This window comes from Streptomyces sp. WM6372 (genome assembly GCF_001279655.1).
Classification (GTDB): Bacteria; Actinomycetota; Actinomycetes; order Streptomycetales; family Streptomycetaceae; genus Streptomyces.
Genome location: NZ_LGDB01000116.1, coordinates 1 through 55320, shown reverse-complemented (window position 1 = coordinate 55320; position 55320 = coordinate 1). Strand labels below are relative to the sequence as shown.

General features: G+C 73.3%; 56 protein-coding genes and 1 pseudogene (1 of these 57 only partly in view). 36 read left to right on the top strand and 21 right to left on the bottom strand.

Features of this window, described 5'->3' with window-relative positions; all coding sequences use genetic code 11:
* Positions 1 to 687, bottom strand: the 5' portion of a protein-coding gene (locus ADK52_RS10920) for an oxidoreductase (RefSeq protein WP_053689560.1). The gene continues 915 nt to the left of window position 1, outside the view; only the first 687 of its 1602 coding nucleotides appear in the window; its start codon is at positions 685 to 687; its stop codon lies off the left edge, out of view.
* Positions 688 to 811: 124 nt separating this feature from the next.
* Between ADK52_RS10920 and hisD the strand changes: the two genes are divergently transcribed.
* Genes hisD through hisF form a run of 8 tightly spaced genes read left to right on the top strand, consistent with a single transcriptional unit; the run spans position 812 to position 6522 of the window.
* A complete protein-coding gene (gene hisD / locus ADK52_RS10915; protein ID WP_053689559.1) occupies positions 812 to 2134 on the top strand; it encodes a histidinol dehydrogenase in 1323 nt (440 codons plus the stop codon).
* Positions 2131 to 3237 (top strand): histidinol-phosphate transaminase, encoded by a 1107-nt coding sequence (locus tag ADK52_RS10910; protein WP_053689558.1) that lies wholly within the window; start codon positions 2131 to 2133, stop codon positions 3235 to 3237. The genes hisD and ADK52_RS10910 overlap by 4 nt, the downstream gene beginning before the upstream one ends.
* Entirely contained in the window at positions 3234 to 3827 is a 594-nt protein-coding gene (gene hisB, locus ADK52_RS10905) for an imidazoleglycerol-phosphate dehydratase HisB (RefSeq protein WP_030155936.1), read from the top strand. Before ADK52_RS10910 ends, hisB begins: the two co-directional genes overlap by 4 nt.
* A 2-nt stretch (positions 3828 to 3829) precedes the next feature.
* Entirely contained in the window at positions 3830 to 3997 is a 168-nt protein-coding gene (locus ADK52_RS42925; RefSeq protein WP_030155934.1) for a hypothetical protein, read from the top strand.
* Positions 3994 to 4644, top strand: coding sequence for an imidazole glycerol phosphate synthase subunit HisH (gene hisH, locus ADK52_RS10895; protein WP_053689557.1), 651 nt, complete (start codon positions 3994 to 3996; stop codon positions 4642 to 4644). Before ADK52_RS42925 ends, hisH begins: the two co-directional genes overlap by 4 nt.
* Positions 4644 to 5375 (top strand): bifunctional 1-(5-phosphoribosyl)-5-((5-phosphoribosylamino)methylideneamino)imidazole-4-carboxamide isomerase/phosphoribosylanthranilate isomerase PriA, encoded by a 732-nt coding sequence (gene priA / locus ADK52_RS10890; RefSeq protein ID WP_053689556.1) that lies wholly within the window; start codon positions 4644 to 4646, stop codon positions 5373 to 5375. The genes hisH and priA overlap by 1 nt, the downstream gene beginning before the upstream one ends.
* Positions 5372 to 5770, top strand: coding sequence for a RidA family protein (locus ADK52_RS10885; protein WP_053689555.1), 399 nt, complete (start codon positions 5372 to 5374; stop codon positions 5768 to 5770). The genes priA and ADK52_RS10885 overlap by 4 nt, the downstream gene beginning before the upstream one ends.
* Positions 5767 to 6522, top strand: coding sequence for an imidazole glycerol phosphate synthase subunit HisF (gene hisF / locus ADK52_RS10880; protein WP_053689554.1), 756 nt, complete (start codon positions 5767 to 5769; stop codon positions 6520 to 6522). Before ADK52_RS10885 ends, hisF begins: the two co-directional genes overlap by 4 nt.
* Positions 6523 to 6626: 104 nt before the next feature.
* Here the strand turns inward: hisF and ADK52_RS10875 are convergent, their stop codons facing one another.
* A complete protein-coding gene (locus ADK52_RS10875; RefSeq protein ID WP_053689553.1) occupies positions 6627 to 7259 on the bottom strand; it encodes a TIGR03085 family metal-binding protein in 633 nt (210 codons plus the stop codon).
* 84 nt (positions 7260 to 7343) lie between these two features.
* Here ADK52_RS10875 and hisI point away from each other — a divergent pair, with 84 nt between their 5' ends.
* From hisI to lgt, 11 genes and pseudogenes are all read left to right on the top strand, one after another.
* The gene (gene hisI / locus ADK52_RS10870) at positions 7344 to 7706 is read left to right on the top strand and encodes a phosphoribosyl-AMP cyclohydrolase (RefSeq protein ID WP_053689552.1); all 363 of its coding nucleotides are present in this window, start codon (positions 7344 to 7346) and stop codon (positions 7704 to 7706) included.
* Positions 7707 to 7725: 19 nt separating this feature from the next.
* On the top strand, positions 7726 to 9231 hold the full coding sequence (locus ADK52_RS10865; protein WP_053689551.1) for an anthranilate synthase component I: 1506 nt from the start codon (positions 7726 to 7728) through the stop codon (positions 9229 to 9231).
* Positions 9232 to 9253: 22 nt separating this feature from the next.
* A complete protein-coding gene (locus ADK52_RS10860) occupies positions 9254 to 9901 on the top strand; it encodes a TIGR02234 family membrane protein (protein ID WP_053689550.1) in 648 nt (215 codons plus the stop codon).
* Positions 9902 to 9982: 81 nt separating this feature from the next.
* A complete protein-coding gene (locus tag ADK52_RS10855; protein WP_053689549.1) occupies positions 9983 to 10234 on the top strand; it encodes an HGxxPAAW family protein in 252 nt (83 codons plus the stop codon).
* A gap of 61 nt (positions 10235 to 10295) precedes the next feature.
* Positions 10296 to 10796 carry a DUF2752 domain-containing protein gene (locus ADK52_RS10850; RefSeq protein WP_078988239.1) on the top strand — a complete coding sequence of 167 codons (501 nt, stop codon included), beginning with the start codon at positions 10296 to 10298 and terminating at the stop codon, positions 10794 to 10796.
* A gap of 172 nt (positions 10797 to 10968) precedes the next feature.
* Positions 10969 to 11778: an indole-3-glycerol phosphate synthase TrpC gene (gene trpC, locus ADK52_RS10845; RefSeq protein WP_030871559.1), complete on the top strand. Its 810-nt coding sequence runs from the start codon at positions 10969 to 10971 to the stop codon at positions 11776 to 11778.
* 8 nt (positions 11779 to 11786) lie between these two features.
* Complete coding sequence (gene trpM / locus ADK52_RS10840; protein ID WP_234343639.1) at positions 11787 to 12011, top strand: tryptophan biosynthesis modulator TrpM; 225 nt, start codon at positions 11787 to 11789, stop codon at positions 12009 to 12011.
* 222 nt (positions 12012 to 12233) lie between these two features.
* Entirely contained in the window at positions 12234 to 13478 is a 1245-nt protein-coding gene (trpB, locus tag ADK52_RS10835) for a tryptophan synthase subunit beta (RefSeq protein ID WP_053689548.1), read from the top strand.
* On the top strand, positions 13475 to 14290 hold the full coding sequence (gene trpA / locus ADK52_RS10830; protein WP_053689547.1) for a tryptophan synthase subunit alpha: 816 nt from the start codon (positions 13475 to 13477) through the stop codon (positions 14288 to 14290). Before trpB ends, trpA begins: the two co-directional genes overlap by 4 nt.
* A 126-nt stretch (positions 14291 to 14416) precedes the next feature.
* A pseudogene (locus ADK52_RS10825) lies at positions 14417 to 15208 on the top strand (thioredoxin domain-containing protein); the annotation flags it as partial.
* Between the two features lie 299 nt (positions 15209 to 15507).
* Positions 15508 to 16560 carry a prolipoprotein diacylglyceryl transferase gene (gene lgt, locus ADK52_RS10820; RefSeq protein WP_053689545.1) on the top strand — a complete coding sequence of 351 codons (1053 nt, stop codon included), beginning with the start codon at positions 15508 to 15510 and terminating at the stop codon, positions 16558 to 16560.
* 73 nt (positions 16561 to 16633) lie between these two features.
* On the opposite strand, the gene ADK52_RS10815 is transcribed toward lgt, so the two are convergent.
* From ADK52_RS10815 to ADK52_RS10785, 7 genes are all read right to left on the bottom strand, one after another.
* Complete coding sequence (locus ADK52_RS10815) at positions 16634 to 17455, bottom strand: HpcH/HpaI aldolase/citrate lyase family protein (RefSeq protein ID WP_053689544.1); 822 nt, start codon at positions 17453 to 17455, stop codon at positions 16634 to 16636.
* Positions 17452 to 18648, bottom strand: coding sequence for a CaiB/BaiF CoA transferase family protein (locus ADK52_RS10810; RefSeq protein WP_053689543.1), 1197 nt, complete (start codon positions 18646 to 18648; stop codon positions 17452 to 17454). The genes ADK52_RS10815 and ADK52_RS10810 overlap by 4 nt, the downstream gene beginning before the upstream one ends.
* Entirely contained in the window at positions 18645 to 19586 is a 942-nt protein-coding gene (rbsK, locus tag ADK52_RS10805; RefSeq protein ID WP_053689542.1) for a ribokinase, read from the bottom strand. The genes ADK52_RS10810 and rbsK overlap by 4 nt, the downstream gene beginning before the upstream one ends.
* Positions 19583 to 21052: an ADP-ribosylglycohydrolase family protein gene (locus ADK52_RS10800; RefSeq protein WP_053689596.1), complete on the bottom strand. Its 1470-nt coding sequence runs from the start codon at positions 21050 to 21052 to the stop codon at positions 19583 to 19585. The genes rbsK and ADK52_RS10800 overlap by 4 nt, the downstream gene beginning before the upstream one ends.
* Before the next feature lie 155 nt (positions 21053 to 21207).
* Complete coding sequence (locus ADK52_RS10795) at positions 21208 to 22353, bottom strand: ADP-ribosylglycohydrolase family protein (protein ID WP_053689541.1); 1146 nt, start codon at positions 22351 to 22353, stop codon at positions 21208 to 21210.
* Between the two features lie 7 nt (positions 22354 to 22360).
* On the bottom strand, positions 22361 to 23476 hold the full coding sequence (locus tag ADK52_RS10790) for an ADP-ribosylglycohydrolase family protein (protein WP_053689595.1): 1116 nt from the start codon (positions 23474 to 23476) through the stop codon (positions 22361 to 22363).
* A 134-nt stretch (positions 23477 to 23610) separates the two neighbouring features.
* Entirely contained in the window at positions 23611 to 24597 is a 987-nt protein-coding gene (locus tag ADK52_RS10785; RefSeq protein ID WP_053689594.1) for an ADP-ribosylglycohydrolase family protein, read from the bottom strand.
* Positions 24598 to 24877: 280 nt separating this feature from the next.
* On the opposite strand from ADK52_RS10785, the gene ADK52_RS10780 reads away from it, so the two are divergent.
* From ADK52_RS10780 to ADK52_RS10770, 3 genes are all read left to right on the top strand, one after another.
* Positions 24878 to 25609 (top strand): VIT1/CCC1 transporter family protein, encoded by a 732-nt coding sequence (locus ADK52_RS10780; RefSeq protein WP_053689540.1) that lies wholly within the window; start codon positions 24878 to 24880, stop codon positions 25607 to 25609.
* A gap of 344 nt (positions 25610 to 25953) precedes the next feature.
* A complete protein-coding gene (gene gltB / locus ADK52_RS10775) occupies positions 25954 to 30498 on the top strand; it encodes a glutamate synthase large subunit (protein WP_199828481.1) in 4545 nt (1514 codons plus the stop codon).
* Positions 30491 to 31951 carry a glutamate synthase subunit beta gene (locus tag ADK52_RS10770; protein WP_053689538.1) on the top strand — a complete coding sequence of 487 codons (1461 nt, stop codon included), beginning with the start codon at positions 30491 to 30493 and terminating at the stop codon, positions 31949 to 31951. The genes gltB and ADK52_RS10770 overlap by 8 nt, the downstream gene beginning before the upstream one ends.
* Positions 31952 to 32362: 411 nt before the next feature.
* On the opposite strand, the gene ADK52_RS10765 is transcribed toward ADK52_RS10770, so the two are convergent.
* Positions 32363 to 33211, bottom strand: a complete 849-nt coding sequence (locus ADK52_RS10765; RefSeq protein ID WP_063783813.1) for a DUF2182 domain-containing protein — start codon at positions 33209 to 33211, stop codon at positions 32363 to 32365.
* 129 nt (positions 33212 to 33340) lie between these two features.
* On the opposite strand from ADK52_RS10765, the gene ADK52_RS10760 reads away from it, so the two are divergent.
* Positions 33341 to 33997 (top strand): DUF1326 domain-containing protein, encoded by a 657-nt coding sequence (locus ADK52_RS10760; RefSeq protein WP_053689537.1) that lies wholly within the window; start codon positions 33341 to 33343, stop codon positions 33995 to 33997.
* Between the two features lie 326 nt (positions 33998 to 34323).
* Entirely contained in the window at positions 34324 to 35640 is a 1317-nt protein-coding gene (locus ADK52_RS10755; protein WP_053689536.1) for a DUF1906 domain-containing protein, read from the top strand.
* Here ADK52_RS10755 and ADK52_RS10750 read toward each other — a convergent pair.
* The 3 genes from ADK52_RS10750 to ADK52_RS10740 are packed head-to-tail and all read right to left on the bottom strand — an operon-like array spanning position 35633 to position 37500.
* The gene (locus tag ADK52_RS10750; protein ID WP_053689535.1) at positions 35633 to 36145 is read right to left on the bottom strand and encodes a pyridoxamine 5'-phosphate oxidase family protein; all 513 of its coding nucleotides are present in this window, start codon (positions 36143 to 36145) and stop codon (positions 35633 to 35635) included. The two genes, ADK52_RS10755 and ADK52_RS10750, sit on opposite strands and share 8 nt — an antisense overlap.
* A 36-nt stretch (positions 36146 to 36181) precedes the next feature.
* Positions 36182 to 36910, bottom strand: coding sequence for a VWA domain-containing protein (locus tag ADK52_RS10745; RefSeq protein ID WP_053689534.1), 729 nt, complete (start codon positions 36908 to 36910; stop codon positions 36182 to 36184).
* A gap of 14 nt (positions 36911 to 36924) precedes the next feature.
* Positions 36925 to 37500: a PadR family transcriptional regulator gene (locus tag ADK52_RS10740; RefSeq protein ID WP_053689533.1), complete on the bottom strand. Its 576-nt coding sequence runs from the start codon at positions 37498 to 37500 to the stop codon at positions 36925 to 36927.
* A gap of 100 nt (positions 37501 to 37600) precedes the next feature.
* On the opposite strand from ADK52_RS10740, the gene ADK52_RS10735 reads away from it, so the two are divergent.
* Both ADK52_RS10735 and ADK52_RS10730 read left to right on the top strand, forming a co-directional pair.
* Complete coding sequence (locus tag ADK52_RS10735; protein WP_053689532.1) at positions 37601 to 38326, top strand: SDR family NAD(P)-dependent oxidoreductase; 726 nt, start codon at positions 37601 to 37603, stop codon at positions 38324 to 38326.
* Positions 38323 to 39345: an alpha/beta hydrolase gene (locus ADK52_RS10730; RefSeq protein ID WP_078988236.1), complete on the top strand. Its 1023-nt coding sequence runs from the start codon at positions 38323 to 38325 to the stop codon at positions 39343 to 39345. Before ADK52_RS10735 ends, ADK52_RS10730 begins: the two co-directional genes overlap by 4 nt.
* Before the next feature lie 100 nt (positions 39346 to 39445).
* Here the strand turns inward: ADK52_RS10730 and ADK52_RS10725 are convergent, their stop codons facing one another.
* Both ADK52_RS10725 and ADK52_RS10720 read right to left on the bottom strand, forming a co-directional pair.
* Entirely contained in the window at positions 39446 to 40366 is a 921-nt protein-coding gene (locus ADK52_RS10725) for an NAD(P)H-binding protein (RefSeq protein WP_078988235.1), read from the bottom strand.
* The gene (locus tag ADK52_RS10720; RefSeq protein WP_053689531.1) at positions 40366 to 40827 is read right to left on the bottom strand and encodes a nuclear transport factor 2 family protein; all 462 of its coding nucleotides are present in this window, start codon (positions 40825 to 40827) and stop codon (positions 40366 to 40368) included. Before ADK52_RS10720 ends, ADK52_RS10725 begins: the two co-directional genes overlap by 1 nt.
* Before the next feature lie 175 nt (positions 40828 to 41002).
* Between ADK52_RS10720 and ADK52_RS10715 the strand changes: the two genes are divergently transcribed.
* From ADK52_RS10715 to ADK52_RS10705, 3 genes are all read left to right on the top strand, one after another.
* Entirely contained in the window at positions 41003 to 41335 is a 333-nt protein-coding gene (locus ADK52_RS10715; protein ID WP_053689530.1) for a hypothetical protein, read from the top strand.
* A gap of 49 nt (positions 41336 to 41384) precedes the next feature.
* Positions 41385 to 41765, top strand: a complete 381-nt coding sequence (locus ADK52_RS10710; protein ID WP_053689529.1) for a hypothetical protein — start codon at positions 41385 to 41387, stop codon at positions 41763 to 41765.
* Positions 41766 to 41841: 76 nt separating this feature from the next.
* Positions 41842 to 42576 carry a class I SAM-dependent methyltransferase gene (locus tag ADK52_RS10705; RefSeq protein WP_053689528.1) on the top strand — a complete coding sequence of 245 codons (735 nt, stop codon included), beginning with the start codon at positions 41842 to 41844 and terminating at the stop codon, positions 42574 to 42576.
* 125 nt (positions 42577 to 42701) lie between these two features.
* Here the strand turns inward: ADK52_RS10705 and ADK52_RS10700 are convergent, their stop codons facing one another.
* Together ADK52_RS10700 and ADK52_RS10695 are read right to left on the bottom strand one after the other, a co-directional pair.
* A complete protein-coding gene (locus ADK52_RS10700; RefSeq protein ID WP_053689527.1) occupies positions 42702 to 43904 on the bottom strand; it encodes an acyl-CoA dehydrogenase in 1203 nt (400 codons plus the stop codon).
* Positions 43904 to 45049, bottom strand: coding sequence for an acyl-CoA dehydrogenase family protein (locus tag ADK52_RS10695; protein WP_053689526.1), 1146 nt, complete (start codon positions 45047 to 45049; stop codon positions 43904 to 43906). The genes ADK52_RS10700 and ADK52_RS10695 overlap by 1 nt, the downstream gene beginning before the upstream one ends.
* 112 nt (positions 45050 to 45161) lie before the next feature.
* Here ADK52_RS10695 and ADK52_RS10690 point away from each other — a divergent pair, with 112 nt between their 5' ends.
* The 5 genes from ADK52_RS10690 (at position 45162) to ADK52_RS10670 (ending at position 49959) form a co-directional block, all read left to right on the top strand.
* On the top strand, positions 45162 to 45944 hold the full coding sequence (locus ADK52_RS10690; protein WP_053689591.1) for an SDR family oxidoreductase: 783 nt from the start codon (positions 45162 to 45164) through the stop codon (positions 45942 to 45944).
* A gap of 15 nt (positions 45945 to 45959) precedes the next feature.
* Positions 45960 to 46607 carry a TetR/AcrR family transcriptional regulator gene (locus tag ADK52_RS10685; protein ID WP_053689525.1) on the top strand — a complete coding sequence of 216 codons (648 nt, stop codon included), beginning with the start codon at positions 45960 to 45962 and terminating at the stop codon, positions 46605 to 46607.
* A gap of 20 nt (positions 46608 to 46627) precedes the next feature.
* Positions 46628 to 47785 carry an acetyl-CoA C-acetyltransferase gene (locus tag ADK52_RS10680; RefSeq protein WP_053689524.1) on the top strand — a complete coding sequence of 386 codons (1158 nt, stop codon included), beginning with the start codon at positions 46628 to 46630 and terminating at the stop codon, positions 47783 to 47785.
* A gap of 215 nt (positions 47786 to 48000) precedes the next feature.
* Entirely contained in the window at positions 48001 to 48207 is a 207-nt protein-coding gene (locus ADK52_RS10675; RefSeq protein ID WP_030707191.1) for a cold-shock protein, read from the top strand.
* A 102-nt stretch (positions 48208 to 48309) separates the two neighbouring features.
* Entirely contained in the window at positions 48310 to 49959 is a 1650-nt protein-coding gene (locus ADK52_RS10670) for a DEAD/DEAH box helicase (protein ID WP_053689523.1), read from the top strand.
* Positions 49960 to 50097: 138 nt separating this feature from the next.
* Here ADK52_RS10670 and ADK52_RS10665 read toward each other — a convergent pair whose 3' ends face one another.
* From ADK52_RS10665 to ADK52_RS10650, 4 genes are read right to left on the bottom strand one after another with little or no spacing between them, the layout of a single operon-like run.
* The gene (locus tag ADK52_RS10665) at positions 50098 to 51165 is read right to left on the bottom strand and encodes an NAD(P)H-dependent flavin oxidoreductase (RefSeq protein ID WP_053689590.1); all 1068 of its coding nucleotides are present in this window, start codon (positions 51163 to 51165) and stop codon (positions 50098 to 50100) included.
* A 22-nt stretch (positions 51166 to 51187) separates the two neighbouring features.
* Positions 51188 to 51943, bottom strand: coding sequence for a CoA-transferase subunit beta (locus tag ADK52_RS10660; protein WP_053689522.1), 756 nt, complete (start codon positions 51941 to 51943; stop codon positions 51188 to 51190).
* Positions 51940 to 52791: a CoA transferase subunit A gene (locus ADK52_RS10655; protein ID WP_053689521.1), complete on the bottom strand. Its 852-nt coding sequence runs from the start codon at positions 52789 to 52791 to the stop codon at positions 51940 to 51942. The genes ADK52_RS10660 and ADK52_RS10655 overlap by 4 nt, the downstream gene beginning before the upstream one ends.
* Positions 52788 to 53561 (bottom strand): enoyl-CoA hydratase family protein, encoded by a 774-nt coding sequence (locus ADK52_RS10650; RefSeq protein WP_053689520.1) that lies wholly within the window; start codon positions 53559 to 53561, stop codon positions 52788 to 52790. Before ADK52_RS10650 ends, ADK52_RS10655 begins: the two co-directional genes overlap by 4 nt.
* Positions 53562 to 53617: 56 nt before the next feature.
* On the opposite strand from ADK52_RS10650, the gene ADK52_RS10645 reads away from it, so the two are divergent.
* Complete coding sequence (locus ADK52_RS10645; protein ID WP_053689519.1) at positions 53618 to 54382, top strand: SDR family oxidoreductase; 765 nt, start codon at positions 53618 to 53620, stop codon at positions 54380 to 54382.
* Between the two features lies 1 nt (position 54383).
* Positions 54384 to 55292, top strand: a complete 909-nt coding sequence (locus tag ADK52_RS10640; protein ID WP_053689518.1) for an SDR family oxidoreductase — start codon at positions 54384 to 54386, stop codon at positions 55290 to 55292.
* Positions 55293 to 55320 lie beyond the last annotated feature (28 nt).

Here is a 55320-nt window from a genome sequence, read left to right as displayed (position 1 = left end):
CAGCGCGCGCCGCCCGTGCGGGTTGCGCAGCCGGGCCCCGCGCAGGTTCATCGACACGCCGACCTTCGCGCCGCGCAGGCTCACCTCCCCGTCCGTCTCCAGCAGCTCGCCCTGGAAGTCCTGCGCGACCGACATCCCGTCCGCGGCGATGGCCCGCCCCTTGTTGTCCCGCCGCACCACGGCCTGGCTGATCAGCAGGTCGGTGCCGATCTGGGCGTCGGTCAGCCGGATCCCGCGGGCCACGCGGCAGCGCGGCAGGTGCAGATCGCCCTCGGTGTGCAGCCGGGAGGCGTCCAGCCGCGGTATCGCGCAGTTGATCATGCGCAGGGTGATGAACCGGGTCTCGGACAGCTGGATCTCACTGTCGAAGCGACAGGACTGGAGTTCGACGTACGGCTGTACGGTCCCGCCCGACAGGTCGAGCCGCCCCGTGATCCGTACGCCGCGCAGCTTCAGCGAGGCCACCCGGCCCGGCACCGGCGGCGGCCCGTGGAGCAGCAGCAGCGCCACCACCTGGGCGCGGACGCTGCGCCCGGCGCCCCAGTTGCGTCCGCTGTCGTGCGGATCGTCCTCGTTGGCGGCGCGGGCGCTCAGGTCGCACATGCTGCCCGTCCGGTACGCCTGCCACATGCGGCGTTCGGGATCGGTGAGATCCGCGGGCTCCTCGCCCACCCGTGGCTCCGCCATGGCGGCCCCCCTCCGCTGTGGATACGTGTAGGGGAACGCTAGTGGGCGCCAGTGACATCCGGGGCGTGTATCAGCCAGTGATACGGGCGAACGGTGGCGGGAGACGGTCTGAGAGAATTGGGAGGTGATCTCTCGTATCGACCTGCGCGGTGACGCCCTCCCCGAGGGCGGCGCCCTGCGCGATCTGCTGCCCCGTGCCGAGTTCGACGTAGAAGCTGCCCTGGAGAAGGTGCGGCCCATCTGCGAGGACGTCCATCATCGCGGCACGGCGGCGTTGATCGAGTACGCGCAGAAGTTCGACGGCGTCACGCTGGAGCAGGTCAGGGTCCCCGCCGAGGCCCTCAAGACCGCCCTCGCCGAGCTCGACCCCGCCGTCCGCGCCGCGCTGGAGGAGTCGATCCGGCGTGCCCGGATCGTCCACCGCGAGCAGCGCCGCGGCGAGCACACCACCCAGGTGGTCCCCGGCGGAACCGTGACCGAGAAGTGGGTTCCGGTCGAGCGCGTGGGCCTGTACGCCCCGGGCGGCCGCTCCGTCTACCCGTCCTCCGTCGTCATGAACGTCGTACCGGCACAGGAGGCGGGCGTCGAGTCGATCGCGCTCGCGTCCCCGCCGCAGAAGGAGTTCGGGGGCCTGCCGCACCCGACGATCCTCGCCGCGTGCGCGCTCCTCGGCGTGGACGAGGTGTACGCGGCCGGCGGGGCCGTCGCCGTCGCGATGTTCGCGTACGGCACGGAGGACTGCCTGCCGGTCAACATGGTGACCGGCCCCGGCAACATCTGGGTCGCCGCCGCCAAGCGCTACTTCACCGGGAAGATCGGCATCGACACCGAGGCCGGCCCCACCGAGATCGCCGTCCTCGCGGACTCCACGGCGGACCCGGTGCACGTCGCGGCAGACCTGATCAGCCAGGCCGAGCACGACCCGCTGGCCGCCGCCGTGCTCGTCACGGACTCCGCGGAGCTCGCGGACGCCGTCGAGAAGGAGCTGGAGCCGCAGGTCGCGGCCACCAAGCACGTCGAGGACCGGATCAAGCCCGCCCTCGCCGGCAAGCAGTCCGCGATCGTCCTGGTCGACAGCCTGGAGGACGGCCTCAAGGTCGTCGACGCGTACGGCGCCGAGCACCTGGAGATCCAGACCGCCGACGCCGCGGCCTGGGCCGCCCGCGTACGGAACGCCGGCGCGATCTTCGTCGGCCCCTGGGCACCGGTCTCGCTCGGCGACTACTGCGCCGGGTCCAACCACGTGCTGCCCACCGGCGGCTGCGCCTGCCACTCCTCCGGCCTGTCCGTGCAGTCCTTCCTGCGCGGCATCCACATCGTCGACTACACGCGCGAGGCCCTCGCCGAGGTCACCCACCACGTGGTGACGCTGGCCGAGGCCGAGGACCTGCCGGCGCACGGCGCGGCCCTCAAGGCGCGCTTCGGCTGGAAGGTCCCGCAGGCATGACCGGCATCGACGACCTCCCCATCCGGGACGAACTGCGCGGCAAGACGCCGTACGGCGCCCCGCAGCTCGACGTGCCCGTCCAGCTGAACACCAACGAGAACCCGTACGAGCTCCCCGAGGCGCTGGTCCGGCGCATCGCCGAGCGCGTCGCCGAGGCCGCCCGCACGCTCAACCGCTACCCCGACCGGGACGCGGTCGAGCTGCGGACCGAGCTGGCCGCGTACCTCACCCGCACCGGCAAGCACCCGGTCGCGCGGGAGAACGTATGGGCCGCCAACGGCTCCAACGAGGTCATCCAGCAGCTGCTGCAGACCTTCGGCGGGCCCGGGCGGACCGCGATCGGCTTCGAGCCCTCGTACTCCATGCACGCGCTGATCGCGCGCGGCACCGGCACCGGCTGGATCTCCGGCCCGCGCCGCGAGGACTTCACCATCGACGTGGAGGCGGCCGAGCAGGCCATCGCCGAGAACACACCCGACGTCGTCTTCATCACCTCGCCCAACAACCCCACGGGTACCGCGGTCGAGGCGGAGACCGTCCTCGCGCTCTACGAGGCCGCGCAGGCGGCCAAGCCCTCCCTCGTCGTCGTGGACGAGGCGTACGTGGAGTTCAGCCACCGCGACTCGCTCCTGCCGCTGATCGAGGGCCGGCCGAACCTGGTGGTCTCCCGGACCATGTCCAAGGCCTTCGGCGCCGCCGGGCTGCGCCTGGGCTACCTGGCCGCGCACCCGGCCGTGGTCGACGCCGTCCAGCTCGTACGCCTGCCGTACCACCTGTCGGCCGTCACCCAGGCGACCGCGCTGGCCGCCCTGGAGCACACCGACACCCTGCTCGGCTACGTCGAACAGCTCAAGGCCGAGCGGGACCGCCTGGTCACCGAGCTGCGGGCCATCGGCTACGAGGTCACCGAGTCCGACGCGAACTTCATCCAGTTCGGGAAGTTCGAGGACTCGCACACCGCCTGGCGGAAGATCCTCGACCAGGGTGTCCTGGTCAGGGACAACGGCGTACCGGGATGGCTGCGGGTCACCGCCGGCACCCCGGCCGAGAACGACGCGTTCCTGGAAGCGGTTCGCGCACTGAAGAAGGAGCAGCACGCATGAGCCGCATCGGACGGGTCGAACGGACCACGAAGGAGACCTCGGTCCTCGTCGAGATAAACCTCGACGGCACCGGCAAGGTCGACGTCTCGACGGGCGTGGGCTTCTACGACCACATGCTCGACCAGCTCGGCCGCCACGGCCTCTTCGACCTCACGGTCAAGACGGACGGCGACCTGCACATCGACAGCCACCACACCATCGAGGACACCGCGCTCGCGCTCGGCGCCGCCTTCAAGCAGGCCCTCGGCGACAAGGTCGGCATCTACCGCTTCGGCAACTGCACCGTGCCGCTCGACGAGTCCCTCGCCCAGGTGACCGTCGACCTGTCCGGCCGCCCCTACCTCGTGCACACCGAGCCCGAGAACATGGCGCCGATGATCGGCGAGTACGACACGACGATGACCCGGCACATCTTCGAGTCCTTCGTCGCGCAGGCCCAGATCGCCCTGCACATCCACGTCCCGTACGGGCGCAACGCCCACCACATCGTGGAGTGCCAGTTCAAGGCGCTGGCCCGCGCCCTGCGCTACGCCGCCGAGTTCGACCCGCGCGCCGCCGGAATCCTGCCCTCCACGAAGGGCGCCCTCTAGCCGTGAACGGCCTCAACACCATCCTGATCGTCGTCGGCCTCTTCCTGGCCGGCGGCGTCTACTCCTTCCAGAAGCAGAAGATGCCCGCATCGGTCGTCATCCTGCTCGCCATCGGCTCCGCGATGTGCCTCGCCGCCGGAGTCCTGCGAATCCAGGGGATTTGGGAATGAGCGCATCCCGTCCGACCAAGACGGTCGTGGTCTTCGACTACGGCTTCGGAAACGTACGTTCCGCCGAGCGCGCGCTGGCGCGGGTCGGGGCGGACGTCGAGATCACCCGCGACTACGACAAGGCCATGGACGCCGACGGGCTGCTCGTGCCCGGTGTCGGGGCCTTCTCGGCCTGCATGCAGGGGCTCAAGGACGCCCGCGGCGACTGGATCATCGGCCGCCGGCTCTCCGGCGGGCGGCCCGTCATGGGCATCTGCGTCGGCATGCAGATCCTCTTCGAGCGCGGCATCGAGCACGGCGTGGAGACGGAGGGCCTCGACGAGTGGCCCGGCACCGTCGAGCCGCTGCGCGCCCCGATCGTGCCCCACATGGGCTGGAACACCGTGGACGCCCCGGCCGACAGCCAGGCCTTCAAGGGCCTGGACGACGAGGCCCGGTTCTACTTCGTGCACTCGTACGCGGTGCGCGACTGGAGCCTGGAGGTCACCAACCCGGCCATCCGCGCCCCCAAGGTCACCTGGGCCACCCACGGCGAGCCCTTCGTCGCGGCGGTGGAGAACCGGGCCCTGTGGGCGACCCAGTTCCACCCCGAGAAGTCCGGCGACGCCGGCGCCCAGCTCCTCACCAACTGGATCGAGACCCTCTGATGCCCGCCAGCAAGCTCGAACTGCTGCCTGCCGTCGACGTCCGCGACGGCCAGGCCGTCCGCCTCGTGCACGGCGTGTCCGGCAGCGAGACCTCCTACGGGTCCCCGCTCCAGGCCGCCCTCGCCTGGCAGGCCTCCGGCGCCGAGTGGCTCCACCTCGTCGACCTCGACGCTGCCTTCGGCACCGGTGACAACCGCGCGCTCGTCGCCGAGATCACCGGCGCCATGGACATCAAGGTCGAGCTCTCCGGCGGCATCCGCGACGACGCCTCGCTCGCCGCGGCCCTCGCCACCGGCTGCACCCGCGTCAACCTCGGCACCGCCGCCCTGGAGACCCCCGAGTGGGCCGCCAAGGCCATCGCCGAGCACGGCGACAAGATCGCGGTCGGGCTCGACGTACGCGGTACGACGCTCAAGGGCCGCGGCTGGACCAGCGAGGGCGGGGACCTCTACGAGACCCTCGCGCGCCTGGACTCCGAGGGCTGCGCCCGGTACGTCGTCACCGACATCGGCAAGGACGGCACGCTGACCGGGCCCAACCTGGAGCTGCTGAAGAACGTCTGCGCCGCCACCGACCGGCCGGTCGTGGCCTCCGGCGGCATCTCCTCGCTGGACGACCTGCGGGCGCTGGCCGCCCTGGTGCCGCTGGGCGTCGAGGGCGCGATCGTCGGCAAGGCCCTGTACGCGAAGGCCTTCACCCTGGAAGAAGCCCTGAAGGTGGTCTCCGCATGAGCAACTCCTCCGACGTACGCCGCATCTCCTCGGGCGGCGCCTACGAGGACGTCATCGGCTACTCGCGCGCCGTGCAGCTCCCGAACGGCCTCGTGCTGGTCTCCGGCTGCACCGCCGCCGACGCCAACGGCCCCTACGACCAGGCCATGGGCGCCTTCGGCGTCGCCTTCAAGGCCCTCGCCCAGGCCGGTCTCGGCCCCGAGCACGTGGTCCGCACCCGGATGTACCTCACGCACGCCCGGGACGTGGAGGACGTGGGCCGCGCCCACAAGCAGCTGTTCGACGCCGTCCGCCCCGCCGCATCGATGATCATCGTCTCCGGCTTCGTCGACCCCAGCATGGTCGTCGAGGTCGAGGTCGAGGCGTACGGCCCGGTGCAGGAGGCATCCGCATGACCCTCGCCGTACGAGTGATCCCCTGCCTCGACGTGGACAACGGCCGCGTCGTCAAGGGCGTCAATTTCCAGAACCTGCGGGACGCCGGCGACCCGGTGGAGATGGCCAAGCTGTACGACGCCGAGGGCGCCGACGAGCTGACCTTCCTCGACATCACCGCGTCGTCCGGGAACCGCGAGACCACGTACGACGTGGTGCGGCGGACCGCCGAGCAGGTGTTCATCCCGCTGACCGTGGGCGGCGGCGTCCGCACCGCGGAGGACGTGGACAAGCTGCTGCGGGCCGGTGCGGACAAGGTCGGCGTGAACACCGCCGCCATCGCGCGGCCCGAGCTGATCCGGGAGATCGCGGAGCGCTTCGGGCGGCAGGTGCTCGTGCTGTCCGTGGACGCCCGGCGCACCGCCACCGGCTCCTTCGAGGTCACCACGCACGGCGGCCGCAAGGGCACCGGCATGGACGCGATCGAGTGGGCGCACCGGGCGGCCGAGCTGGGCGCCGGGGAGATCCTGCTGAACTCGATGGACGCGGACGGCACGAAGGACGGGTACGACACCGAGATGATCGCGGCGGTGCGGGAGCACGTGACCGTGCCGGTGATCGCCTCGGGCGGCGCCGGGCGGCTGGAGCACTTCGCCCCGGCGATCGCGGCCGGAGCCGACGCGGTGCTCGCCGCCTCGGTGTTCCACTTCGGTGACCTGCGGATCGGCCAGGTCAAGGGCGCCCTGCGCGAGGCGGGCCACCCGGTCCGCTGACCGCTGACCGCTGACCGCTGACCGCTGACCGCTGACCGCTGACCGCTGACCGCTGGCCGTTGAGCCGGGCCGGGCCGGCCGGCCGGCCCGGCACCGCACGGCGGCTAAATGCCGAGCTTGGCCACCGTCAGCTTGGCGACGGCCTCCTTCGGGCCGTCCAGCTCCACCGCGGCCGCGTCCTGGCGGCCGAAGCAGAAGAGGGTCAGTTCGCCCGGCTCGCCGGTGACCGTCACCACCGGGGTGCCCTTGTGCGCCACCGCCGTCTGGCCGTTCGGGCGGCGCAGCACCAGGCCCACCGGTGAGCGGCGGCCCGTCAGCCGGGCCAGCTTCTCCAGGCGCGCCCACAGGGCGTCCGAGAACACCGGGTCCAGCGTGCGCGGCGACCAGTCGGGCTGGGCGCGCCGTACGTCCTCGGAGTGGACGTAGAACTCCACCGCGTTGGCCGCCTCGTCGATCTGCTTCACCGAGTAGAGGGACATCTTCGGCGGGCCGGTGCGGATCAGCTGGATCAGTTCCTCGTACGGCTTGGCCGTGTACTCGGCCATCGCCTTGTCCAGCCGGTCCTTCAGGACGTTCAGCAGCAGGCCGCCCGCCGCGTCCGGGCGGCGCTCCCGGACCACCACGTGCGCCGCCAGTTCCCGGGCCCGCCAGCCGTCGCACAGCGTCGGCGCCTCCGGCCCCGCCGCCTCCAACAGGTCCGCCAGCAGCAGGCGTTCGCGCTTCGCATGGGTAGACATGGGGGCCACCCTACGACCGGAAGCCGTGCTTTGCCCGCTCATCAGGCGGACGGTGATCGGTCACGGCCTTCCGGGCGCGGCACAATGGCCTCCATGAGTACGTCCTCCCTCGATCCCGCCATCGCCGCCCGGCTCAAGCGCTCCGCCGACGGCCTGGTCCCGGCCATCGCCCAGCAGTACGACACCGGTGAGGTGCTCATGCTCGGCTGGATGGACGACGAGGCCTTGCACCGCACCCTGACCACCGGCCGCTGCACGTACTGGTCCCGCAGCCGCCAGGAGTACTGGGTGAAGGGGGATACGTCCGGCCACTTCCAGCACGTGAAGTCCGTCGCCCTCGACTGCGACGCCGACACCCTCCTCGTCAAGGTCGACCAGGTCGGCGCCGCCTGCCACACGGGCGCCCGTACGTGCTTCGACGCCGATGTCCTTCCGCTGGCCGAATAGGTAGGTAGGGTCCCACCCCATGGATCTTGAGACGTTCCGCAAGCTCGCGGCGGACCGCCGCGTCATCCCCGTGAGCCGCAAGCTGCTGGCCGACGGTGACACCCCCGTCGGGCTCTACCGCAAGCTCGCCGCCGAACGCCCGGGCACCTTCCTCCTGGAGTCCGCCGAGAACGGCCGCTCCTGGTCCCGCTACTCCTTCGTCGGCGTCCGCAGCGCCTCCACGCTGACCGTCCGGGACGGCAGCGCGCACTGGATCGGGACGCCGCCCGTCGGCGTCCCCACCGACGGCGACCCCCTCGAAGCCCTGCGCGCCACCGTCCAGGCCCTGCACACGCCCCGTGACCTGGCCGCCGGGATGCCGCCCTTCACCGGCGGCATGGTCGGCTACCTCGGCTACGACATCGTGCGCCGCCTGGAGCGCATCGGCGAGCAGACCGTCGACGACCTGGAGCTGCCCGAGCTGACCATGCTGCTCACCTCCGACCTGGCGGTCATGGACCACTGGGACGGCACGGTCCAGCTCATCGCCAACGCCATCAACCACAACGACCTCGACACCGGCGTGGACGAGGCGTACGCGGACGCGGTGGCCCGGCTCGACGCGATGGAGGCCGACCTCGCGCGGCCCGCCCCGTACACGCCCGCCCCGCTGCCCGCCTCCGAACCGCCGAGTTTCGAGGACGGCACGGTCTCGGCGCTGTGGGGCGGGGAGAAGTACCAGGAGGCCGTCGAGGACATCAAGGAGCGGATCCGGGCCGGCGAGGCCTTCCAGGTCGTGCCCTCGCAGCGGTTCGAGACCCCCTGCGCCGCCTCCGCGCTGGACGTCTACCGGGTGCTGCGGGCCACCAACCCGTCCCCGTACATGTACCTGTTCCGCTTCGAGAACGGCTTCGACGTCGTCGGCTCCAGCCCCGAGGCCCTGGTCAAGGTCGAGGACGGGCGGGCCATGGTCCACCCGATCGCCGGCACCCGCCACCGCGGGGCCACCCCGCAGGAGGACCACGAGCTCGCCGAGGAACTGCTGGCCGACCCCAAGGAGCGCGCCGAGCACCTGATGCTCGTCGACCTGGGCCGCAACGACCTGGGCCGGGTCTGCGAGCCGGGATCGGTCGAGGTCGTCGACTTCATGTCGATCGAGCGGTACTCGCACGTCATGCACATCGTCTCCACCGTCACCGGCCGGGTCGCCGAGGGCCGGACCGCCTTCGACGTGCTGACCGCCTGCTTCCCGGCGGGCACCCTCTCGGGTGCGCCCAAGCCGCGCGCCATGCAGATCATCGAGGAGCTGGAGCCCTCCCGGCGCGGCCTGTACGGCGGCTGCGTGGGCTACCTCGACTTCGCCGGGGACTCCGACACGGCCATCGCCATCCGCACGGCGCTGCTGCGCGACGGCACGGCGTACGTCCAGGCGGGCGCCGGAGTCGTCGCGGATTCCGTGCCCGAGCTGGAGGACCGGGAGTGCCGCAACAAGGCCGCCGCCGTGCTGCGCGCGGTGGGAGCGGCGAACCGGCTGAACGGCGCGTGAGCCGGTAGGGGATAGTGGGTACGTGAGTGCCGTACCCCCACCCCGAACCGACGCCGACGCCTCCGCCGCTCCCGAGGCCCCGGACGGTCGCGGCGGCCGCCGCAGCGTGGCCGTCGCCCTGCTGCTCGGCGCGCTCGGCGCCACCGTCGTCCTGCTCGCCTCCGGCCGCGTCTGGGCCCGGGGCACCGCCGCCGTGGGGGGCGGCTCGCTGCCGCTGACCGCGGACGGGCGGGCCGTCACCGGGCTGCCGGCGGCCCTGGCCATCGTGGGCCTCGCGGCCCTGGTGGCGGTGTTCGCCGTACGCGGCAGGAGCCGGCTGCTGGTCTCCGGGCTGCTCGCGCTGAGCGGCCTGGGCGCGGCCCTGGCCGCCGTACTGGCCGCCGACGACCGCCAGGCGCTGGACGCGCAGGCCGCCCGTACGACGGCGGACACCGCGGCGCGGGTGGGGGAGCTGACCCATACGGCCTGGCCGTACATCACGGCCGCCGGCGCGGCCCTGATCCTGGTCGCCGGACTGCTGGCGCTGCGGTTCGGAAGCGGCTGGCCCGCGATGGGCGGCCGCTACGAGCGGGACGGCAGCCCCCGTACCCGCAAACCGGCGGCGGTGGACCCCGACCGGCCCGAGGACCTGTGGAAGGCCCTGGACCGCGGCGAGGACCCGACCCGCTGACCATGCACCGCTCCCGGTGCGGGACAATGAGCACCGAGCATTTCTGATCAGCACCGCGACAGAGCAAACGAGGAGCAACTCATGGCGGGCACTAACCACGGACACACCCCGGCCGCCTGGACCGGTGTCATCATCGCCTTCATCGGTTTCTGCATCTCCGGCGCCTTCATGGTGATCGCCAACCCGATCGGGTTCTGGGCGGGTCTCGTCGTCGTCGCGCTCGGTGGTGTGGTCGGCATGGCGATGAAGGCCGCGGGCATGGGTGCGCCGAAGGCCGCCCACCAGGACCTGGCCGTGGTCATCGCCGCCAACAAGACCGCCGCCAAGGTCTGACCGGTCCCGTCCCGGTGAACGGTTTCGAAAGGCGCGGCCCCGTTGGGCTGCGCCTTTTGTCATGAGCGGAGAGAATCAGCGCGTGGACGCCCCTCGCAGCCCCTACGCCGAGCCCGCGCAGCCGCCCGTGCCGCCGGTGCCCGGGCCGTCCGCGCCCGTGCCGGGCCGCCTCCGGCGGCTGGCCGCGCCGGGGCTCACGCTGGCCGCGGCGGCCCTGGCGTTTGCGTACGTGGGCACCGTGGATCCCAATGAACCCGGCCACTATCCGGTCTGCCCGCTATTTCGCCTGACCGGAATCCTGTGCCCCGGATGCGGTGGTCTGCGGAGCGCGCACGCCTTCGCCCAGGGCGACCTGATCACCGCTTTGGGGGCAAATGCCCTGGCCGTCGCCGGCTACTTCGTCTTCGCCGGCTTCATGATCCTGTGGCTTGTTCGCGCCTGTTGCGGCGGTCCGACCCCGCGTTTTGTCCTGCGGCGGCTGCACTGGTGGGTCATCGGGGTGCTGGCCCTGGTCTTCGTGGTGGTCCGAAACCTGCCGTTCGGAGCCGCACTGGCCCCGTGAGGACCGGGGGATTCCCTTATGAATCCCGGATTCCGAATGTCCATTCCATGGGACGTCGTCAACCGCGTGCGGAGGGCAAGGCCTCCTGCGGATACCATTTGATTGCTGACCTTGCAGTTGTACGTGTCTGCAAGGCGGCCGACCGTCATCGACCCGGAAGGGGGCCGCTCGCGTGAGTGTGCTCGACGAGATCATCGAAGGGGTCCGCGAAGACCTTGCCGAACGGCAGGCCCGCGTGAGCCTCGACGAGCTCAAGGAGCGTGCCGCCAAGGCGCCCCAGGCCAAGGACGGCGTCGCTGCCCTGCGCGGCGACAGCGTCAAGGTGATCTGCGAGGTCAAGCGCTCCAGCCCCTCCAAGGGCGCGCTGGCCGCCATCGCCGATCCGGCCGGACTGGCCGCCGACTACGAGGCGGGCGGTGCGGCGGTCATCTCCGTCCTCACCGAGCAGCGCCGTTTCGGTGGCTCGCTGGCCGACCTGGAGGCCGTCCGCGCACGCGTGGACATCCCGATCCTGCGCAAGGACTTCATCGTCACGGCGTACCAGCTGTGGGAGGCCCGCGCCTACGGCGCCGACCTCGTGCTGCTGATCGTCGCGGCCCTGGAGCAGGAGGCCCTCGTCTCCCTGATCGAGCGGGCCGAGTCCATCGGCCTCACCCCGCTCGTCGAGGTCCACGACGAGGACGAGGTCGAGCGCGCGGTTGCGGCCGGCGCCAAGATCATCGGAGTCAACGCCCGCAACCTCAAGGACCTCAAGGTCGACCGCTCCACCTTCGAGCGCGTCGTCGGCGAGATCCCGGCCCACATCGTCAAGGTTGCCGAGTCCGGCATCCGCGGGCCGCACGACCTGATCGCCTACGCCAACGAGGGCGCCGACGCCGTCCTCGTCGGGGAGTCCCTGGTCACCGGACGCGACCCGAAGGCGGCCGTGGCCGACCTCGTCGCCGCCGGTGCCCACCCCGCCCTGCGCCACGGACGGAGCTGACCCGTCCCATGGCCCCTGTCCGCCCCTCCGTCCGCACGCCGCACGTGCCGCAGGCAGCTCGCCGCGGCCCGGTCGGCGTGCCGACGGCGTACGCGCCCCTGGCGCGCGGCTGCCGCCCCCGCGGCTGCCGCGCCCCGGCCCGGCGGGTGCACGGGCGGCGGGTCAGGTACGTGATCGGCTCCGAGCCCGGTCAGGTCAACGGCATGCGATGGCGCACCGCAGGCGCGCTGTGACGAGGGCCGCCCGGGCCCGGTACGCCTGACGCCACCGCCTCGACGGTGACGGCGTACCGCCCCGCGCGGTGTTCGCTCACGGTCCGCCGCCCCGGGCCACCGGCTCCGGGCGCGGGCCGCTGCGCCCGTACGCATCCCCACCCCCGCAGCGGGGTGCGCGTGCGGCGGGCCCGCGGCGCAATACGGTGCACCCATCCCATCGCACCCGTAGGAGTACTGGCCATGTCCAGCAGCTCGTTCTTCATTCCGGACCCGGAGGGTCACGTTCCCAACGCCGAGGGTTACTTCGGTGACTTCGGCGGCAAGTTCATCCCGGAGGCGCTCGTCGCCGCCGTGGACGAGGTCGCCGTCGAGTACGAGAAGGCCAAGGGCGACCCGGCCTTCGCGGCCGAGCTCAACGACCTGATGGTCAACTACACGGGCCGGCCCAGCGCCCTCACCGAGGTGCCGCGGTTCGCCGAGCACGCCGGCGGCGCCCGGATCTTCCTCAAGCGCGAGGACCTCAACCACACCGGCTCGCACAAGATCAACAACGTGCTGGGCCAGGCGCTGCTCACCAAGCGCATGGGCAAGACCCGCGTCATCGCCGAGACCGGAGCCGGCCAGCACGGCGTGGCCACCGCCACCGCCTGCGCGCTCTTCGGCCTGGAGTGCACCGTCTACATGGGCGAGATCGACACCCAGCGCCAGGCCCTGAACGTGGCCCGGATGCGGATGCTGGGCGCCGAGGTCATCGCCGTGAAGTCCGGCTCCCGGACCCTCAAGGACGCCATCAACGAGGCGTTCCGCGACTGGGTCGCCAACGTGGACCGCACCCACTACCTCTTCGGCACCGTCGCGGGCCCCCACCCCTTCCCGGCCATGGTCCGCGACTTCCACCGGGTCATCGGCGTCGAGGCCCGCCGCCAGATCCTGGAGCGCGCCGGCCGGCTGCCCGACGCCGTCGCGGCCTGCGTCGGCGGCGGCTCCAACGCCATCGGCCTCTTCCACGCCTTCATCCCGGACGCCGGGGTCCGCCTGGTCGGCTTCGAGCCCGCCGGGCACGGCGTCGAGACCGGCGAGCACGCGGCCACGCTGACGGCCGGCGAGCCCGGGATCCTGCACGGCTCCCGCTCCTACGTCCTCCAGGACGAGGAGGGCCAGATCACCGAGCCGTACTCCATCTCGGCCGGCCTGGACTACCCGGGCATCGGCCCGGAGCACTCCTACCTCAAGGACAGCGGGCGCGGCGAGTACCGCGCGGTCACCGACGACGCCGCGATGCAGGCCCTGCGCCTGCTCTCCCGCACCGAGGGCATCATCCCGGCGATCGAGTCGGCGCACGCCCTGGCGGGCGCCCTCGACCTGGGCAAGGAGCTGGGCAAGGACGGGCTGATCGTGGTCAACCTGTCCGGCCGCGGCGACAAGGACATGGACACGGCGGCCCGCTACTTCGGGCTGTACGACGGCGCGGGGGAGAGCAAGTGAGCACGGGGAACATCCAGCTGCTGAGCGACACCCTCGCCAAGGCGAAGTCCGAGGACCGGGCCGCCCTCGTCGCCTACCTGCCGGCCGGCTTCCCGACCGTCGACGGCGGCATCGAGGCCGTCAAGGCCGTCATCGCGGGCGGCGCGGACGTGGTCGAGGTCGGCCTCCCGCACAGCGACCCGGTCCTGGACGGCGCGGTCATCCAGACCGCCGACGACATCGCCCTGCGCGGCGGAGTCAAGATCGCCGACGTGCTGCGCACCGTGCGCGAGGCCCACGCGGCGACCGGGGCGCCGGTCCTGGTGATGACGTACTGGAACCCGATCGACCGCTACGGCGTGGAGCGGTTCGCCACCGAGCTGGCCGCGGCGGGCGGCGCGGGCTGCATCCTGCCCGACCTGCCGGTCCAGGAGTCCGCGGCGTGGCGCGAGCAGGCCGACAAGCACGGTCTGGCGACCGTCTTCGTCGTCGCTCCGAGCAGCAAGGACGAGCGCCTGGCGACCATCACGGCCGCCGGTTCCGGTTTCGTGTACGCCGCCTCGCTGATGGGTGTCACCGGCACCCGCGAATCGGTCGGCAACGAGGCCCAGGAGCTGGTCCGCCGTACGCGTGCCACCACCGAGATCCCGGTCTGCGTGGGCCTCGGCGTCTCCAACGCCGTGCAGGCCAAGGAGGTCGCGGGCTTCGCCGACGGGGTGATCGTCGGCTCGGCGTTCGTGAAGCTGCTGCTGGACGCGCCGGACCTGCCGGCCGGGCTGGCCGCCGTACGGGCGCTGGCGGGCGAGCTCGCGGAAGGCGTCCGCAGGGGCTGAGAAGCCCGCAGGCGGACCTGTGCGTTCGATCGGCGGAGCGAACCCCTGAGCGGGTTCTGTAGTCCGATCGGGTGGAAGTGGGAGCGGGGAGGCACGCGAGTGCCTCCCCGCTTCGTTTGGCCGAACGTGAGCGAGAAGAACGACGGTGCGAACCGCGATGCGAAACGATCGGCCCGCGAGCGGCTCCAGGTGGAGCGCGAGCGCGAGAAGAAGAGGGAGAAGCGGCGGCGGACCATCGTCGTGGCGTCGGCGGTGGTCGGCGTCCTCGGCCTGGCGGCCGTCGTCGGCCTGATCGCGGCCAACACCGGCAAGGGCGACAAGTCCGCGGCCGGGGGCCCGGTGACCGCCCCGTCCGGGGCCAGCGGCAAGGACGCGCTCGCCATCCAGGCCGGCAAGCCCGAGGCCAAGTCCACGCTGACGGTGTGGGAGGACTTCCGCTGCCCCGCCTGCAAGTCCTTCGAGACCAACTACCGGGACACGATCCACGAGCTGGAGGCCAAGGGCCTGCTCAAGGTCGACTACCACCTGGTCACCCTGATCGACGGCAACATGGGCGGCAGCGGCTCGCTGAAGGGCGCCAACGCGGCCGCCTGCGCGCAGGACGCCGGGAAGTTCCCCGCGTACCACGACGTCCTGTTCGAGAACCAGCCGCAGGAGACGGACGACGCGTACGGCAACAACGCCAAGCTGCTGGAGCTGGCCGGCAAGGTGGACGGGCTGGTCACCCCGGAGTTCCGCAAGTGCGTCGAGGACGGGACGCACGACAGCTGGGTGAACAAGTCCTACGAGGCCTTCCGCGCCGGGAAGTTCCGGGGCACCCCGGCCGTGCTGCTGAACGGCAAGGACATCTTCGCCGACCAGGCCAACCCGGTGACCCCGCAGAAGCTCAAGGAGCAGGTCGAGGCCGCCGCGAAGGGCACCGGGGGCGGGACCGCCTCGTCCTCGCCGTCCGCCTCCGCCTCCCCGTCGCTCTCGTCCTCGCGCTCCGCCTCGCCGAGCGCCTCCGCGAAGGGGGCGAAGACGGCGGGATCCGGATCGCCGTCGGCCTCTTCCTCGGCCGTGGCGAAGTCCTCTTCCACCGGGACGGGATCGCGGGCCGGCTCGGCCGGGGCCGCGAAGGGGGCAGGCGAGGACTGAGCGGGCCCGTCTCGATTTGGCGCCAGGTTGCCGGGCGGGTTGCGGTCCGTACCGCCCGGCAGGGTAGCGTCGGCTCTGCCATGAACCTTGCCTATATCCCCAGCCCGTCGACCGGCGTGATCCATCTCGGACCGATCCCGCTGCGCGGCTACGCGTTCTGCATCATCATCGGCGTCTTCGTCGCCGTCTGGCTCGGCAACAAGCGGTGGATCGCGCGCGGCGGAAAGCCGGGCACCGTCGCGGACATCGCCGTGTGGGCGGTGCCGTTCGGCCTGGTCGGCGGTCGCCTCTACCACGTGATCACCGACTACCAGCTGTACTTCGGCGAGGGCCGCAACTGGGTCGACGCCTTCAAGATCTGGGAGGGCGGCCTCGGCATCTGGGGCGCGATCGCGCTGGGCGCGGTGGGCGCCTGGATCGGCTGCCGCCTGCGCGGCATCCCGCTGCCGGCCTGGGCCGACGCCCTGGCCCCCGGTATCGCGCTGGCCCAGGCCTGCGGTCGCTGGGGCAACTGGTTCAACCAGGAGCTGTACGGGCGGGCCACCGACCTGCCCTGGGCCGTCGAGATCAGCGACGGCCCCAACCGGGTCGCCGGCACCTACCACCCGACCTTCCTCTACGAGTCGCTGTGGTGCCTCGGCGTCGCCGCGCTCGTGATCTGGGCCGACCGCCGCTTCAAGCTCGGTCACGGCCGGGCGTTCGCCCTGTACGTCGCCGCGTACTGCGTGGGCCGGGGCTGGATCGAGTACATGCGGGTCGACGAGGCCCACCACATCCTCGGCGTCCGGCTGAACGTGTGGACCTCGATCGTGGTCTTCATCCTGGCCGTGGTCTACCTCGTGCTGTCCGCGAAGCTGCGGCCGGGCCGCGAGGAGGTCGTGGAGCCGGACCGCGGGCCCGCGGCATCCGACCCCGAGACCAAGGACGGGGCGGAGGGCGAGACCCAGGGCGAGGCGAAGGACGGCGCCGCCGAGGCGAAGGACCCCGCGGACGGGGAATCCGCGCCGAAGACGGACGCCGGGGCCGGGGCCAAGAGCGACGTCAAGGCCGAGGCCGAGGCCGCTTCCGCCGAAGCGACCGAGGACGCCGGGACGGCGGACGCCGAGGCTCCGAAGACCGCCAAGAAGCTCTGACCGGGTCTCCCGGACGACAGGGGAGGGGCGCCGCGCACACCGCGCGGCGCCCCTCCGCTTTTGCGTCCGGGGGTCAGGAGAGGACGGGCGATTCCCGGCGCGCGAGGGCGACGACCCGTTCCGCGCCCGCCAGCACCGCCGGGTCCACGAAGCGGCCGTCCGGCAGGGCCACCGCCCCCGGGGAGCGGCGGGCCGCCGCGACGATCTCCTCGGCGGCGGTCACCTCAGCCGGGCCGGGCAGATAAGCCCGCTCGATCACCGGCAGCTGGCGCGGGTGGATCGCCGCCCGGCCCAGGAGGCCCAGCGCCCGCCCGCGCGCACAGGAGACGGCCAGCGCCTCCAGGTCCCGGATGTCGGGGAAGACCGACTGCGCGGGCGGGGCCAGACCCGCCGCCCGGGCCGCGATCACCACCCGCGAGCGCGGCCAGTCCAGCCCCGCCTCGGCGCTGATGCCCAGGTCGGCCCCGAGGTCGGCCTCGCCGAGGGAGAGCCCGCGCAGGGCGGGGTGCGCGCGGGCGATCTCGTACGCGCGTTCCACGCCCAGCGCCGACTCCAGCATGGCGTGGAGTGCCACCCCGCCGGTGCGGTCGGCGACCGCGGCGATCTGCTCCGGGGCCGTGATCTTCGGCAGCCGCAGCCCCGCCAGGCCGCGCAGCCCGGTCAGGGCGGTGAGGTCGGCGCCGGCCCAGGGGGAGTTCAGGGCGTTGACGCGGACGAAGACCGGGACCGGGGGCCGGTCGGCCAGCCGTTCCGCGGTGGCGGCGCGGGCGTACTCCTTGCGGGAGGCCGACACCGCGTCCTCCAGGTCGACGATGACGGCGTCGGCCCCGGAGTGCAGGGCCTTGGCGACCACCTCGGGGCGGTCGCCGGGTACGTAGAGCCAGGTCAGGATCACAGGGCCCCCTCCATCCGGAGTGCGCTGATCTCGGCCTCGGACAGGCCGAGTTCGGTGAGTACGGCGTCGGTGTCCGCGCCGTGCGGGCGGCCCGCCCAGCGGATCCCGCCGGGGGTCTCGGAGAGCCGGAACAGGACGTTCTGCATCCGGATCGGCCCGAGTTCGGGATCCTCGACCTCGGTGACGCTGTCCAGGGCCGCGAACTGCGGATCGGCCATGACGTCCCGTACGTCGTAGACCAGGGCCACGGCGGCCTCGGCCTCCTCGAAGGCGGCGACCACGTCGTCGGCCTTGTGGCGGCCGATCCAGCCGCCGACGGCCTCGTCGAGGACGGGCGCGTGCGCGGCCCGGCCGGAGCCCGTCGCGAACCACGGCTCGGCGATCAGCTCGGGCCGGCCGACGAGCCGCATGACGCGCTCCGCGATGGACTGCGCGGAGGTGGAGACCGCCAGCCAGCGGCCGTCGGCGCTGCGGTAGGTGTTCCGGGGGGCGTTGTTGGTGGAGCGGTTGCCGGTGCGCGGCTGGACGTAGCCGAGCTGGTCGTACCAGAGCGGGTGCGGGCCCAGCACGGTCAGGATCGGCTCGATGATGGCCAGGTCCACCACCTGCCCGTGTCCGGTGTGCCCGCGCCCGGCGAGCGCGGTCATCACGGCGTACGCGGTGGTCAGCGCGGCGATCGAGTCGGCGAGGCCGAAGGGCGGCAGGGTCGGCGGCCCGTCGGGCTCCCCGGTGATCGCGGCGAAGCCGCTCATCGCCTCCGCGAGGGTGCCGAAGCCGGGGCGGTGGGCGTACGGGCCCTGCTGGCCGAAGGCGGTGACGCGGGCCAGGACCAGCCGCGGGTTGGCGGCGGACAGTTCGGGCCAGCCCAGCCCCCACTTCTCCAGGGTGCCCGGGCGGAAGTTCTCGATGACCACGTCGGCGGTGGCGGCCAGCCGCAGCAGGGTCTCGCGCCCGCCGGGGGTGGACAGGTCGAGGGTCATCGTCCGCTTGTTCCGGCCGAGCAGCTTCCACCACAGGCCGATGCCGTCCTTGGCCGGGCCGTGGCCGCGCGAGGGGTCGGGGCGCACGGGGTGCTCGACCTTGACGACGTCGGCGCCGAAGTCGCCGAGCAGGGTGGCGGCGAGGGGCCCGGCGAAGAGGGTGGCGAGGTCCAGCACCCGCACTCCTTGCAGGGGCCCCTGCGCGGGGTTCACGAGGAGGCTCCGGGAGCCGGAGCCGGAGCCGGAGAGGGGGCGGAGCCGGCCGCGGCGAAGGCGTCCGTCTCGGCGCGGGTCGGCATCGAGTCCTGGGCTCCCGCGCGCTGGACGGAGAGCGCGGCCGCCGCCGAGGCCCAGCGCAGCGCCTCCGGCATCGGACGCCGCTCCCCGAGGGCCACCGCCAGCGCGCCGACGAAGGTGTCCCCGGCGGCGGTGGTGTCCACGGCCCGGACCCGGGGAGCGGGCACGGTCAGCGGCTCCCGACCGCGGGCGGCGTAGAGGGAGCCGGCCGCGCCGAGGGTGATGACGACCTCCGGTACGTCGCGCAGCAGCGCCTCGGCGGCCCCCAGGGGGTCGGTGAAGCCGGTCAGCGCCGCAGCCTCGTGCTCGTTGGGAACCAGGAGGTCCACCAACTCCAGCAGTTCGTGCGGCAGCATGCGGGCGGGGGCCGGGGTGAGGACCGTACGCACCCCCTGCGCGCGGGCGGCCGAGGCGCCCGCGAGGACGGCCTCCATGGGGAGTTCGAGCTGGAGCAGCAGGAGGTCGGCGGCGCCGATCCGCGCCGCGTCGCCCGCCTCCAGGCCGGTCACCCCGCCGTTGGCACCGGGGATGACGATGATGCTGTTGCCGCCCTCGTCGTCGACGGTGATGTGCGCGGTGCCGCTGGCGCCCTCGACGGTGCGCAGGGCCGCCGTCTCGACCCCGGCCGCGGTGAGCGCGGAGCGCAGCCGTACGCCGAACCCGTCGGCGCCGACCGCGCCGATCATCACCACCTCCCCGCCGCTGCGGGCGGCGGCGACGGCCTGGTTGGCGCCCTTGCCGCCGGGGACGGTGCGGAACGCGCGGCCGGTGACGGTCTCCCCGAGGCGGGGGGCCTTGGGGACGTAGGCGACGAGGTCCATGTTGGTACTGCCGAGCACGGCGATGGCCGTCATGGGCGGGCTGCCTCCTGTGCGGTGAGGTGGGCGAGGGCGTCGAAGCCGATGCCGTCGAAGCCGGGGACGGTGGTGGCGAGGCGGTTCTTGAGGGGGGCGGACCAGCGGTGCGGGACGCCGTGCGGGTCGACGAGCGCGGCGAGGGAGCCGGCGGTGGCGCCGTTGGAGTCGGTGTCCCAGCCACCGGACACGGCGCGGCACACGGAGCGGCTGAAGTCCCCGTCGGCGTGGGTGAGGGCGGCGGCGATCAGGGCGGTGTTGGGGACGGCGTGGACCCAGTGGTAGCGGCCGTAGCGCTCGTGGAGGTGGTCGACGACGCGGTCGAAATCGGCGTACCGGTGCGCGGTGTCGACGGCGTGGCGGACGGCCTCGGCGAGGCGCGAGCGGGGCGGTACGACGGCCAGCCCGGCCCGCAGCGCGGTGTGGACGTCGGCCCGGCCGCCGGCGGCCTCGGCGATGGCGGCGGCGCTGAAGAGGGCGGCGTAGAGGCCGTTGCCGGTGTGGGTGAGGGCGGCGTCCCGGTACGCCTGGGCCGCGGCGGCGGCCGGGTCGCCGGGGTTGGTCCAGCCGTGGACGTCGGCCCGGATGAGGGCGCCGATCCACTCGCGGAAGGGGTTGTGGTGGGTGGCGGTGGCCGGGGGCTCCAGCCCTTGGAGGAGGTTGCGGTACGCGAGGCGCTCGGCGGTGAAGGTCCGCCCGGCGGGCAGCTCGTCGAGCCAGAGCCGGCCGACGTCGGCGGTGGTGAAGCGCTTGCCGTGGCGCTGGAGCAGCCGGAGCCCGAGGAGGGGGTGGTTCAGGTCGTCGTCCTCGGGCATGCCGTCGATGTTCTCAGCGAGGGAGGTGGCGGCGGAACGCCGGTTCCAGGGATGGGCGGCCAGCAGCTCCGCGGGCACGCCGCGCTCGGTGAACCAGTCGTCGGGCGGCCAGTTCCCGGCGGCCCGGCCCAGCGCCCGGATCGCGTCCAGCGGCAGCTTCTCCACGGGCTTCCCGAGCAGGCAGCCGACGGCCCGACCCGTCCAGGCGGCTTCCAGCCGGGCCTCCAGTGCGGCCGACCGCCGCGGCGTCGCGCGGGCCGGGGCCGGGTGGTCCGGCCGGCGGGGTCCGCCGTGGTCAGGGGCGGTGTCGGCAGGCTGCACTGTGGGCCCGGGCCAGGTCGCCCGGATGTCGGGCCAGCGGGTGGGTTCGTCCGGGGACAGGGGGGACGGGAGGGCCGCGAGCTCGTCCAGCAGGCGGGAGGCCAGTGCGCGCAGCTCCGGCGGGGCCGGGACGCGCGAGGCGCCGGCCCGGTCGGGGGCGGGGGGCCCGCCGGCCGCGAGCCAGACGCGCAGCAGCGGCTCGGCGTCCCGTCCGTCCTCGGCGGCCTGGCGCAGCTCGTGCCCGACCAGGTCCTCCGGCTGGACCCAGGTGAGCCGTACGGACTCGGCCGGCCCGCTGTCCGGGGACGACGCAGGGCCTTCGGAGGCCATCGGCGCGCCCGGGGCCGCCCGTACGGCCGTCGGTGTGCCCGCGCCGTGGCCCGGGCGGGGAGCCGCCGCGCGGCCGCTCCCGGTGCGGGGCGCGGGACCCGGACCGCCGCCCCGGGGCGGCTCGGCGGCCGGCGCGGTGGCTCGGTCGCAGGCGGTCATCGGAGGTCCGCGAGGGCGAGGAAGGCCGATTCGTGGGCCCGGCGGCGGGTCCGGTCCCGCGTGAAGATCTCGCGGGTCACCGCGGCCAGTGCCGCCGCCGGGGCGTGCAGGTCGAGGCGGCTGGCCTCGGCCACCTCCTTGGCCCAGGCCGGCGGGACCGCCGAGACGCCCGACAGGGCTCCGGCGATCGCCCCCGCCATCGTGGCGATGGAGTCGCAGTCCCGGCCGTAGTTGACGGCGCCGAGCACCGAGCCCTCGTACACCCCGTCGGAGACCACCAGCATGCCGAGCGCGATCGGCAGTTCCTCGATGGCGTGGAGGCGGGAGGGGCGGCGGGCGCCGAGCGAGGGCGCGCGGTAGTCCGGCCCGACCGAGTCGTACGGGGCCACCGCCGCGCGGAGCGGGGCCAGGGCCGATGCGAAGTCCCGGTGGCGCGAGGCCGCTTCGCACACCGCCGCGATCGCGGCCCGCGTGCCGTCCTTGGCCAGCGCGAGGGCCGCGTCCACCACCGACGAAGCCGTCGCCCCCGGCACGCACGCCGCGGCCACCGCCGCCGCGAAGACGCCCGCCGCCTCCCGCCCGTACGAGGACTGGTGCGCCCCGGCGACGTCCAGCGCCTCCGCGTACGCGCCCGCCGGATTGCCCGCGTTGACGATGCCGACCGGCGCCATGTACATCGCCGCCCCGCAGTTGACGATGTTGCCGCTGCCCGCCTCGCGGGGGTCGACGTGCCCGTAGTGCAGGCGGCTGACGATCCACTTCTCCGCGAGGAAGATCCGCTGCAAGGGCAGGGCCTCCGCCTCCAGTTCGGGGATCCAGCGCGGGTTCGTCATCAGGTCCGGGACCAGGTGCTCGGCGATCGCGTACGCGTCCAGGTGGTCCCGTACGGCTTCGTAGACCCGTACCAGCGCGTGCGTCATGAGGGTGTCGTCGGTGACGTGGCCATCGCCCTTGTGGTACGGGGCGATGGGGCGGGCCGTGCGCCAGTCCTCGTGCCACGGGCCGACGATGCCGTGGACGCGGCCGCCGTGCCGTTCCACGATCTGGTCCGGGGACCAGCCCTCCACCGGGCCGCCGAGCGCGTCGCCGACGGCGGCTCCGACGAGGCAGCCGGCCGCCCGGTCTTCGAGAGTGAGCGTCATGTCCGAATCATCCCTTGGGTGAGGTGAGTTCCGTACGAGCGAGCAGCGCGGCGAGTTCGACGAGATCGGTGCCGGCGAGGCGGGGGAGGGAGCAGCCGGAGAGGGTGCGGCAGGCCTCGCGCCAGGCGGTCGGGATCGAGTCACCGCCGCCGAGGGCGCCGGTGAGCGCGCCGGCGAGGGCGGGTGCGGAGTCCGCGACGCGGGACAGGCAGGCGGCGGCCGGTACGGCCTCGGCGGCGCGGCCGCGGGCGGCGGTGGCCAGGGCGAGGGCGACGGGGACGGTCTCGGCGGCGGCGATGCCGTAGCTGTAGACGTGGTCCACGATCTCGTGCTCGAGGGTGGGGACGATGGCGAAGGCGCCGCCCTCGGCGTGGACGCGGGCGAGCTTGACGGCGTGGCGGGCGTTGCGGCCGATCTCGGTGGCCTCGGGGAGCTGGCCGAGGGCGGCGTCGACGGCGGTGTCGGTGTCGGCGCCGGCGAGGGCGGCCGCGATGGCGGCGGCCATGGCGCGGGCGCCGTGGACCCCGTCGCCGTCCTGGGTGTAGCGGGCGTCGAACTCGGCGAGGTCCGCGGCCGCGGCCGGGTCGCCGGGGTGGACGACGGCGAGGACGCAGGCGCGGACGCAGGCGGCGTCGTCGAAGTAGTGCGGGTTGTCGTGGCCGGTGGCGGGCGGGCGCAGGCCGGCGGCGAGGTTGCCGAGGCCGGCCCGGACGGAGATGCGGGCGCGCAGGGGCAGGACGGCGGACTCCACCTCGGGGGCGCGCTCGGCCGCCGCGGCGATCTCGCTGGCCAGGGCGTTCCAGGCGAGGTCGATGGCGGCCCGCATGCGGCGGGACCGGCTGAGGTCGCTGAGCAGCACGCCGGCCGCGGTGAGCACGGACTCGGCGGCGAAGGCGGCCCATTCGGCGTCGTCGGAGGGGCCGAGGCGCAGGGGTTCCGGGGGCTGGTTGAGGGCGATGGGGACGGGGAGGGTGGTGGTCTGGTTCTGCTCGGCGAAGGTGTCGAGCTCGCGGGTGAGGCGGCGGGTCCACTCGGGCATGCGGCTGGCGCGGTGGCGGGCGGCGGGCCACCCGGCGGCGTCGCCCGCGGCGAGCCCGAGCAGCACCCCTTCGATCCGCCGCACGTCGGTGGGGGGCTGCGCGGCCCCCGGGTGAGGGAGGGGGCCGGGGGCCCGCGCGGCCTCCGCGGCGGCGGTGCGCACCCCCGTGCCCGCCGCGGCGTCGACCGCCGGCGGGGTCGGGGGGACGGCGGGGGGCGTCACCGGGAGGGCTCGGATTCCGGGGTGAGGAGGTCCGCGATGTCCAGGACGTGGTAGCCGCGCATCGAGGGGAGGCAGGATCCGCGGACCGGGCCGATGGCCTTGGCCCACTCCTGCGGGATCGCGGTGACGCCCGACAGGGCGCCGGAGAGGGCGCCCGCCACCGCCGCCGTGGTGTCCGCGTCCCGGCCCATGTTCACCGCCGTGAGGACCGAGGAGACGAAGTCGCCGCCGCAGGTGGCGAAGGCGCCGAACGCCAGGCCCACCGCCTCCGGGGCCAGGTCCGTCCAGGGGTAGCCGCCGATCACCACGGCGGAGCGCACGGCCCGCTCGCCGCGCGGGGCCGCGGTCACGGCCCGGCGCAGGGAGCGGGCCGTCCACGAGTCGGACGGGATCACGGACAGGGCCGCGGAGATGACGGAGGCGGGCGAGCCGCCCGCCATGGCCGCCGCGACACCGGCCGCGACCGCCTGGCCTCCGTAGATGCCCTCCCCGTCGTGGCTGACCGAGCCGTCGATGGCGACGAGCCGGGCCGCTTCCGCCGGGCGCCCGGCCGCGAAGACGCCGAAGGGGGCCGCCCGCATGGCCAGGCCGTCCGACCAGGCGTGGCGGTGCTGGGCGGAGATGGGGGCGGCCAGGCCGCGGCGGAGGTTCTCCAGCGTGCCGCGCTCGCTGAAGCCCGCGCCCCGGAACGGCCCCTCGTCGAGGTCGGCGATCCAGTGGTGCCAGGCCCGCTCGACGTGCGAGACGGTCAGCGCCGATCCGTGCCGGGCCAGCAGCAGCCCCGAGAAGATCGCGTACTCGGTGTCGTCGGTGCCCGCCGGATCGTCCGACACGAAGCCCTCGATGCGGCCCCATTTCGCCCGGATCTCCGAGGGCTTCATGTTCTCGGCGGGGGCGCCGAGCGCGTCCCCCGCCGCGAGGCCGAGAAGAGCGCCCCTGGCCCGTTCGAGGAGGACCTGCGGATTGCATGCAATCAGCTTCATCGGCTCCATGGCGCGCCTCTCCCACTGTGGATGGGGCTCATCATGAGCCCTTGGGGGATTTGTGCCATGGCATGTGGTTTGTCGCTTGTCGCGAAACACCCCGCCCAGGCCCCCGTCACCCGGTCGCCGACCCGCGAAACCCCAGGTAAGTACGGCCTTCCTTGCTGGCGGGCGGCAGAAATCGTGCGTAGTTTCGAGGTGTTCCGGGGGTGTGGGCGCCCGCGCGTCGCGCAGGGCTTGGTTCCGCGTACCCGCTCGTACAAAAGGGGAGGAATCCATCATGTCCATCATCGACATCGAAGCGCCGCTGCACACCGCCCACCGCGACAACCACACCCATCGCGATGTCAACGGCGGATGGCTGCGACCGGCCGTTTTCGGGGCCATGGACGGGCTCGTCTCCAACCTCGCGCTGATGACCGGCGTGGCCGGCGGCGCCGTCGCCCCGCAGACCATCGTCATCACCGGACTGGCGGGCCTCGCGGCCGGAGCCTTCTCGATGGCGGCCGGCGAGTACACCTCCGTCGCCTCGCAGCGCGAGCTGGTCCTCGCCGAACTTGACATAGAACGGCAGCAGTTGCGCAAGCACCCCGTCGACGAGATGGAGGAGCTGGCCGAGCTGTATGTATCGCGCGGCGTCGAGCCGTCGCTCGCCCGCGAGGTCGCCATGCAGCTGTCCCGGGACCCCGAGCAGGCGCTGGAGATCCACGCCCGCGAGGAGCTCGGGATCGACCCCGACGACCTGCCCTCGCCGGCGGTCGCCGCGGTCTCGTCCTTCGGCTCCTTCGCGCTGGGCGCGCTGCTCCCCGTACTGCCGTACCTGCTCGGCGCCACGTCGCTGTGGCCGGCGGTGCTGCTCGCGCTGGCCGGGCTCTTCGCGTGCGGCGCGATCGTCTCCCGGGTCACCGCGCGGACCTGGTGGTACAGCGGCCTGCGGCAGCTGCTGCTGGGCGGTGCGGCCGCGGGTGTGACGTACGTCCTGGGAACCTGGATCGGCGGAGCCGTAGGCTGACCGCGCAAGCAGTGAGACACTATGCAGCCCGTGACATAAGTAGTCCGTTACCCGGCGGTTTCGATCCCATGTCCGCCGGGCATCAGACCAGGGCGCCGCGCGCCGGGCAACGATGCCCGCCCCGCTGCGAAAGTCTGCACTTTCTGCTGCGTGCAGTGTCCGCATGGTGAAACGCCGTATCCGCTTCTCGGGATTGCCGTCATCATGTAACCTGCACGAAATTTCGCAGAGGGCCAACGTCGTCCCTCGGCTATGACACATATGCCGCTACGACGACGGGAGAGCCGATGCGTTCCGCATCCACGCACTCCGCGACCGGCCTCAGCACCACCGCCTGGTCGCCCATGGACGGTCGCCCCGCCCAGCAGGGCATGTACGACCCGCGCAACGAGCACGACGCCTGCGGCGTCGGCTTTGTGGCCAACCTCAGCGGCGAGGCCAGCCACACGCTGGTCGAGCAGGCGCTGACCGTATTGCGGAACCTCGAGCACCGAGGCGCCACCGGATCCGAGCCCGACTCGGGCGACGGCGCCGGAATCCTCTCCCAGGTCCCGGACGCGTTCCTGCGCGAGGTGGCCGGATTCGCGCTCCCCGAGGCCGGCGCGTACGCCGTCGGCATCGCCTTCCTCCCCGCCGACGGCACCGCACAGGCCGTCGCCGTGGAGCAGATCGAGGCCATCGCCGCCGAGGAGAACCTGACGGTTCTCGGCTGGCGCGAGGTCCCGGTCACCCCGGACCTGCTCGGCAACGGCGCCCGCGCCACCATGCCGGCCTTCTCCCAGATCTTCGTCGCCGACGGCGAGAGCACGGACATCGCGCTCGACCGCAAGGCGTTCGTGCTGCGCAAGCGCGCCGAGCGCGAGGCCGGGGTCTACTTCCCGTCGCTCTCCGCCCGCACCATCGTCTACAAGGGCATGCTGACCACCGGCCAGCTGGAGCCCTTCTTCCCGGACCTCTCCGACCGCCGCTTCGCCTCGACGCTGGCCCTGGTCCACTCGCGGTTCTCGACCAACACCTTCCCGTCCTGGCCGCTGGCCCACCCGTACCGCTTCGTCGCGCACAACGGCGAGATCAACACGGTCAAGGGCAACCGCAACTGGATGAAGGCCCGCGAGTCCCAGCTGGCCTCCGAGGTCTTCGGCGAAGGCGCCCTGGAGCGGATCTTCCCGATCTGCACCCCGGACGCCTCCGACTCGGCCTCCTTCGACGAGGTCCTGGAGCTCCTGCACCTCGGCGGCCGCTCGCTGCCCCACGCGGTGCTCATGATGATCCCGGAGGCCTGGGAGAACCACACCTCCATGGACCCGGCCCGCCGCGCGTTCTACCAGTACCACTCCACGCTGATGGAGCCCTGGGACGGCCCGGCCTGCGTCACCTTCACCGACGGCACCCAGGTCGGCGCGGTCCTCGACCGCAACGGTCTGCGCCCCGGACGCTACTGGGTCACCGACGACGGCCTCGTCGTCCTCTCCTCCGAGGTCGGCGTCCTCGACATCGACCCGGCCAAGGTCGTCCGCAAGGGCCGCCTCCAGCCCGGCAAGATGTTCCTCGTCGACACCGCCCAGAAGCGGATCATCGAGGACGACGAGATCAAGGCCGGCCTGGCCGACGCCGCGCCCTACGCGGACTGGCTGGAGTCCGGCGAGATCGAGCTGACGGACCTGCCCGAGCGCGAGCACATCGTCCACACCCACGCCTCGGTCACCCGCCGCCAGCAGACCTTCGGCTACACCGAGGAAGAGCTGCGCGTCATCCTCGCGCCGATGGCCCGTACCGGCGGCGAGCCGCTCGGCTCCATGGGTACGGACTCCCCGATCGCGGCCCTGTCCGAGCGCCCCCGGCTGCTCTTCGACTACTTCACGCAGCTCTTCGCGCAGGTCACCAACCCGCCGCTGGACGCCATCCGCGAGGAGCTCGTCACCTCGCTGCTGTCCTCGCTGGGCCCGCAGGGCAACCTGCTGGACCCGACCGCCGCGTCCTGCCGCAGCGTCACCCTGCCCTTCCCGGTGATCGACAACGACGAGCTGGCCAAGCTCATCCACGTCAACGCCGACGGCGACATGCCGGGCATGAAGGCCGCCACCCTCTCGGGTCTCTACCGGGTCTCCGGCGGCGGCGAGGCGCTGGCCGCCCGCCTGGAGGAGATCCGCGGCGAGGTCGACGCGGCCATCGCCAACGGGGCGCACCTGATCGTCCTCTCGGACCGCCACTCGGACGCCGAGCACGCGCCGATCCCCTCGCTGCTGCTCACCTCCGCCGTGCACCACCACCTCATCGCCACCAAGCAGCGCACCCAGGTGGGGCTGCTGGTCGAGGCCGGCGACGTCCGCGAGGTCCACCACGTCGCGCTGCTCATCGGCTACGGCGCCGCCGCCGTGAACCCGTACCTCGCCATGGAGTCCGTCGAGGACCTGCTGCGCGCCGGTACGTTCCTGTCCGGCCTGGAGCCGGAGCAGGCCATCAAGAACCTGATCTACGCGCTCGGCAAGGGCGTCCTGAAGGTCATGTCCAAGATGGGCATCTCCACCGTCGCCTCCTACCGCGGCGCCCAGGTCTTCGAGGCCGTCGGCCTGAACGAGGAGTTCGTCGCGGCCTACTTCCAGGGCACCGCCACCAAGATCGGCGGCGCGGGCCTGGACGTCATCGCCAAGGAGGTGGCCGCCCGCCACGCCAAGGCGTACCCGGCCTCCGGCATCGCGGCCACGCACCGCGCGCTGGAGATCGGCGGCGAGTACCAGTGGCGCCGCGAGGGCGAGCCGCACCTGTTCGACCCGGAGACGGTCTTCCGCCTCCAGCACGCCACCCGCAACCGCCGGTACGACATCTTCAAGAAGTACACGGACCGGGTGAACGAGCAGTCCGAGCGCCTCATGACGCTCCGCGGGCTCTTCGGCTTCAAGACGGAGGACCGGCCCTCGATCTCCATCGACGAGGTCGAGTCGGTCGCCGACATCGTCAAGCGCTTCTCCACCGGCGCCATGTCGTACGGCTCCATCTCGCGCGAGGCGCACGAGACCCTCGCCATCGCCATGAACCAGCTGGGCGGCAAGTCCAACACGGGTGAGGGCGGCGAGGACCCGGACCGCCTGTACGACCCGGCGCGGCGTTCGTCGATCAAGCAGGTCGCCTCCGGCCGCTTCGGCGTGACGAGCGAGTACCTGGTCAACGCGGACGACATCCAGATCAAGATGGCGCAGGGCGCCAAGCCCGGCGAGGGCGGCCAGCTGCCCGGCCACAAGGTCTACCCGTGGGTCGCCAAGACCCGGCACTCCACCCCGGGCGTCGGCCTGATCTCCCCGCCGCCGCACCACGACATCTACTCCATCGAGGACCTGGCTCAGCTGATCCACGACCTCAAGAACGCCAACCCGGCCGCGCGCATCCACGTGAAGCTGGTGTCGGAGGTCGGTGTCGGCACCGTCGCCGCGGGTGTCTCCAAGGCCCACGCGGACGTCGTCCTCATCTCCGGCCACGACGGCGGTACGGGCGCCTCCCCGCTGACCTCGCTCAAGCACGCGGGCGGCCCCTGGGAGCTCGGCCTCGCCGAGACCCAGCAGACCCTGCTGCTCAACGGGCTGCGCGACCGCATCGTCGTCCAGACCGACGGCCAGCTCAAGACCGGTCGGGACGTGGTCATCGCCGCGCTGCTCGGCGCCGAGGAGTTCGGTTTCGCGACCGCGCCGCTCGTCGTCTCCGGCTGCATCATGATGCGCGTCTGCCACCTGGACACCTGCCCGGTCGGCATCGCCACGCAGAACCCGGTCCTGCGCGACCGCTTCTCCGGCAAGCCCGAGTTCGTCGTGAACTTCTTCGAGTTCATCGCCGAAGAGGTCCGCGAGATCCTCGCCGAGCTGGGCTTCCGTACGATCGAGGAGGCCGTCGGCCACGCCGAGCTCCTCGACACCAGCAAGGCCGTCACGCACTGGAAGGCGCAGGGCCTCGACCTGGAGCCCCTCTTCCACGTGCCGGCGCTGCCCGAGGGCGCGGTCCGCCACGCCCTGATCGAGCAGGACCACGGTCTGGAGAAGGCCCTCGACAACGAGCTGATCAAGCTCGCGGCCGACGCGCTGAACGCCGAGACCGCCGAAGCCGCCCAGCCGGTCCGCGCGCAGGTCGCCATACGGAACATCAACCGGACCGTCGGCACCATGCTCGGCCACGAGGTCACCAAGAAGTTCGGCGGTGCGGGCCTGCCCGAGAACACCATCGACCTGACCTTCACGGGCAGCGCCGGCCAGTCCTTCGGCGCCTTCCTGCCGCGCGGCGTGACGCTGCGCCTGGAGGGCGACGCCAACGACTACGTCGGCAAGGGCCTGTCGGGCGGCCGGGTCGTGGTCCGCCCGGACCGCGGCGCCGACCACCTCGCCGAGTACTCGACCATCGCCGGCAACACCATCGGCTACGGCGCCACCGGCGGCGAGATGTTCCTGCGCGGCCGCACCGGCGAACGCTTCTGCGTCCGCAACTCCGGCGCCCTGGTCGTCTCGGAGGGCGTGGGCGACCACGGCTGCGAGTACATGACCGGCGGCCGGGCCGTCGTCCTCGGCGAGACGGGCCGCAACTTCGCGGCCGGCATGTCGGGCGGCGTCGCATACGTCGTCGACCTCGACATCAACAACGTCAACGTCGGCAACGCGGGCGCGGTCGAAACCCTCTCCGACGCCGACAAGCAGTGGCTGCACGATGTGGTGCGCCGCCACGAGGAGGAGACCGGCTCGACCGTGGCCGCGAAGCTCCTGGCTGACTGGGACGCCGCGGCGGCCCGCTTCAGCAAGATCATCCCGACCACGTACAAGGCAGTGCTCGCCGCCAAGGACGCCGCTGAGCTGGCCGGACTCTCGGAGTCCGAGACCACGGAGAAGATGATGGAGGCGGCGACCCATGGCTGACCCGAAGGGCTTCCTCACCACCCCGCGCGAGACCGCCTGTTCCCGTCCGGTCGCCGACCGGCTCAAGGACTGGAACGAGGTCTACGTCCCGGGCTCGCTGCTCCCGATCATCAGCAAGCAGGCCGGCCGCTGCATGGACTGCGGCATCCCGTTCTGCCACAACGGGTGCCCGCTCGGGAACCTGATCCCGGAGTGGAACGACTTCGCGTACCGCGAGGACTGGTCGGCGGCGTCGGAGCGGCTGCACGCCACGAACAACTTCCCGGAGTTCACGGGCCGGCTGTGCCCCGCTCCGTGCGAGTCGGCGTGCGTGCTCGGCATCAACCAGCCGGCCGTCACGATCAAGAACGTCGAAGTCTCGATCATCGACAAGGCGTGGGACAACGGCAACGTCACCCCGCAGCCGCCGGAGCGGCTGTCGGGCAAGACGGCGGCCGTCATCGGTTCGGGCCCGGCCGGCCTGGCCGCGGCCCAGCAGCTGACCCGGGCCGGCCACACCGTGGTGGTGTACGAGCGCGCGGACCGCATCGGCGGGCTGCTGCGGTACGGCATCCCCGAGTTCAAGATGGAGAAGGTGCACATCAACCGCCGCATCGAGCAGATGCGCGCGGAGGGCACCAAGTTCCGCACGGGTGTGGAGATCGGCCGCGACCTGGACGCCGTACAGCTGCGCAAGCGGTTCGACGCCGTCGTCATCGCGGCGGGCGCCACGGTCTCCCGCGACCTGCCGGTCCCGGGGCGCGAGCTGCGCGGCATCCACTTCGCGATGGAGTACCTCCCGCTCGCGAACAAGGTCCAGGAGGGCGACTTCGTGGCGCCCCCCATCACGGCCGAGGGCAAGCACGTGGTCGTCATCGGCGGCGGCGACACGGGCGCGGACTGCGTGGGCACGGCCCACCGCCAGGGCGCCCTGTCCGTCACGCAGCTGGAGATCATGCCGCGCCCGTCGGAGGACCGGCCCGCGGGCCAGCCGTGGCCGACCTTCCCGATGCTGTACAAGGTCACCTCGGCGCACGAGGAGGGCGGCGAGCGGATCTACTCCGTCTCCACCACCCACTTCGAGGGCGACGAGGACGGCAACGTCCAGGCGCTGCACCTGGTCGAGGTGGAGTTCAAGGACGGCAAGCTGGAGCAGAAGCCGGGCACCGAGCGGGTCCTCCCGGCCCAGCTGGTCACCCTGGCGATGGGCTTCACCGGCACCGACCAGGCCAACGGCCTGGTGGGCCAGTTCGGCCTGGAGCTGGACGAGCGCGGCAACGTCGCGCGCGACGCGTCGTACGCGACCAACGTCGACGGCGTCTTCGTGGCCGGCGACGCCGGCCGCGGCCAGTCGCTGATCGTCTGGGCGATCGCGGAGGGCCGCTCGGCGGCCCGAGGCGTCGACCGCTACCTCACCGGCACGAGCGCCCTCCCGTACCCCGTCAAGCCGACGGACCGCTCCCTGATGGTGTGACCCGTCAGGGCCCCTCCCTGCGGGGAGGACCCCTCATACGGTCCGTACAACGAGGTACGGAACTCTGACACAGCGCCCGCCATGGCTCCTTCCGGACGCCGTGCTCGCACCGCTCGGCCGCAGGCGGCCTCCCGGGCTTCGCCCGGCTGCGCCGGCCTCCGGCCGTCGGCGCGCGGCCGGGGTCACGGGCAGCACCCCTCCCTGCGGGGAGGACCCCTCATACGGTCCGTACAACGAGGTACGGAACTCTGACACAGCGCCCGCCATGTCCCCGACCAGGGATGGCGGGCGCTGTGGCGTGTTGCGGGATCTCGAGGTCTTCGCCGGGGGTGGGGACGGTGACGGTCTTGCTCGGACAAGTCGTCCGGTCCACCCTCCGGTACTGCCTTGTCCGCCGGGTTCCAGGTCCCCTCACGAGGGTGCGGGGCCCGGCATCCGATCCATGTGGTCCGTGTCCATCGGCGCGTACGAGGTGTCGAGGCCCGGGAGCAGCCAGTCGTGGAACGGCGCGAGCAGCGCCAGGACCAGGAAGGCGGCACCGACCGCCCAGGCGAGCCACGGGCCCTGCCGCCACAGCTTCTCCAGGAAGATCACGGCGGACAGCCCCGCCATGGCGGCCACGTTCATCACCCCGAGCGGAATCAGGATGATCATCAGCCCCCAGCAGCAGCCCACGCAGTACGTCCCGTGGTGCGCCCCCACGCGCAGGTCCTTGGCCCGGGGGCGGAAGCGGGAGTACCGCAGCAGCTGGAACATCGGGCTGCGGCAGTGCCTCAGGCAGACCGACTTCAGGGGCCCGAACTGCTGGACGGCCGCCAGCACGAAGACGCCCGCACCGATCCAGCGGCCCGCCCCCGGGTGGGCGTCGAGCAGCCGGTCGGTCGCGGCGAGCAGCCCGTACGCGACCAGCCCGAACGCCGTCCACGCGAGCAGGTAGCCGAGGAGGAACTCGCCGGTCCGGACCACGCGGACCGGGCCGGCGGACGTACGGCCGATGGCCCGTACCCAGGTCACGGCGACCGGCGCCACCGACGGCAGCATCATCGCCGCCATCATGACCACCCACAGCAGCAGGAACGGGGGCAGCGCCATGCCCATCGTGCCGGAGCCGGTGCCCATCTCGCGGGACTGCGCGACGGTCAGGGCCCAGGCCAGCGCGGCGAGCAGGGTCAGCAGGATCCAGGCGAAGGCCAGCTCGCGCCTCGGCAGGAGGACGCCCGGCCCGGTGGGGGCCGGTGGCGCCAGTCGGATGTGCGGCACGGCGATCCTCCCGAACGCGCGAGGGCACCTCCAGCACAGCACAGAACCGCGGCCGGTGCCCGCCCGGCCTGGTCTGCCCGCCGTACAGGGTGGAGAATGGTCCCAGGGGCCTCCTGAGGAGGCGGGAGCATGTCCGAGACCACGGCGACCGTTCCGAGATGGCACGTTGCGGGGGACTGGTTTGATACGTGCAGGTGCAATGTCCCCTGCCCCTGTACCTTCGCGCAGCCGCCCACCTTCGGGGCGTGTGACGGCGTCCTCGCCTGGCACGTCAATGCGGGGAGCTACGGCGACGTGCCGCTGGACGGGCTCAACGTGCTGATGCTCGCCTCCTTCGTCGGCAACGTGTGGGGCGAGCACTCCGACGCGTACGCGGCCGTCTTCCTCGACGAGCGCGCGGACGAAGCGCAGCGCACGGCGCTCCAGATGATTTTCGGCGGCCAGGCCGGCGGCTGGCCCTCGCAGCTGGTGGGCACGCTCGGGCCCGAGGTGCGGGGCATGGACTTCGCCCCCGTCGAAATCGAGGTCGACGAGGACCTCGGCAGCTGGCGGGCCGTGATCCCGGGCCGGGTGGAGGCCGGTGCCGTGGCGCTCGGCGGGCCGACGACACCGGAGGGCGCGCGCGTCCAGTCGGTCAACATGCCGGGCTCCGAGACCGGCCCGGGCCAGGTCGTGACGTGGGGCCGGGCGACGGTGGACCGGGCCGACGCGTTCGGCTTCCAGTGGAGCCGCGAGGGCCAGTCCAGCAAGCACATCCCCTTCGACTGGAGCGGTCCCGATTCCTGATGGGCCGTCAAGAGGTGGGTGTGAGGGGCGGCGTGGGGTCGTAGCGCTGTCCGTCACGAGAGGGCTTGTCGGCGGGATGGCGATCAGGACGCGGTGCGGGTACTGCGCACGGGCCGGCCGGGCTCGGACGGTGCGGGGCCGACCGTCGCCGACGGCCTGGGCGTGGCCCGGGGCGATTCGCTCGTGTGGGTGATGCGTGCCCAGGGTGGCCGGCGCCCGGGAGTCGTGGATCTTCGAGTGGGACGCCTCTCCGTAGGCCGTACGGCCCATCTGCGTTGTCACTCAGCGCAGTTGAGGAGCCGAGCGGTCTGGTAACTGTGGGGCGCATGCCCTCCAAGATGATGTTGTCCTGCCTGCTCGGAGCCGCTCTGCTCTCGCCCGCCTCGCCCGCCTCGCCCGCCTCGCCCGCCGACGCCGGCGGGCGGACCGTCGATTACCACGGGCTGCGCCTCACCGTCCCCGGGCACTGGCGGGTCGTCGACCTCAACCGGAAACCCGGTGCCTGTCTGCGCCTCGACCTGCCCACCCTCTACCTCGGGCACGCCGGCACCCAGGCCGAATGCACCGGCCGTGCCGTCCGCGGCCGCGCCGACACCCTGCACCTGGAGCCGCTCGACGGCGCCCCGCAGCGGGCCGACATCCCGACCGTGCGCGTCGAGGGTCCCGGCGGGATCCCGGTGCCGCGGAGTGACAGCAACGAGGTCCGGTACGCGCTGCGCCGGTCCGGGGTGATGGCCACCCTCTCGTACGGGACCGCCCCCGACGCCGTACGCGACCTCCTGGCCGGGGCCCGGACCGGGGACTCCGCCGCCCCCGCCACCCCCGCCGCCCCCGGGGCCCCCGGCGCACCCGCTGATCCCGCGTCGGCCGTCACCGGCCCGAAGCCCGTCCGCGCCCAGGAGCCCTTCACCGGCGCCGGTTTCGACGCCTGCACCGCCCCGACCCAGAGAGCCATGGACAGCTGGCGGGCCACCTCCCCCTTCGGCGCCGTCGGCATCTACATCGGCGGCCGCGCCCGCGCCTGCGCCCAGCCGCGGCTCACCGCCGGCTGGGTCCGGCGGCAGGCCGAGGCGGGCTGGCACCTCATGCCGCTCTGGGTCGGCCCGCAGCCGTGGAACAATCCGGCCACCGGCCTGTCGCCCGACCCCTCCCAGGCGAACCAGGAGGGCATGGAGGCAGCCGAAGGCGCCGTCACGGTGGCCCGGTCCCTGGGCCTGGCGGAGGGCACGGTGCTCTACAACGACCTGGAGAACTACACCGACCGCACCACCTGGGACCCGCCGGTCGTCGCCTACCTCACCGCCTGGACGGTCCGGCTGCACGAGCTCGGCTACCGCGCAGGCGCCTACGTCGCGGCGAGCTCCGGGGCCAAGGCGCTCAGCGCCCACCACGACCAGGCCCCGGACGCCATGCCCGACGTGCTGTGGGTCGCCGTCTGGAACGGCAGGGCGTCGGTCTCCGACGCCGACACGGGCCTGCCCGCCCGTACGCACCAGTGGGCCGGCCGCCGCCGCGCCCACCAGTACCGCGGCGACCACGACGACACCCACGACGGGGTCACCCTCAACATCGACAGCAGCTGGATCGACATCGACCCCGCCGCGTCGAGCGGTCCCGCCCGGCGCCGGTCCCTCTTCAGCTAGCCGGCTCCTCGCGCGGGGGTTCGTCGTCGTTGCCCCGGCGGATGGTGCGCAGGCCGTGCGCCGGGGTCCACGTGCGGACCACCAGGTCGTCGCCGTCGATGCCGATGTGGACCACCTCCGTCAGGTCCGCGTGGAAGAGGTGGAAGGGGTGCGGGGTCTCCGTCTCCTCCGCGTACCGGTGCAGCTCGGGCGGATCCAGCAGCTCGATCGCGCGCCCGGAGATCCGTACGTCCCCGTCCGGCATCGTCTCGCCGTCGCCGGGGTTGGTGTGCAGGGCGAAGCGGGGGTCGCGCTGGAGGTCCTTGGCCTTCATCGAGCCCGGCATCATCCCGAGCCACAGCTCGCCGCCGCGGATGTCGACGTTCAGTCCGGCCAGCCGCGGGGAGCCGTCCTTGCGGAGCGTGCCGAGGACGTGGTGCGGGTACTGCGCGAAGCGGGCCCGGACGGTAGCCGCGAGTTCCGGTTCCTGTTTCTCGAACGCTGCCCAGTTGTTCGTGGTCGTCATACGTCCATCAAAGCGCGTGGCACCGGCGGTCGTCGCTCAGGCGCGCACGATGCCGGCCGCGCGCGCCGACGCCAGCCAGGACGGGAACTCCATGACCAGACGGTCGAACAGCACCGGGTCCGGGACCTCCCGCGGGTCCGGGCCCGCGTGGAAGTAGCCCGCGTTGTCCACCACCCGCCGGTCCGGTACGGGCAGTTCGTCCAGCCTCCGCAGGAAGTCGAACTGCGAGCTGCGCGTCCGGCCGAAGCCGACGAACTGCCAGAACAGCGGGAGCCGGGCCGCCTTGCACAGGTACCGCTCCGCCGCCGGCTTGTTGATCGGACCGCCGTCCGTCTGGAAGACGACGAGTGCCGGATCGGCCGACCCCGAATCCAGGTAGTGGTCGATCACCGCGTCCATCGCCGCGTCGTACGCCGTCTTGCCCATGTGGCCCAGGCGGGAGGTGATCGCGGCGATCCGCCCCTGGTGCCCGGCGAGCGGGATCTCCTCCACCGCGTCGACCCCGGTGGAGAAGAACACCGCCGGTACGCGGCCGTCGTCGTCGAGGTGCGCCGACAGGCCCAGCACCCGGTCGGCGAAGGCCTGCACGGTGCCGTCCCGGTAGTACGGGCGCATCGACCCCGAGTGGTCCAGGACCAGGTACACCGCGGCGCGCACGCCCTCCAGGCCGTGCTTGCGGAGCGAGATCCCGGCGCTCTTGTAGAGGTTCACGAGCGCGGGAGCGGTCGCTTCCATCGTGCGGAGGTCGATCGCGCTGCCCGTCATGGCCCGAGGGTACGTCAGCCGCCGTTCTCCAGGGCCGCGATGTCGTCGAGCATCGCGGCCGCGAGCGCGGCCTCGGAGGCGTAGTGGCGCTCCGCCCACGTGAGGGTGAGCCGGGGGTGGGCCCAGGCGGGCTCGTCCAGGGCGGCCTCCGCGTCGGCCGCCGCGCGCCGGCGCATCTCTTGCGCGAACTCCTGGTGCCGGAGCAGGACTTCGCGCATCTGATCGGGTTCCAGCAGATGGCCCAGCCACAGCCGCAGCATCGGCCCGTGCTTGAGGACGGGCGGGTCGACCGGGGTCTCGCGGGCCCATTCCCGTACGGCCGCCATGCCCTCGTCGGTGATCCGGTACACCCGCTTGTCGCGGGCGCCGGTCTCCTGGGCGACCAGTCGGGAGGAGGCGTAACCGGCCTTCTCCAGGCGCTTGAGCTCGCTGTAGATCTGGCTGAAGGACGGGCTCCAGTAGAAGAAGCCCAGGGACCGGTCCGACCACTTCTTCAGGTCGTAGCCGGAGAGCTCCTCCCCGAAGGAGAGCAGCCCGAGCACCGCCCAGCCGGTCGCCGGGAGGGTGCGCCCGCTCTTCTCGTCTGCCACGCAGCGCAGTCTACGACCGGTGTCCGCGCCCTCCCTTCCTTCGGTCAGATGTGACTGCTAGAAGTATTTCTATTAGGTCTATCGGAGGGGTGGTGGGCGGATGGTCTCGCTGGACGGGAAGGTCGTCGTCATCACGGGCGCCGGCCGCGGGCAGGGCGCGGCCGAGGCCCGGTTGTGCGCGCAGGCCGGTGCGCGGGTGGTCGTCACGGACGTACGGGAGGAGGAGGGCCGGGCGGTCGCGTCCTCGCTGGGTGACCAGGGGCTGTACGTACGGCACGACGTGGCCGGGGCGGACGGCTGGGCGGTGGTCGTGCGGGAGGCCGTACGGGCCTTCGGCACGATATCGGCGCTGGTCAACAACGCGGCGGTGTGGCGCACGGCCCACGTGGAGCGGCAGCGGCCCGAGGAGTTCGAGGCGCTGCTGCGGGTGAACCTGCTGGGGCCGTTCCTCGGCATCCAGGCGGTGGCGCCGGTGCTGCGGGCGGCCGGGGGCGGCTCGATCGTGAACATCTCCTCCACGGCCGGGCTGGTCGGCATCCCCGGCCACGCGGCGTACGGGGCCTCCAAGTTCGGGCTGCGCGGGCTGACCCGCTCGGCGGCGCTGGACCTGGCGGGGGACCGGATCCGGGTCAACTCGGTGCATCCGGGGGCGATCGACACGCCGATGGTGTCGGCGGTCGCCGGGCAGGACTGGTCGCACGTGCCGCTGGGCCGGATGGGGCGGCCGGAGGAGGTCGGGGAGCTGGTGCTGTTCCTCTGCTCGGACGCGTCCTCGTACGTGACGGGTACGGAGTTCGCGGTGGACGGGGGGATGACGGCGCGATGAGGGGGAGCGTGGCGGGCGAGGGCGAGGGCGAGGGCGAGGGCGAGGGCGAGGGCGTGGGCGTGGGCGTGGGCGTGGGGGGTGGGGGCGTGGTGAGCGGCTCCCTGTCGCCCGCGGCCCGGGCGCTGTGCGATGCGATGGCGGCGGCCTTCCCGGGGCCGGGGGACGTGACGGCCCTGCGGGCGGCGACCGGTGGCGGCCGGCCGGCGGAACCGGAGGTGGCCTCGGTCCGCGACGGCGAGGCCGACGGGGTCCCGGTCCGGGTCTACGATCCCGCGCCGGGCGGGGCGGGCCGGCCGCTGGTGGTGTTCTTCCACGGCGGGGGCTGGGTGATGTGCGGGCTCGGCACGCACGACGCGACGTGCCGGTCGCTGGCCGCCGGGTCGGGCGCGGTGGTGGTCTCCGCCGACTACCGCCTGGCCCCCGAACACCCCTGGCCGGCAGCGCCGGACGACGCGCTGACCGTACTGCTGTGGGCGAGGGCGCAGGCGGCCGCGCTGGGCTGCGATCCGGGCCGGGTGGTGGTGGCGGGGGACTCCAGCGGGGGCAACCTGGCGGCGGTGACCGCGCTGCGGGCGTCGGAGCTGGTGGCGGGGCAACTGCTGGTGTACCCGCCGCTGGACGCGGCGGCGGCGACGGCGGTGACGGCTGCGGCCACGGCTACGGCTGCAACGACCGCGACGGCTACCGCGTCCGCGGCCGCGTACGGCGAGGGCCACTTCCACACCGCGGCCCACATGGCCTGGTACTGGGATCAGTACGGCGGCGACCCCGCGCACCCGCACGTCTCGCCGCTGCGCGCCCCCGACCTGTCGGGCCTCCCGCGCACGCTGCTGGTGCTGGCGGACTGCGATCTGCTGCGGGACGAGGGACTGGCGTACGCGCGCCGGCTGGGCGCGGCGGGGGTGGACTGCGCGGTGCACCTGTACCCGGGGGTCTTCCACGGATTCCTCGGCCTGCCGCTCCCGGCCGGGCGGGCGGCCCTGGCGGCCGCCGCGGCCTGGCTGCGGGCCACGGAGTAAGGGGAGCCGCGGCGAACGGGAGCGGCGGCGTACGGGTGCCGCGGTGTACGGGAGCGGCGGTGTACGGGAGCGGCGGCGGGCCGCGCCCCGCGACGGCCGCCTACCGCGAGGAGGTGTCCGGCGCCGCCCCAGCGGCCGGCTTCCCGACGGGCAGCTCCCGTACGGGCAGCTCCCGTACGGGCAGCTCCCGTTCGGCGACCTCCCGGAAGCCGCGGGGCGGGCGGCCGGTGAGGCGCTCGACGGTGTCGGTCGTACGGTCCTCGGCTCCCTCGGCGATGGCGCGGTCCATGCCGGCCAGCATCGCGGCGAACTCCGCCGGGATGACCGCGGCCAGCCGCTCCCGCATGGCGTCGTACGTCAGCTGGCGGTGGACCACCGGGCGGCCGGTCACCTCCGTGAGGATCGCGGCGACCTCGTCGTGACTGAGCGCCTCCGGCCCGGTGAGGACCAGGTCGGCGTCGGGCGCGCGGTCGTCGGTGAGGGCCCGTACGGCGACCGCGGCGATGTCCTCGGCGTCGACGAAGCCGACCCGGCCCGTCCCGGCCGCGGTCAGGATGGCTCCGTCGGCGCGGATGCCGTCGGCGTGGGCGTGCGTGCCGGTGAAGTTCTGCATGAACCAGGAGGGGCGCAGGACCGCCCACTCGTCGAACAGGCCGGGCAGGGCCTGGTGCACCATCCCCACCGCCGGGCCGCCCGCGGGGATGGCCGAGGAGCTGAGGAGTACGCCGCGGCGTACTCCGGCGGCGCGGGCCCGTTCCAGGAAGGGCAGCATGACCGCGGCCGGGTCCGGGTCGCCGATGGGCGGGACGAGGTAGACGCGGTCGGCCCCGCCGAGCGCATCGCCGTACGTGGCGGGGTCGTACCAGTCGAAGCGGACCGGCTCGGCGCCGGGGAGCGGGGTGGCCGCGCGGCCGGCCGCCTTGACCCGCCGGCCGTCGGCGACCAGCTGCGCGACGGTGCGGCTGCCCGTGGTTCCGGTGGCGCCGATGACCAGGGTGGCGGCGTTGGCGGTGGCGGTCATCAGGCGGCGCTCCTCGTGTCGTCCGCAGGGAAGTCCAGCCCCGGCTCGCGGACGGCGAGCGGGTTCCAGTAGTCGCGGTATGAGGTGAACCGCCCGTCCTGGACGGTCACGACGGCGATGTACGTCATGTCGAAGGGGCTCCCGGTCGCGACGATGCGGCCCACGCCGCGCATCTCGACCACGATCGTCGCCGGGTCGGCGGTCTCGTGGATCCACAGGGCGGGGAAGTCGTGCAGGTCGATGTGGTCGGGGTAGTCGCGCATGTAGTCGGCGATGGCCGCCCGCCCCTCCAGCCGCCCGGGCCAGCCGGGGGGAGCGAACGGGAACTCCATGGAGCCGTGCTCGGACCACAGGCCGACCCAGGAGGCGATGTCCTTGTCGAGGAGCAGGCGCAGGCTGTGGCGGTAGAGATCCGAGGGGGAGGAGGGTACGGGTGGTGCGGGCGAGGTGCTCGCGGGCATGGCGGTTCTCCGTTCGGCGCGATACGGACCGATGGTCCGTTTCTCCTGGCCGAAGATACGGACCGTCGGTCCGCATTGCAACCGGGGGTGCGGCCGCGGGAGGAAATGCGGCCCGGCCGGGCGGAATTCGCCGCGGTGCCGCTCGCCGCCGGGATGCGGCGGGCATGATGTGCCCATGTCGATGTTGCTCCGCAACGTGCTTGTCCTGGCGGTGGAGTTCGGCGCCGCGCTGATGCTGCGCGAGCCGGACGCCCGGTGGATCCCGGTGCTGCTGGCCGTCTTCGTCGTCGGCTCGGGAGTGCTGCACGGCACCGAGGCCGAGTTCGTACCCCGCTTCCTGGTCGCGCTGACCGCGGTGGGCGTCGCCGAACTGGGCGGCCGGGCCTGGGCTTCGCCCGACGCCCTGACGACGGCCGGAACCGGGGCCGCGATCCTGCTGGCGGTCCAGACGCTGGTCCTGGTCCGCTACTCCCTCCGGCGGCCGCGCCCCCGCCGCCGCCCCGCCTGACCCAAATCCGCTGGTCGGGCGGGCGCCCCTGCCCCTAGGGTCGATCCTCATGTCCCCGACGTCCACGAACGCGCACACGACCACGAACACGGCCACGACCACGCTCTGGCGCCCGACGGGTCCGGTGGAGCTCGACCTCGTCCGCGCGCTCGACTGGCGGGCCTGGCCGCCCCGGCTGCCGGAGCAGCCGATCTTCTACCCCGTCCTGAACGAGGACTACGCGACCCGCATCGCCCGCGACTGGAACGTCAAGCACGACGGGGCGGGCTTCGTGACGCGCTTCGAGGTGGACACCCGGTTCCTGGCCCGGTACCCGGTCCGGCAGGCGGGTGGGGAGACGATCCTGGAGCTGTGGGTGCCGGCGGAGGAGCTGGACGAGTTCAACGCGCACATCGTGGGCCGGATCGAGGTCGTCCGCGCGTTCCGTTGAGCCGGGCGCCGGGCCGGGCGCCGGGAAGTGCCGACGAGGCCTGGTCCGGGGAGCCGTGATCGAAAACAATGGCGGTATGACGTCCACGCCCCGCATCCGTGCCAGGTCCTTCGATGCCGCCGCCGCGCTTTACTCGGCGAACCGGCCCGGCTATCCCGCGGAACTGTTCGACGCCCTCGAAGCACTCGCCGGCCGGGGCCTGCGCGGGGCCAGGGTGGCTGACGTGGGCGCCGGGACCGGGATCGCCACCGGGCTGCTGCGCGCCCGCGGGGCGGACGTGGTCGCCGTCGAACCCGGCGACGGCATGGCCGCCGAGTTCCGGCGCGCGAACCCCGGGATCGCGCTCGTGCGCGGGGACGGAGACCGGCTGCCGCTCGTCACCGCCGGGTTCGACTTCCTCACGTACGCCCAGGCCTGGCACTGGACCGACCCAGCCCGCTCGGTCCCCGAGGCCCGCCGCGTCCTGCGGCCCGGCGGCGCGCTCGCGCTCTGGTGGAACGACATGGACTCCGCCGTCCCCTGGATCGCCGAGCAGGACGAGCGGATCCGGACCCTGTTCGACGCCGCCGGGCTCGGCTACCGCACCCTGCCTCCCGAGCCGGCGTTCACCACGCGCGAGGTCCGCTGGTCGCGCCGGATCCCGCTCGACGTCCACCTCGCCAACCACGCCAGCCATTCCGCCTTCCTGATGCTCGGACCGGCCGGCACACGGGAGTTCCTCGACGCGGAGCGGGCCCGGCTGACCGCCCTGTTCCCCGACGGGACGGTCGAGGAGCGCTACGTCGTCACCCTCGCCGTGGCCGTCATGTGAGCCGCCGTCTCACCGCGACCGTCCTCGTGCCCCCGCTCTCGCGACCCCCGGCTCTGGTGGCCCCCGCTCTCGCGACCCCCGGCTCTGGTGGCCCCCGCTCTCGCGACCCCCGCTCTCGCGACGCGCTACCGCTCGCGCTCTCGTTCCCGGAGCACCGCCGCCCGGCACGCCGCCGGCGAGCCCCAGGCGTCGCGCAGCGGGCGCGCCTTGCGCAGCCACAGGGAGAGGTCGAGCTCCTCCGTGTAACCCACGGCCCCGTGGAGCTGGAGCGCCGTCATGGCCGCCGCGTACGCCGCCTCGCCCGCCGCCAGCTTCGCCGCCGCGACCTCCCACGGAGCCAGGCCCAGCGCCGCCGCCCACACCAGCGGCCGCGCGAACTCCAGGGCCAGGAGCGTGTCCGCCAGCCGGTGCTTCACGGCCTGGAAACCGCCGACCGGCGTGCCGAACTGCGTGCGCTGCTTCACGTACCGCACCGTGCTCGCCAGCAGGGCCTCGCCGACCCCCAGGCACTGGGCCGCCGTCAGCAGCCGCGCCCAGACCAGGGCCGTCCCCGCCGCCGCCAGGACCCGGGGGCCGGCGGCCAGCAGTTCCCCGTCCGCCGCGGGCCGGGACAGCCGGCGCGCCGGGTCCGTGGACCTCAGCGGTGCACCCGCGCCCGCGCCGGCACCCGCGCCCGCGCCGGCACCCGCGCCCGCACCCGGGCCGGCACTGGCACTGGCATCCGGGCCGGCACTGGCACCCGCACCCGCACCCGCGCCGGCACCGGCACCCGCCCCCGCACCCGCGCCCGCGCCCGCGCCGGCGCCGGCGCCAGCACCCGCGCCGCGCGCCAGCCGGAGCTCGCCCGCCGCCGACACCGTGAAGCAGTGCTCCGCCGCGTCCGCGTCCAGGGCGTACGGACCCCCGCCCGGCAGGGTCAGCGTGGCCAGGGCCTCGCCCGCCACCAGCCCCGGCAGGAAACGTTTCGCCAGCCCGTCCTCCCCCTCCCCCTCCTCCGCCCCCTCTTCCCCGAGCCGGGCGAGCTCCGACAGCAGCACGGCCGCCGCGGCCGTCTCCACCACCGGCCCGGGCACCCCCGCCCGCCCCAGCTCCACGAAGCCGAGCGCCAGCTCCACCGGCAGCGGCCCCAGCCCTCCCGGGGCGCCGTGCGCCTCGTCCGCCGCGAGCGCGAACAGGCCCGTCCGCGCGAGCCGCGACCACAGCGCCCGCCCCGGTCCGTGCTCCCCCGCGCCCCAGGCCCGTACGGCCGCCGGGACCTCCGAGGCGCCGAGCAGGGCGTGCAGCGTACGGGCGAAGTCCGACTGTTCGTCGGTCGGCAGGAAGTGCATCAGCGGCGGCCCTTCGGGAGGCCGAGCAGCCGCTCGGCGATGATGTCGCGCTGGATCTCGTTCGTGCCCGCGTAGATCGGCCCGGCCAGCGAGAAGATCCAGGGCTCCGCCCACGCCCCCTCCGCCAGCTCCGCCTCCGGACCCAGCAGGTCCAGCGCCGTCTCGTGCAGGGCGATGTCGTACTCCGACCAGAACACCTTGTTCAGACTGGACTCGGCGCCGATCCGCATCCCCGCCGCGAACCGCGAGGCGGCCGCCCAGGTGAACAGCTCGTACGCGCGCGCCCCGACCACCGCGTCCGCCACCCGGCCGCGCAGCGCGGTGTCCGCCGGATCCCCCTGCGCCCGCCACAGCGCGAGCAGCCGGTCCGCCGCCGCCAGGAACCTCCCCGGCGAGCGCAGCGTCAGCCCGCGCTCGTTGCCCGTCGTCGACATGGCGATCCGCCAGCCCTGCCCCGGCTCACCGATCACGTCCGCGTCCGGTACGAAGACCTCGTCCAGGAAGAGCTCCGCGAAGGCGGGCTTCCCGTCCAGCCGGCCGATGGGCCGCACCGTCACCCCCGGCGCGCGCAGGTCGAACATCAGGTACGTCAGCCCCTGGTGCGGCTTCCCGGCCCCCGGATCCGTACGGAAGATGCCGAAGGCCCGGTCCGCGAAGGCGGCCCGCGAGGACCAGGTCTTCTGCCCCGACAGCAGCCAGCCGCCCCCGGTGCGCACCGCCCGCGACTTCAGCGAGGCCAGGTCCGAGCCCGACTCCGGCTCCGACCAGGCCTGCGCCCAGATCACCTCGCCGCTCGCCATCGGCGGCAGCACCCGCGCCCGCTGCTCGGCGCTCCCGTGGTCGAAGAGGGTCGGCGCGAGGAGGCTGATGCCGTTCTGCGAGACCCGGCCGGGTGCGCCCGCCGCCCAGTACTCCTCCTCGAAGACCAGCCACCGCTCGATGTCCACGCCCCGGCCCCCGTACTCGGCGGGCCAGGACACCGCCGACCAGCGGTCCGCGTGCAGCCGGGCCTCCCACGCGCGGTGCGCGGCGAAGCCCTCCGCCGTCTCCAGGGAGGGGAGGGGGGAGTCCGGGACGTGCTCGGCGAGCCAGGCGCGGGCCTCGGCCCGGAAGGCCGTCACCTCCGGTGCGTGGGTCAGGTCCATCAGCTGTCCGCCTCCGTCGCAGGGGCCTTCGGGCGAGTTCCCCCGGCACGGCGAGATCCCTCGGCAAGTGTTCCCTAACAAGTGTTTGGTAGGTTAACGTACGGCCATGAGCATGAACACCCCCGACTACGTGCGGGGTCACGGGCTGCTCCAAGGCCGTACGGCCGTCATCACCGCCGCCGCCGGAGCCGGGATCGGCGGGGCCACCGCCCGCCGCTTCCTGGAGGAGGGCGCCCGCATCGTCATCGGCGACGCGCACGCCCGCCGCCTGAAGGAGACCGAGCAGGCACTCGGCGCCGAGTTCGGCGCCGGCCGCGTCACCTCCCTGCCCTGCGACGTCACCGACGAGGACCAGGTCGGGGCCCTGTTCGCGCTCGCCGAGCAGACCCACGGCGGCCTGGACGTCGTCGTCAACAACGCCGGCCTCGGCGGCACCGCCGCCCTCGTCGACATGACCGACGAACAGTGGGGCAAGGTCCTCGACGTCACCCTGAACGGCACCTTCCGCTGCACCCGCGCCGCCCTGCGCTCGCTGAAGGCCTCCGGCCGCGGCGGGGTCGTCGTCAACAACGCCTCCGTCGTCGGCTGGCGCGCCCAGACCGGCCAGGCCCACTACGCCGCCGCCAAGGCCGGGGTGATGGCGCTGACCCGCTGCGCCGCGCTGGAGGCGGCCGAGTTCGGGGTACGGGTCAACGCGGTCGCCCCGAGCCTGGCCATGCACCCGCACCTGGTGAAGGTCACCAGCGAGGAACTGCTGACCGAGCTGACGGCCCGCGAGGCCTTCGGCCGGTACGCCGAGCCGTGGGAGGTCGCCAACGTCATCGTGTTCCTGGCCAGCGGCTACTCGTCGTACATGACGGGCGAGACCGTCTCCGTCAGCAGCCAGCATCCGTAGGCCCAGAATGGGCCCGTGCCAACGAACAAGCCGACAGCCCGGCCGACAGCCAAACCGCCAGCCAAGAAGCCCCAGGTGAGCGCCTCGCCCGAGCGCCGCCGCGAGCTCCTCGACACCGCCGCCGAGGTCTTCGCCGCGCAGGGCTACAACGCCACCACCGTCCGCAAGATCGCCGACGCCGCCGGCATGCTCGCCGGCAGCCTCTACTACCACTTCGATTCCAAGGAATCGATGCTCGACGAGATCCTCTCGGCCTTCCTGAACGAGCTGTGGCAGGGGTACGACACCGTCCTCGCCGCCGGCCTCGGCCCCCGGGAGACCATCGAGGCCCTCGTCACCGAGTCCTTCCGGGAGATCGACCGGCACCGCGCCGCCGTCGCGATCTACCAGAAGGAATCCCGGCACCTGTCCGCGCAGCCCCGCTTCCACTACCTCTCCGACTCGCAGCAGAAGTTCGAGAAGGCCTGGCTGGGGACGCTGGAGCGCGGGGTCGCCGCCAAGGCCTTCCGGGCCGACCTCGACATCCGCCTCACCTACCGCTTCGTCCGCGACACGGTGTGGGTGGCGGCGTCCTGGTACCGGCCGGGAGGACAGCACAGCCCCGAGGAGATCGCCCGCCAGTACCTGTCGATGGTCCTGGACGGGATCGCCGTACGCAGCTGACCCCCGAAGGAGCACCCGTCATGCCCGAGGCCTACATAGTCGAAGCCGTACGCACCCCCGTGGGCCGGCGCGGAGGAGGCCTGTCGGGCGTCCACCCGGCCGACCTGGGCGCCCACGTCCTGAAGGCGCTGGTGGAGCGCTCCGGGGTGGACCCGGCCGCCGTCGAGGACGTGGTCTTCGGCTGCCTGGACACGGTGGGCCCGCAGGCCGGGGACATCGCGCGGACGGCCTGGCTGGCGGCGGGGCTGCCGGAGGAGGTGCCGGGCGTCACCGTCGACCGCCAGTGCGGCTCCTCGCAGCAGGCCGTGCACTTCGCGGCGCAGGGCGTGCTCTCCGGGACCCAGGACCTGGTCGTGGCGGGCGGGACCCAGAACATGTCGATGATCCCGATCGCCTTCGCCTCACGGCAGGCGGCGGAGCCGCTCGGCCTCACGCAGGGCCCGTACGCGGGCAGCGAGGGCTGGCGGGCCCGGTACGGGGACGCGCCGGTGAACCAGTTCCACGGCGCGCAGCTGATCGCGCAGAAGTGGGGGATCACGCGGCGCGACATGGAGGAGTTCGCGCTCCGCTCGCACCGGCGGGCGATCCGGGCCCTCGACGAGGGCCGCTTCGCGCGCGAGACGGTGGCGTACGGGGACGTGCGCGCCGACGAGGGCCCCCGCCGGGACACCACCCTGGAGAAGATGGCGGGCCTGAAGCCGGTGGTCGAGGGCGGCACGATCACCGCGGCCGTCTCCTCGCAGGTCTCCGACGGCGCGGCGGCCATGCTGATCGCCTCCGAGCGGGCGGTGGCGGAACACGGCCTGCGGCCGCGGGCCCGCATCCACCACCTGTCCGTACGGGGCGAGGACCCGATCCGGATGCTCTCGGCCCCGATCCCGGCCACGGCGCACGCCCTGAAGAAGACCGGCATGTCGCTGGACGACATCGACCTGGTCGAGATCAACGAGGCCTTCGCCCCGGTCGTCCTGGCCTGGCTGAAGGAAACGGGCGCCGACCCCGAACGGGTGAACGTCAACGGCGGAGCGATCGCACTGGGCCATCCGCTGGGCGCCACGGGGGTGAAGCTGATGACCACCCTGCTCCACGAACTGGAGCGCACGGGCGGCCGGTTCGGGCTCCAGACCATGTGCGAGGGCGGCGGCCAGGCCAACGTCACCATCATCGAGAGGCTGTAGCCGGAAGCCCGCCGGGGGCTATGCCCCCGGATCTTCCACCCCCGACACGCAGGCGGGGCTGGGTGCCGGCGCCGAGGTGTGCTAGCTTGGAGAGCGTTGCAGTTGTGGTACCCATGAACTTTATGTGCGCCTGACGGGAATGTTCCTCAGGCGCTTTTATTGTTTTGCCGGAATCTCCGGATGGGGCCCTTTGCCGCCTATTCAGGAGATTTAAAATGGCACTTGGCACCGTGAAGTGGTTCAACTCGGAAAAGGGCTTCGGCTTCATCGAGCAGGACGGCGGCGGCCCGGACGTCTTCGCCCACTACTCGAACATCGCCACCCAGGGCTTCCGTGAGCTCCAGGAGGGCCAGCGCGTGTCCTTCGACGTCACCCAGGGCCAGAAGGGCCCCCAGGCGGAGAACATCCTCCCCGCCAACTAAGTACTTCAGCATGCCGGGGTCCGCACCGCGAGGTGCGGGCCCCGGCTTGTCTGCTGTCTCGATCTTTGCTTTACCTTGCCGGTTTCAGGAGGGCTTTCTCGCATGACCAGCTCCAGCTCCGCACGACCCAGCCGCCGCCCCACCCGGGGTCGAGGTGCGGCCCAGGGACGTCCGAAGGCTGGCGCGGGACGGCAGAAGTCCGCCCCCGTCGCCAGGCCCCAAGAATTCACCATGCCCGAACCGCTGACCCCGGCCCTGGAGCCGGTCGCCGCGTTCGAGGACATGGGCATGCCCGAGGCGCTGCTGAAGACCCTCGCCGCCCAGGGCGTCACCGAGCCGTTCCCGATCCAGGCCGCGACGCTGCCGAACTCGCTCGCCGGCCGTGACCTGCTCGGCCGCGGCCGTACCGGCTCCGGCAAGACGCTGGCCTTCGGCCTGGCACTGCTGGCCCGCACCGCCGGCCGCCGCGCCCAGCCGAAGCAGCCGCTCGCGCTGGTCCTCGTACCGACCCGTGAGCTCGCGCAGCAGGTGACCGACGCGATGGCCCCGTACGCCACGTCCGTCAACCTGCGGATCACGACCGTCGTCGGCGGCATGTCGATCAACCGGCAGTCCGGCGCCCTGCGCCGCGGCGCCGAGGTGCTCGTCGCCACCCCCGGCCGTCTGAAGGACCTCATCGACCGCGGTGACGCCGACCTCTCCCAGGTCGCGATCACGGTCCTCGACGAGGCCGACCAGATGACCGACATGGGCTTCATGCCGCAGGTCACCGCGCTGCTCAAGCAGGTCCAGCCCGAGGGCCAGACCATGCTGTTCTCGGCGACCCTCGACAAGAACATCGACAAGCTCGTCAAGATGTTCCTGCACGACCCGGTCGCCTTCTCCGTCGACCCGTCCGCCGGTGCGGTCAGCACGATGGAGCACCACGTCCTGTACGTCATGGACGAGACCGACAAGAAGGCCGTGGCGACGCGCATAGCCGCTCGCGACGGCCGGGTGATCATGTTCGTGGACACCAAGCGCGGTGTCGACCGCATGGTCAAGAAGCTCCTGGCCGACGGCGTCCGCGCCTCCGGCCTGCACGGCGGCCGCTCGCAGCCGCAGCGCAACCGGACCCTGGACTGGTTCAAGACGGGCGAGGTCACCGCGCTGATCGCCACCAACGTGGCCGCCCGCGGCATCCACATCGACGACCTCGACCTGGTCGTCAACATCGACCCGCCCACCGACCACAAGGACTACCTGCACCGCGGCGGCCGTACCGCGCGCGCCGGCGAGTCCGGCAGCGTGGTCACCCTGGTGCTCCCCGACCAGAAGCGGGACATGTCCCGCCTGATGTCGGACGCCGGGATCTCCCCGCGCACCGCGCAGATCAAGTCCTCCGACGAGGAGCTGTCCCGGCTCACCGGCGCCAAGGAGCCCTCGGGCATCCCCGTGGTCCTGGAGGTGCCGCAGCAGCCGGCTCCCGCGGGCCGGCGCTCCGGTGGCCAGGGCGGCGGCAGCGGCCGTTCCGCGAACCCGCGCCGTCGCACCGGCGGCTCCTCCGCCGCGCAGGGCGGTACGCCGGCCGGTGCGGGCGAGAGCCGTCCGCGCCGGGCGCGCTCCGGTGCGGGTCAGGGCGGTGGCGGCCAGACCGGTGCGCGCGGCCAGGGCGGCCAGGGCGGCGCCCGCGGTCAGGGCGCCGGCGGCCAGGGTGGCGCGCGCCGTCGCTCCGGTGGCGGGCGTCCCGCGGCGGGACGTACGAGCTCCTGAGGCTCTGACAGGCATTCCGGTACGCCGGGCGGCGCGAGGTGCGCTGCCCGGCGTTCTGCTGCCCGGGGCCCGACCGGCTACCTGACCGGCTGCCCGTCCGGCTGCCGTCCGGCTGTCGTGCGGGCCGCCGCGCCAAGGTCACCCCGGCGGTGGCGGGGTGTCGAGCGACCGCAGGTGCGCGAGCACACCGTGTGCCTCGGCCATGACGCGGGCGACGAGCTCCGCACAGGACGGCAGGTCCTCGATCACCCCCGCTACCTGGCCCGATGCCATGACACCGAGGTCCGTACGGCCCTCGACCATGGACGCCTTGAGGAGCATGGGGGTGTTCGCGGCGAGCAGGACCTGGCTCCAGGACAGGTCCTTGCCGTGTTTCATCGCGAGGCCGTCGCGCACCATCTGCGGCCAGGACAGGCCCGACAGCCTGCGGAAGGCGGCCGCGTGCCGGACCGCCCGGGCCAGCGCCCGCGTACGGCCGGCCCGCTCCAGGGACGCGACGAGCTCGGTGCGGAGCATCCGGTGCGGCAGTCCGTCCACGGCCGTCGTGACGGTGACGTCCTTGACCCCGGCCGCCAGGTACCGGGCCTTGACCGCGTCCGGGACGGTGGAGTCCGAGGTCAGCAGGAAGCGGGTGCCCATGGCGATGCCCGCGGCCCCGTACGAGAGGGCGGCGACCAGGCCGCGGCCGTCGTGGAAGCCGCCCGCCGCGACCACCGGGATGTCGACCGCGTCGACCACCTGCGGCAGCAGCACCGTCGTGGCCACGTCCCCGGTGTGCCCGCCGCCCTCGCCGCCCTGCACGATCACCGCGTCGGCCCCCCAGGCCGCGACCTTCTCGGCGTGCCGGCGGGCCCCGATCGAGGGGATCACCACCACGCCCGCGTCCTTGAGCCGGGCGATCAGTTCCTTCGACGGGGCGAGCGCGAACGAGGCCACCCGTACGCCCTCGTCGATGATCAGCCGGACCCGCTCGGCGGCGTCCCCCGCGTCCGCGCGCAGGTTCACCCCGAACGGGGCGTCCGTACGGGAGCGGACCTCGCGGACCGCCGCGCGCAGCTCGTCCACGGTCATCGTCGCCGAGGCCAGGATGCCGAGCGCGCCGGCGTTGGCTGCGGCCGAGACCAGCCGCGGTCCGGCCACCCAGCCCATGCCCGTCTGGACGATCGGATGCTCGACCCCGACCAGCTCGGTGAATGCCGTCCGTATCGCCATCGGCGTCGCCATCCCCTCAGGCCCGCACTTCCCGGTCGCGCAGCCCCTTCGGGTCGATCACCTCGCGGATCAGCCGCAGCTCCTCGGCGGTCGGCTCCCGCGTGCACGGGACCTCGCCCGTGACCGCCGGCTCGAACCCGGTGGCCGCCCGGACCTGTTCGACGGAGACGCCCGGGTGCACGGAGGCCAGGCGCATCGAGTGGTCCGGACCGGCGAAATCGAAGACGGCGAGATCGCTGACCACCCGGGGGAGCCGGTGGAAGCGGGTCACCCCGGCCGCCTCGGCCCGGTCGTAGCCCACCCCGCTCACCATGTCGACGCGCTCGACGAACACCCGCGGCGAATGCCTCGGGATCCAGTAACTCACCGGATTGTTCAGCGTGTTGACGGGAGCGCCGCGCACCCCGAGGAGCTGGCGGGCGGGCCGGGACCAGTCGCCGATGCAGGAGATGTTCTGGTTGCCGAACCGGTCGATCTGACTGGCGCCCATCATCACGTGCCGCCGCCCGCCGGTGACCATCGTGAGGTGGCGCCGGTACGGGAGCCAGCCCTCCGTCTCCCCGTCGAGACCGACGAGCAGGGCCTCGCCGTCGGTCAGCAGGAGGTCGGGGGAGAAGGTCCGCTTCGCCAGCCGGGCCCCGAAGGAGGGGATCAGGCCCATCGGGCTGGCGAGCACCTCCCCGTTGTCGCGCCAGGCCTCGGCGCAGGCGATCACGCAGTACTCCGCCCGGGAGACGTCCGTCGCCGTGCCCACCGTACTCGCTGCGCTCACCGCTGCTCCTCGTGCCAGGCCCGGACGGCCGACTGGTAGGCGTGCTCGCTGCCGCCGGAGAGGAAGCGGGCGGAGAACTCCGGCCAGGGGGTGGCCGCGTACAGCTTCTGGAAGGCCTCGTCGCGCCCGTAGTCGGGGGCGCAGGAGGTGAAGTGCGCGCCGTTCGGGGTCTCGACGACGCCCGTGACGGAGTGTCGGCTGACCAGCAGGGACTGCGGGGGCCCGGCCTTGGAGAGCTCGGCGGTCTCCACGAGCTGCTCGCAGGAGACGTACGCGGCGTCGGCGCCCTCGCAGAACAGGTCGTCGAAGTACGGGTCCGGGCCCAGGTACTGGGCGTTGCCGAGGCGGTCGGCGCGGTTGAGGTGGACGAGGGCGGCGTCCATGCGCAGGGCGGGGACGGCGACGAGCTCCTCGCCGTCGGCGTAGGGGGAGGTGACGGTCCGCAGCTCGGGGTTGACCCGCATGACGTCGGAGCCGAGGCCGGCGCGGACGGGGAGGAAGGGCAGCCGGTTGGCGGCGGCGTGCAGGCCCCACATGAACATGGCCTCGTCGTACTCGGTGAGGGTGAAGGCGCCGCTCTCGCGGGCGGCCCGGAAATGCGGCTCCAGCGGGATCGAGTCGAGCGTGGCGAAGGGGGCGACGAGCCGGCGGATCCGGCCGGCGGCCGCGAGCACGCCGACGTCGGGGCCGCCGTACGAGACCACGGTGAGATCGGTGATCTCGGACCGGAGCAGTGCCCGCACCAGGGCCATCGGCTTGCGCCGCGATCCCCAGCCGCCGATGCCCAGCGTCATCCCGCTGCGCAGCTGCCCGACCACCTCTTCGGGGGTCATCGTCTTGTCGGTCATGAGCGTTCCTTCCCCGCGGTCGCTCCCGCCGCGGACTCTCCGAAGGCGTCGCGGACCCGGTCGGCGACCCCGCTGAGGTTGGCCTCGAAGGTGAACCCCTGCTCGAAGCGGTAACTGCGCCGTACGTCGACGGGGTCGATGCCGTTGATGGCCGCCTTGGCCAGGCGGATCAGGTAGCCGTCCTTCCGCGCGATCTCGGCGGCCAGCTCCAGGGCCGCGTCCCGCAGTTCCGCGCGCGGGACCACCTTCCACACCGAGCCGTGCGCGTGGAGTTCGGCGGCGGTCGCGGTGCGGGAGGTGTAGTAGAGGGCGCGCATCAGGTGCTGCGGGACCAGGCGGGCCAGGTGGGTGGCGGCGCCGAGCGCGCCCCGGTCGAGCTCGGGGAGTCCGAAGGTCGCGTCCTCGCTGGCCACGATCGCGTCGGCGTTGCCGGCGAGGCCGATGCCGCCGCCCAGGCAGAACCCGTGCACGGCCGCGACGACGGGCACCTCGCACTCGTACACGGCGGCGAAGGCCTCGTAGCAGCCGCGGTTGGCGCCGATGAGGGCGCCGTGGCCGGTGTCGCGCTGCATCTCCTTGATGTCGACGCCGGCGTTGAAGCCGCGGCCCTCGGCGGCCAGGACGACGCACCGGGTCCCGGGATCCCGGCCGGCGGCGCGCAGGGCGTCGGCGAGCTCGTACCAGCCCTGTACGGGAAGGGCGTTGACGGGCGGGAAGTCGACCGTGACCAGTGCGACGCCCTGGTCGGGGCTTGAGGTGGAGACACCCATGAGAGGATCAGCTACCTTTCCACCAAACATTTGTTAGGTGAGGAAGGTAGCAGCCTATGGAGCTCGACGGGAGGGTCGTCGCCGTCACCGGCGGAACCCGCGGCGTAGGCGCCGGAATCGCCCGGTCGTTCCTCGAAGCGGGCGCGGAGGTCGTCGTCTGCGCCCGCCGCCCGCCGCGGGAGGCGGTGTCCGCGGCCGGCCGCACGGCCTCGTTCTCCGCGCTGGACCTGCGCGATCCGGCCGCCGTCGAGGAGTTCTTCGGGGCGGTCGAGCGCCGGTACGGGCGGCTCGACTGCCTGGTCAACAACGCGGGCGGGACCCCGTACCGGCTGCTGGGGGAGGGCGAGGCGCAGCGGCACGCGCGGGTCGTCGAGCTGAACCTGCTCGCCCCGATGACGGCCTCGCTGGCGGCGTACCCGCGGCTGCGCGAGACGCGGGGCTCGGTGGTGATGATCGGCAGCGTCAGCGGAACCCGGCCATCGCCCGGGACGGCGGCGTACGGGGCGGCGAAGGCGGGACTGGAGAACCTGGCCCGGTCCATGGCGGTGGAGTGGGCGCCCGAGGTACGGGTGAACTCGCTGGTCCTGGGCATGGTGCGGACCGAGCTGGCGCACCTGCACTACGGGGACGAGGCGGGGATCGCGGCCGTCGGGGCGACGGTTCCGCTCGGCAGGCTGGCGGAGCCCTCGGACGTCGGGGCGGCGGCGGTGTTTCTGGCATCCGGCCGGGCGGGGTATGTCAGCGGGGCGAGCCTGCTCGTGCACGGGGGCGGGGAGCGCCCGGCGTTTCTGGATGCGGCAACGGTCAACAAGGAGAGCTGAGATGGGACTTGCCGAGGGTCGAGTGGTCATCGTGACGGGCGCGGGGCGGGGGCTGGGCAGGGCCCACGCGCTGGCCTTCGCGGCCGAGGGGGCCAAGGTCGTCGTCAACGACCTCGGGGTGGGACTGGACGGGCAGCCGGGGGAGGACAGCCCGGCCGGGCAGGTGGTCGCGGAGATCCGGGCGCTGGGCGGCCAGGCGGTGGCGCACGGCAAGGACATCGCGTCCCCGGAGGGCGCGTCCTCGCTGGTCGGGGCGGCACTGTCGGCGTTCGGCCGGCTGGACACGCTGGTCAACAACGCCGGGTTCCTGCGGGACCGGATGCTGGTGAACCTGGAGGAGGCGGACTGGGACGCGGTGATGCGGGTGCACCTGAAGGGGCACTTCCTGCCGCTGAAGTACGCGGCGGCGCACTGGCGGGCGGAGGCGAAGGCGGGCCGGGCGGTGGCGGCGCGGGTGGTCAACACCTCGTCGGGGGCGGGCCTGCTGGGCTCCGTCGGGCAGGGCAACTACAGCGCGGCGAAGGCCGGGATCCTCGGCATGACCCTGGTCGCGGCGGCGGAGATGGCCCGGTACGGGGTCCAGGTCAACGCGATAGCCCCGGCGGCGCGGACGCGGATGACGGAGCGGACGTTCGCGGGGACGATGGCGGAGCCGGGGGAGGGGGCCTTCGACGCGATGGCCCCGGAGAACGTGTCGCCGCTGGTGGTGTGGCTGGGCTCGGACGCCTCGGCGGGGGTCACGGGCCGGGTCTTCGAGGCGGAGGGCGGCCGGATCACGGTGATGGAGGGCTGGCGACCGGGCCCGACGGCGGACCGCGGAGCCCGCTGGACGCCGACGGAGGCGGGCGAGACGGCCACGAAACTCCTCGCGGAATCCGAACCCCCGCACCCGGTCTACGGGGCGGAGTGACCGGGGCCGCGCCGGGTGGGGCGGGGGT

Coding starts and splice junctions, on each gene's coding strand:
- ADK52_RS10910 (WP_053689558.1), top strand. CDS start 2,131: ATGACCGGCATCGACGACCTCCCCATCCGGGACGAACTGCGCGGCAAG.
- hisB (WP_030155936.1), top strand. CDS start 3,234: ATGAGCCGCATCGGACGGGTCGAACGGACCACGAAGGAGACCTCGGTC.
- hisH (WP_053689557.1), top strand. CDS start 3,994: ATGAGCGCATCCCGTCCGACCAAGACGGTCGTGGTCTTCGACTACGGC.
- priA (WP_053689556.1), top strand. CDS start 4,644: ATGCCCGCCAGCAAGCTCGAACTGCTGCCTGCCGTCGACGTCCGCGAC.
- ADK52_RS10885 (WP_053689555.1), top strand. CDS start 5,372: ATGAGCAACTCCTCCGACGTACGCCGCATCTCCTCGGGCGGCGCCTAC.
- hisF (WP_053689554.1), top strand. CDS start 5,767: ATGACCCTCGCCGTACGAGTGATCCCCTGCCTCGACGTGGACAACGGC.
- ADK52_RS10875 (WP_053689553.1), bottom strand. CDS start 7,259: ATGTCTACCCATGCGAAGCGCGAACGCCTGCTGCTGGCGGACCTGTTG.
- hisI (WP_053689552.1), top strand. CDS start 7,344: ATGGCCTCCATGAGTACGTCCTCCCTCGATCCCGCCATCGCCGCCCGG.
- ADK52_RS10865 (WP_053689551.1), top strand. CDS start 7,726: ATGGATCTTGAGACGTTCCGCAAGCTCGCGGCGGACCGCCGCGTCATC.
- ADK52_RS10855 (WP_053689549.1), top strand. CDS start 9,983: ATGGCGGGCACTAACCACGGACACACCCCGGCCGCCTGGACCGGTGTC.
- ADK52_RS10850 (WP_078988239.1), top strand. CDS start 10,296: ATGAGCGGAGAGAATCAGCGCGTGGACGCCCCTCGCAGCCCCTACGCC.
- trpM (WP_234343639.1), top strand. CDS start 11,787: ATGGCCCCTGTCCGCCCCTCCGTCCGCACGCCGCACGTGCCGCAGGCA.
- trpB (WP_053689548.1), top strand. CDS start 12,234: ATGTCCAGCAGCTCGTTCTTCATTCCGGACCCGGAGGGTCACGTTCCC.
- lgt (WP_053689545.1), top strand. CDS start 15,508: ATGAACCTTGCCTATATCCCCAGCCCGTCGACCGGCGTGATCCATCTC.
- rbsK (WP_053689542.1), bottom strand. CDS start 19,586: ATGACGGCCATCGCCGTGCTCGGCAGTACCAACATGGACCTCGTCGCC.
- ADK52_RS10800 (WP_053689596.1), bottom strand. CDS start 21,052: ATGGCCTCCGAAGGCCCTGCGTCGTCCCCGGACAGCGGGCCGGCCGAG.
- ADK52_RS10795 (WP_053689541.1), bottom strand. CDS start 22,353: ATGACGCTCACTCTCGAAGACCGGGCGGCCGGCTGCCTCGTCGGAGCC.
- ADK52_RS10785 (WP_053689594.1), bottom strand. CDS start 24,597: ATGAAGCTGATTGCATGCAATCCGCAGGTCCTCCTCGAACGGGCCAGG.
- ADK52_RS10780 (WP_053689540.1), top strand. CDS start 24,878: ATGTCCATCATCGACATCGAAGCGCCGCTGCACACCGCCCACCGCGAC.
- gltB (WP_199828481.1), top strand. CDS start 25,954: ATGGACGGTCGCCCCGCCCAGCAGGGCATGTACGACCCGCGCAACGAG.
- ADK52_RS10770 (WP_053689538.1), top strand. CDS start 30,491: ATGGCTGACCCGAAGGGCTTCCTCACCACCCCGCGCGAGACCGCCTGT.
- ADK52_RS10760 (WP_053689537.1), top strand. CDS start 33,341: ATGTCCGAGACCACGGCGACCGTTCCGAGATGGCACGTTGCGGGGGAC.
- ADK52_RS10755 (WP_053689536.1), top strand. CDS start 34,324: ATGCCCTCCAAGATGATGTTGTCCTGCCTGCTCGGAGCCGCTCTGCTC.
- ADK52_RS10750 (WP_053689535.1), bottom strand. CDS start 36,145: ATGACGACCACGAACAACTGGGCAGCGTTCGAGAAACAGGAACCGGAA.
- ADK52_RS10745 (WP_053689534.1), bottom strand. CDS start 36,910: ATGACGGGCAGCGCGATCGACCTCCGCACGATGGAAGCGACCGCTCCC.
- ADK52_RS10735 (WP_053689532.1), top strand. CDS start 37,601: ATGGTCTCGCTGGACGGGAAGGTCGTCGTCATCACGGGCGCCGGCCGC.
- ADK52_RS10730 (WP_078988236.1), top strand. CDS start 38,323: ATGAGGGGGAGCGTGGCGGGCGAGGGCGAGGGCGAGGGCGAGGGCGAG.
- ADK52_RS10725 (WP_078988235.1), bottom strand. CDS start 40,366: ATGACCGCCACCGCCAACGCCGCCACCCTGGTCATCGGCGCCACCGGA.
- ADK52_RS10720 (WP_053689531.1), bottom strand. CDS start 40,827: ATGCCCGCGAGCACCTCGCCCGCACCACCCGTACCCTCCTCCCCCTCG.
- ADK52_RS10715 (WP_053689530.1), top strand. CDS start 41,003: ATGTCGATGTTGCTCCGCAACGTGCTTGTCCTGGCGGTGGAGTTCGGC.
- ADK52_RS10710 (WP_053689529.1), top strand. CDS start 41,385: ATGTCCCCGACGTCCACGAACGCGCACACGACCACGAACACGGCCACG.
- ADK52_RS10705 (WP_053689528.1), top strand. CDS start 41,842: ATGACGTCCACGCCCCGCATCCGTGCCAGGTCCTTCGATGCCGCCGCC.
- ADK52_RS10700 (WP_053689527.1), bottom strand. CDS start 43,904: ATGCACTTCCTGCCGACCGACGAACAGTCGGACTTCGCCCGTACGCTG.
- ADK52_RS10695 (WP_053689526.1), bottom strand. CDS start 45,049: ATGGACCTGACCCACGCACCGGAGGTGACGGCCTTCCGGGCCGAGGCC.
- ADK52_RS10690 (WP_053689591.1), top strand. CDS start 45,162: ATGAACACCCCCGACTACGTGCGGGGTCACGGGCTGCTCCAAGGCCGT.
- ADK52_RS10680 (WP_053689524.1), top strand. CDS start 46,628: ATGCCCGAGGCCTACATAGTCGAAGCCGTACGCACCCCCGTGGGCCGG.
- ADK52_RS10675 (WP_030707191.1), top strand. CDS start 48,001: ATGGCACTTGGCACCGTGAAGTGGTTCAACTCGGAAAAGGGCTTCGGC.
- ADK52_RS10670 (WP_053689523.1), top strand. CDS start 48,310: ATGACCAGCTCCAGCTCCGCACGACCCAGCCGCCGCCCCACCCGGGGT.
- ADK52_RS10655 (WP_053689521.1), bottom strand. CDS start 52,791: ATGACCGACAAGACGATGACCCCCGAAGAGGTGGTCGGGCAGCTGCGC.
- ADK52_RS10650 (WP_053689520.1), bottom strand. CDS start 53,561: ATGGGTGTCTCCACCTCAAGCCCCGACCAGGGCGTCGCACTGGTCACG.
- ADK52_RS10645 (WP_053689519.1), top strand. CDS start 53,618: ATGGAGCTCGACGGGAGGGTCGTCGCCGTCACCGGCGGAACCCGCGGC.
- ADK52_RS10640 (WP_053689518.1), top strand. CDS start 54,384: ATGGGACTTGCCGAGGGTCGAGTGGTCATCGTGACGGGCGCGGGGCGG.